The 56,822-nt window shown below is 57.9% G+C and carries 56 protein-coding genes and 3 tRNA genes (2 of these 59 cut by a window edge); 40 read left to right on the top strand and 19 right to left on the bottom strand.

The genetic code is table 11. From position 1 onward, the window contains the following. The 8 genes from hmgA to mnmH all read left to right on the top strand — a co-directional run. Positions 1-1,044, top strand: the 3' portion of a protein-coding gene (hmgA, locus tag L861_RS12505) for a homogentisate 1,2-dioxygenase (RefSeq protein WP_016416335.1). Its footprint begins 267 nt before the window's first position; only the last 1,044 of its 1,311 coding nucleotides appear in the window; its start codon lies beyond the left edge, outside the window; its stop codon occupies positions 1,042-1,044. A gap of 53 nt (positions 1,045-1,097) precedes the next feature. Continuing rightward, a complete protein-coding gene (locus L861_RS12500) occupies positions 1,098-2,117 on the top strand; it encodes a fumarylacetoacetate hydrolase family protein (RefSeq protein WP_016416334.1) in 1,020 nt (339 codons plus the stop codon). Between the two features lie 31 nt (positions 2,118-2,148). Beyond that, positions 2,149-2,793: a maleylacetoacetate isomerase gene (gene maiA, locus L861_RS12495; protein ID WP_016416333.1), complete on the top strand. Its 645-nt coding sequence runs from the start codon at positions 2,149-2,151 to the stop codon at positions 2,791-2,793. 160 nt (positions 2,794-2,953) lie between these two features. Next, positions 2,954-3,619, top strand: coding sequence for a L,D-transpeptidase (locus tag L861_RS12490; RefSeq protein ID WP_016416332.1), 666 nt, complete (start codon positions 2,954-2,956; stop codon positions 3,617-3,619). A 386-nt stretch (positions 3,620-4,005) separates the two neighbouring features. Then, entirely contained in the window at positions 4,006-4,458 is a 453-nt protein-coding gene (locus tag L861_RS12485) for a copper resistance protein NlpE N-terminal domain-containing protein (protein ID WP_016416331.1), read from the top strand. A 96-nt stretch (positions 4,459-4,554) separates the two neighbouring features. After that, positions 4,555-5,928: a DNA repair protein RadA gene (gene radA / locus L861_RS12480; protein WP_016416330.1), complete on the top strand. Its 1,374-nt coding sequence runs from the start codon at positions 4,555-4,557 to the stop codon at positions 5,926-5,928. 72 nt (positions 5,929-6,000) lie between these two features. Then, on the top strand, positions 6,001-7,038 hold the full coding sequence (gene selD / locus L861_RS12475; protein ID WP_016416329.1) for a selenide, water dikinase SelD: 1,038 nt from the start codon (positions 6,001-6,003) through the stop codon (positions 7,036-7,038). Continuing rightward, complete coding sequence (mnmH, locus tag L861_RS12470) at positions 7,035-8,129, top strand: tRNA 2-selenouridine(34) synthase MnmH (protein WP_016416328.1); 1,095 nt, start codon at positions 7,035-7,037, stop codon at positions 8,127-8,129. The genes selD and mnmH overlap by 4 nt, the downstream gene beginning before the upstream one ends. Here mnmH and L861_RS12465 read toward each other — a convergent pair. After that, positions 8,126-8,839 carry a type 1 glutamine amidotransferase gene (locus tag L861_RS12465; protein ID WP_016416327.1) on the bottom strand — a complete coding sequence of 238 codons (714 nt, stop codon included), beginning with the start codon at positions 8,837-8,839 and terminating at the stop codon, positions 8,126-8,128. The genes mnmH and L861_RS12465 overlap by 4 nt on opposite strands. A gap of 89 nt (positions 8,840-8,928) precedes the next feature. Here L861_RS12465 and L861_RS12460 point away from each other — a divergent pair, with 89 nt between their 5' ends. Together L861_RS12460 and L861_RS12455 are read left to right on the top strand one after the other, a co-directional pair. Beyond that, the gene (locus L861_RS12460) at positions 8,929-9,225 is read left to right on the top strand and encodes an MGMT family protein (protein ID WP_027947721.1); all 297 of its coding nucleotides are present in this window, start codon (positions 8,929-8,931) and stop codon (positions 9,223-9,225) included. A gap of 31 nt (positions 9,226-9,256) precedes the next feature. Beyond that, complete coding sequence (locus L861_RS12455; protein ID WP_016416325.1) at positions 9,257-9,847, top strand: YjaG family protein; 591 nt, start codon at positions 9,257-9,259, stop codon at positions 9,845-9,847. 45 nt (positions 9,848-9,892) lie between these two features. On the opposite strand, the gene hisF is transcribed toward L861_RS12455, so the two are convergent. The 4 genes from hisF to hisB form a co-directional block, all read right to left on the bottom strand. Then, positions 9,893-10,666 (bottom strand): imidazole glycerol phosphate synthase subunit HisF, encoded by a 774-nt coding sequence (hisF, locus tag L861_RS12450; protein ID WP_016416324.1) that lies wholly within the window; start codon positions 10,664-10,666, stop codon positions 9,893-9,895. 4 nt (positions 10,667-10,670) lie between these two features. Beyond that, positions 10,671-11,423, bottom strand: coding sequence for a 1-(5-phosphoribosyl)-5-[(5-phosphoribosylamino)methylideneamino]imidazole-4-carboxamide isomerase (hisA, locus tag L861_RS12445; RefSeq protein ID WP_016416323.1), 753 nt, complete (start codon positions 11,421-11,423; stop codon positions 10,671-10,673). 101 nt (positions 11,424-11,524) lie between these two features. After that, positions 11,525-12,166, bottom strand: coding sequence for an imidazole glycerol phosphate synthase subunit HisH (hisH, locus tag L861_RS12440; RefSeq protein WP_016416322.1), 642 nt, complete (start codon positions 12,164-12,166; stop codon positions 11,525-11,527). Positions 12,167-12,224: 58 nt separating this feature from the next. Further along, positions 12,225-12,818, bottom strand: coding sequence for an imidazoleglycerol-phosphate dehydratase HisB (gene hisB / locus L861_RS12435; RefSeq protein ID WP_016416321.1), 594 nt, complete (start codon positions 12,816-12,818; stop codon positions 12,225-12,227). 143 nt (positions 12,819-12,961) lie between these two features. Between hisB and L861_RS12430 the strand changes: the two genes are divergently transcribed. The 18 genes from L861_RS12430 (at position 12,962) to L861_RS12345 (ending at position 28,181) form a co-directional block, all read left to right on the top strand. Continuing rightward, positions 12,962-13,417, top strand: a complete 456-nt coding sequence (locus L861_RS12430) for an acetyl-CoA sensor PanZ family protein (protein ID WP_016416320.1) — start codon at positions 12,962-12,964, stop codon at positions 13,415-13,417. Next, positions 13,414-15,777, top strand: coding sequence for an AsmA family protein (locus L861_RS12425; RefSeq protein ID WP_016416319.1), 2,364 nt, complete (start codon positions 13,414-13,416; stop codon positions 15,775-15,777). Before L861_RS12430 ends, L861_RS12425 begins: the two co-directional genes overlap by 4 nt. 94 nt (positions 15,778-15,871) lie before the next feature. Then, positions 15,872-16,987 carry an A/G-specific adenine glycosylase gene (mutY, locus tag L861_RS12420; protein ID WP_016416318.1) on the top strand — a complete coding sequence of 372 codons (1,116 nt, stop codon included), beginning with the start codon at positions 15,872-15,874 and terminating at the stop codon, positions 16,985-16,987. Further along, positions 16,984-17,256, top strand: coding sequence for an oxidative damage protection protein (locus L861_RS12415; RefSeq protein ID WP_016416317.1), 273 nt, complete (start codon positions 16,984-16,986; stop codon positions 17,254-17,256). The genes mutY and L861_RS12415 overlap by 4 nt, the downstream gene beginning before the upstream one ends. Positions 17,257-17,337: 81 nt before the next feature. Then, a tRNA-Phe gene (locus L861_RS12410) sits at positions 17,338-17,413 on the top strand. A 6-nt stretch (positions 17,414-17,419) separates the two neighbouring features. Next, a tRNA-Gln gene (locus tag L861_RS12405) sits at positions 17,420-17,494 on the top strand. A gap of 38 nt (positions 17,495-17,532) precedes the next feature. Next, positions 17,533-17,608: transfer RNA gene (locus L861_RS12400), tRNA-Thr, on the top strand. A 497-nt stretch (positions 17,609-18,105) separates the two neighbouring features. After that, positions 18,106-18,483, top strand: coding sequence for a hypothetical protein (locus tag L861_RS24545; RefSeq protein WP_144063023.1), 378 nt, complete (start codon positions 18,106-18,108; stop codon positions 18,481-18,483). A gap of 273 nt (positions 18,484-18,756) precedes the next feature. Beyond that, positions 18,757-20,001, top strand: coding sequence for an ATP-grasp domain-containing protein (locus tag L861_RS12390; RefSeq protein ID WP_016416314.1), 1,245 nt, complete (start codon positions 18,757-18,759; stop codon positions 19,999-20,001). Next, on the top strand, positions 19,998-20,900 hold the full coding sequence (locus L861_RS12385; RefSeq protein ID WP_016416313.1) for an EamA family transporter: 903 nt from the start codon (positions 19,998-20,000) through the stop codon (positions 20,898-20,900). Before L861_RS12390 ends, L861_RS12385 begins: the two co-directional genes overlap by 4 nt. A 379-nt stretch (positions 20,901-21,279) precedes the next feature. Then, positions 21,280-22,605: a SidA/IucD/PvdA family monooxygenase gene (locus L861_RS12380; protein ID WP_016416312.1), complete on the top strand. Its 1,326-nt coding sequence runs from the start codon at positions 21,280-21,282 to the stop codon at positions 22,603-22,605. A 14-nt stretch (positions 22,606-22,619) separates the two neighbouring features. Continuing rightward, positions 22,620-23,024: a cupin domain-containing protein gene (locus L861_RS12375; RefSeq protein ID WP_016416311.1), complete on the top strand. Its 405-nt coding sequence runs from the start codon at positions 22,620-22,622 to the stop codon at positions 23,022-23,024. Positions 23,025-23,064: 40 nt separating this feature from the next. Next, positions 23,065-24,630, top strand: coding sequence for a class I tRNA ligase family protein (locus L861_RS12370; protein WP_016416310.1), 1,566 nt, complete (start codon positions 23,065-23,067; stop codon positions 24,628-24,630). Next, positions 24,623-25,156 carry a DUF3291 domain-containing protein gene (locus L861_RS12365; RefSeq protein ID WP_021029185.1) on the top strand — a complete coding sequence of 178 codons (534 nt, stop codon included), beginning with the start codon at positions 24,623-24,625 and terminating at the stop codon, positions 25,154-25,156. Before L861_RS12370 ends, L861_RS12365 begins: the two co-directional genes overlap by 8 nt. 32 nt (positions 25,157-25,188) lie before the next feature. Then, positions 25,189-26,256, top strand: a complete 1,068-nt coding sequence (locus tag L861_RS24795) for a type 1 periplasmic-binding domain-containing protein (RefSeq protein ID WP_016416308.1) — start codon at positions 25,189-25,191, stop codon at positions 26,254-26,256. Continuing rightward, positions 26,240-27,253 carry an FAD-dependent oxidoreductase gene (locus L861_RS12355; protein ID WP_016416307.1) on the top strand — a complete coding sequence of 338 codons (1,014 nt, stop codon included), beginning with the start codon at positions 26,240-26,242 and terminating at the stop codon, positions 27,251-27,253. Before L861_RS24795 ends, L861_RS12355 begins: the two co-directional genes overlap by 17 nt. A gap of 17 nt (positions 27,254-27,270) precedes the next feature. Further along, positions 27,271-27,606, top strand: coding sequence for a cupin domain-containing protein (locus tag L861_RS12350; protein WP_016416306.1), 336 nt, complete (start codon positions 27,271-27,273; stop codon positions 27,604-27,606). A gap of 134 nt (positions 27,607-27,740) precedes the next feature. After that, complete coding sequence (locus L861_RS12345; protein ID WP_016416305.1) at positions 27,741-28,181, top strand: GNAT family N-acetyltransferase; 441 nt, start codon at positions 27,741-27,743, stop codon at positions 28,179-28,181. Between the two features lie 447 nt (positions 28,182-28,628). Here the strand turns inward: L861_RS12345 and L861_RS12335 are convergent, their stop codons facing one another. Further along, positions 28,629-28,901, bottom strand: a complete 273-nt coding sequence (locus L861_RS12335) for an HU family DNA-binding protein (protein WP_027947725.1) — start codon at positions 28,899-28,901, stop codon at positions 28,629-28,631. Between the two features lie 532 nt (positions 28,902-29,433). Here L861_RS12335 and mntP point away from each other — a divergent pair. The 3 genes from mntP (at position 29,434) to L861_RS12320 (ending at position 31,912) form a co-directional block, all read left to right on the top strand. Continuing rightward, a complete protein-coding gene (gene mntP / locus L861_RS12330) occupies positions 29,434-30,000 on the top strand; it encodes a manganese efflux pump MntP (RefSeq protein ID WP_021029184.1) in 567 nt (188 codons plus the stop codon). 179 nt (positions 30,001-30,179) lie between these two features. Then, entirely contained in the window at positions 30,180-31,115 is a 936-nt protein-coding gene (gene thpD / locus L861_RS12325) for an ectoine hydroxylase (protein ID WP_021029183.1), read from the top strand. 131 nt (positions 31,116-31,246) lie between these two features. After that, the gene (locus tag L861_RS12320; RefSeq protein ID WP_016416301.1) at positions 31,247-31,912 is read left to right on the top strand and encodes a fumarylacetoacetate hydrolase family protein; all 666 of its coding nucleotides are present in this window, start codon (positions 31,247-31,249) and stop codon (positions 31,910-31,912) included. 38 nt (positions 31,913-31,950) lie between these two features. Here L861_RS12320 and speA read toward each other — a convergent pair whose 3' ends face one another. From speA to L861_RS12300, 4 genes are all read right to left on the bottom strand, one after another. Continuing rightward, positions 31,951-33,852: a biosynthetic arginine decarboxylase gene (gene speA, locus L861_RS12315; RefSeq protein WP_016416300.1), complete on the bottom strand. Its 1,902-nt coding sequence runs from the start codon at positions 33,850-33,852 to the stop codon at positions 31,951-31,953. Then, positions 33,849-34,811 (bottom strand): homoserine kinase, encoded by a 963-nt coding sequence (locus tag L861_RS12310; RefSeq protein WP_016416299.1) that lies wholly within the window; start codon positions 34,809-34,811, stop codon positions 33,849-33,851. The genes speA and L861_RS12310 overlap by 4 nt, the downstream gene beginning before the upstream one ends. Before the next feature lie 76 nt (positions 34,812-34,887). Then, positions 34,888-35,178, bottom strand: a complete 291-nt coding sequence (locus tag L861_RS12305; RefSeq protein ID WP_016416298.1) for a DUF2782 domain-containing protein — start codon at positions 35,176-35,178, stop codon at positions 34,888-34,890. A 69-nt stretch (positions 35,179-35,247) separates the two neighbouring features. Further along, on the bottom strand, positions 35,248-36,435 hold the full coding sequence (locus L861_RS12300; RefSeq protein ID WP_016416297.1) for an MFS transporter: 1,188 nt from the start codon (positions 36,433-36,435) through the stop codon (positions 35,248-35,250). A gap of 134 nt (positions 36,436-36,569) precedes the next feature. Here L861_RS12300 and polA point away from each other — a divergent pair, with 134 nt between their 5' ends. After that, complete coding sequence (gene polA / locus L861_RS12295) at positions 36,570-39,356, top strand: DNA polymerase I (protein ID WP_027947727.1); 2,787 nt, start codon at positions 36,570-36,572, stop codon at positions 39,354-39,356. A 113-nt stretch (positions 39,357-39,469) separates the two neighbouring features. Here the strand turns inward: polA and L861_RS12290 are convergent, their stop codons facing one another. Beyond that, positions 39,470-40,498 (bottom strand): Fe(3+) ABC transporter substrate-binding protein, encoded by a 1,029-nt coding sequence (locus tag L861_RS12290; protein ID WP_016416295.1) that lies wholly within the window; start codon positions 40,496-40,498, stop codon positions 39,470-39,472. A gap of 198 nt (positions 40,499-40,696) precedes the next feature. On the opposite strand from L861_RS12290, the gene L861_RS12285 reads away from it, so the two are divergent. Beyond that, positions 40,697-41,827, top strand: a complete 1,131-nt coding sequence (locus tag L861_RS12285) for an ABC transporter ATP-binding protein (protein WP_016416294.1) — start codon at positions 40,697-40,699, stop codon at positions 41,825-41,827. On the opposite strand, the gene L861_RS12280 is transcribed toward L861_RS12285, so the two are convergent. From L861_RS12280 to dctP, 4 genes are all read right to left on the bottom strand, one after another. Further along, positions 41,780-43,444 (bottom strand): ABC transporter permease, encoded by a 1,665-nt coding sequence (locus tag L861_RS12280; RefSeq protein ID WP_236617158.1) that lies wholly within the window; start codon positions 43,442-43,444, stop codon positions 41,780-41,782. The two genes, L861_RS12285 and L861_RS12280, sit on opposite strands and share 48 nt — an antisense overlap. 198 nt (positions 43,445-43,642) lie before the next feature. Continuing rightward, on the bottom strand, positions 43,643-44,971 hold the full coding sequence (locus L861_RS12275; protein ID WP_016416292.1) for a TRAP transporter large permease: 1,329 nt from the start codon (positions 44,969-44,971) through the stop codon (positions 43,643-43,645). Then, positions 44,968-45,471 (bottom strand): TRAP transporter small permease subunit, encoded by a 504-nt coding sequence (locus L861_RS12270; protein ID WP_016416291.1) that lies wholly within the window; start codon positions 45,469-45,471, stop codon positions 44,968-44,970. Before L861_RS12270 ends, L861_RS12275 begins: the two co-directional genes overlap by 4 nt. A 107-nt stretch (positions 45,472-45,578) precedes the next feature. Then, positions 45,579-46,688, bottom strand: a complete 1,110-nt coding sequence (gene dctP / locus L861_RS12265; RefSeq protein ID WP_016416290.1) for a TRAP transporter substrate-binding protein DctP — start codon at positions 46,686-46,688, stop codon at positions 45,579-45,581. 353 nt (positions 46,689-47,041) lie between these two features. On the opposite strand from dctP, the gene L861_RS12260 reads away from it, so the two are divergent. Together L861_RS12260 and L861_RS12255 are read left to right on the top strand one after the other, a co-directional pair. Then, positions 47,042-49,255: a tRNA(Met) cytidine acetyltransferase TmcA gene (locus L861_RS12260; RefSeq protein WP_016416289.1), complete on the top strand. Its 2,214-nt coding sequence runs from the start codon at positions 47,042-47,044 to the stop codon at positions 49,253-49,255. Positions 49,256-49,302: 47 nt separating this feature from the next. Beyond that, complete coding sequence (locus L861_RS12255) at positions 49,303-50,829, top strand: aminoacyl-histidine dipeptidase (protein WP_021029182.1); 1,527 nt, start codon at positions 49,303-49,305, stop codon at positions 50,827-50,829. On the opposite strand, the gene L861_RS24540 is transcribed toward L861_RS12255, so the two are convergent. The 3 genes from L861_RS24540 to L861_RS12240 all read right to left on the bottom strand — a co-directional run bounded on the left by L861_RS24540 (position 50,813) and on the right by L861_RS12240 (position 53,116). Next, complete coding sequence (locus L861_RS24540) at positions 50,813-51,169, bottom strand: hypothetical protein (protein ID WP_144063022.1); 357 nt, start codon at positions 51,167-51,169, stop codon at positions 50,813-50,815. The genes L861_RS12255 and L861_RS24540 overlap by 17 nt on opposite strands. A 198-nt stretch (positions 51,170-51,367) precedes the next feature. Then, positions 51,368-51,841 (bottom strand): Dps family protein, encoded by a 474-nt coding sequence (locus L861_RS12245; RefSeq protein WP_016416286.1) that lies wholly within the window; start codon positions 51,839-51,841, stop codon positions 51,368-51,370. Between the two features lie 141 nt (positions 51,842-51,982). Then, on the bottom strand, positions 51,983-53,116 hold the full coding sequence (locus L861_RS12240; RefSeq protein WP_016416285.1) for a glycerate kinase: 1,134 nt from the start codon (positions 53,114-53,116) through the stop codon (positions 51,983-51,985). 135 nt (positions 53,117-53,251) lie between these two features. On the opposite strand from L861_RS12240, the gene L861_RS12235 reads away from it, so the two are divergent. The 4 genes from L861_RS12235 (at position 53,252) to L861_RS12220 (ending at position 55,960) form a co-directional block, all read left to right on the top strand. Beyond that, positions 53,252-53,794: a hypothetical protein gene (locus tag L861_RS12235; protein ID WP_016416284.1), complete on the top strand. Its 543-nt coding sequence runs from the start codon at positions 53,252-53,254 to the stop codon at positions 53,792-53,794. Continuing rightward, a complete protein-coding gene (locus L861_RS12230) occupies positions 53,791-54,153 on the top strand; it encodes a hypothetical protein (protein ID WP_016416283.1) in 363 nt (120 codons plus the stop codon). The genes L861_RS12235 and L861_RS12230 overlap by 4 nt, the downstream gene beginning before the upstream one ends. A gap of 62 nt (positions 54,154-54,215) precedes the next feature. Further along, positions 54,216-54,899 carry a DUF1007 family protein gene (locus L861_RS12225; RefSeq protein ID WP_016416282.1) on the top strand — a complete coding sequence of 228 codons (684 nt, stop codon included), beginning with the start codon at positions 54,216-54,218 and terminating at the stop codon, positions 54,897-54,899. Further along, positions 54,887-55,960, top strand: coding sequence for a nickel/cobalt transporter (locus L861_RS12220; protein WP_016416281.1), 1,074 nt, complete (start codon positions 54,887-54,889; stop codon positions 55,958-55,960). The genes L861_RS12225 and L861_RS12220 overlap by 13 nt, the downstream gene beginning before the upstream one ends. Positions 55,961-55,968: 8 nt before the next feature. Here L861_RS12220 and L861_RS12215 read toward each other — a convergent pair whose 3' ends face one another. Next, on the bottom strand, positions 55,969-56,397 hold the full coding sequence (locus L861_RS12215) for an HIT domain-containing protein (RefSeq protein WP_016416280.1): 429 nt from the start codon (positions 56,395-56,397) through the stop codon (positions 55,969-55,971). A gap of 88 nt (positions 56,398-56,485) precedes the next feature. On the opposite strand from L861_RS12215, the gene L861_RS12210 reads away from it, so the two are divergent. Continuing rightward, positions 56,486-56,822, top strand: partial view of a sulfite exporter TauE/SafE family protein gene (locus L861_RS12210; protein WP_016416279.1) — the 5' end (the start) only. 410 nt of this gene lie beyond the right edge of the window; only the first 337 of its 747 coding nucleotides appear in the window; the start codon lies at positions 56,486-56,488; its stop codon lies off the right edge, out of view.

Below are 56,822 nucleotides of genomic sequence, written 5' to 3'. Positions count from 1 at the left end.
GCCGCCGATCCCAACCAGATGCGCTGGGACCCGCTACCAATCCCTAGCGAGCCCACTGATTTCGTCGACGGCCTGCTGACCGTGGCGGTCAACGGGGATGCCGGCGCCCAGACCGGCTGTGGGGTGCATGTCTATGCTTTCAACCAGGACATGCATCGGCGCTTCTTCTATAACGCCGACGGTGAACTGCTGATCGTGCCGCAGCAGGGGATCCTGCGACTGCGCACCGAACTCGGCGAGCTCGAGGTATGTGGCGGAGAGATCGCCGTGATTCCGCGCGGGGTCAAGTTCCAGGCGCGCCTGGGCAAGGATAGCGACGCTGCGCGCGGCTATATCTGTGAGAATTACGGCAGCCCGTTGGAACTGCCAGGCTTGGGGCCTATTGGTGCTAATGGCTTGGCCAATCCACGCGACTTCCTGAGCCCGGTCGCGACCTATGAAGATCTGTCCGGCGATTTCGAACTGGTCGCCAAGTTCTCCGGTCGCTTCTGGGCCACGCATCTCGATCATTCGCCGCTCGACGTGGTCGCCTGGCACGGCAATTACGCGCCCTACAAGTACGACCTGGCGTGCTTCAACACCATCAACACCGTGAGTTTCGACCATCCAGACCCGTCGATCTTCACCGTACTGACCTCGGTTTCCGACACACCGGGAATGGCCAACGTCGACTTCGTGATCTTCCCGCCGCGCTGGATGGTGGCTGAGAACACCTTCCGCCCGCCCTATTTCCATCGCAACCTGATGAGTGAATTCATGGGGCTGATCCACGGCGAGTACGATGCCAAGGCTGAAGGCTTCTTACCTGGCGGCGCCAGCCTGCACAACTCCATGTCGCCTCATGGGCCGGATGCCGAGACCTTTGAGAAGGCCTCCCAGGCTGAGCTGGCACCCCAATACCAGAGCAATACGCTGGCCTTCATGTTCGAGAGCCGCTACGTCTTTCAGCCGACACCCGCAGCGCTGGAAGCCGAATTCCGTCAGCGCGACTACGTCGATGTGTGGGCTGGGCTGCGTTCGCATTTCGACCCGTCAACGCCCTGATCCAGACACCTGACCTATAACGATGACGAACTTTTGACGATAAGGAATGACCGATGAAACTCGCTACTCTCAACAAAGGCCGCGACGGTGAACTGATAGTGGTCTCCCGCGATCTGACCCGTGCCGTGCGCGTGCCCGGCATCGTCGCCACCCTGCAGCAGGCCATCGAGGACTGGGACACACTTGCCCCGCGTCTGGAAAAGGTCTATGCCTCCCTCAATGGCGGTCAGGAAGACGATGCCTTCGACCTGGATATGTCCAGGCTGCACTCGCCGCTACCGCGTAGCTTTCACTGGGCCGACGGCTCTGCCTATCTCAATCACGTGCAACTGGTGCGCCAAGCGCGTGGTGCCGAGATGCCCGAGACTTTCTGGAGCGATCCGCTGATGTACCAGGGGGGCAGCGATCACTTCCTGGCTCCCAAGGAGGACATCGAAGCGATAAGTGAGGACCACGGCATCGATTTCGAGGGCGAGATCGCCGTGATCACCGACGATGTACCGATGGCGGTGACCCCGGAGCAGGCCACTGGCCACATCAAGCTGGTGATGCTGGTTAACGACGTTAGTCTGCGCGGCCTCATTCCTGGTGAACTGGCCAAGGGGTTCGGCTTCTTCCAGGCCAAGCCGGCTTCGAGCTTCTCGCCGATTGCCGTGACCCCGGACGAGTTGGGCGATGCCTGGCGTGATGGCAAGGTCCACCTGCCGCTCACCGTGCATTTGAATGGCGAGAAGTTTGGTGAGCCCGAGGCCGGCCCCGACATGATCTTCAGCTTCCCGCAACTCGTCGCGCATGCCGCCAAGACTCGCTACTTGGGGGCCGGGGCTATCGTCGGCTCAGGCACTGTCTCCAACCCTGACCCTGATGGCGGCCCAGGTAAGCCGGTCGCTGATGGCGGGGTAGGCTACAGTTGCCTGGCCGAGGTGCGCATGGTCGAGAAGATCTTGCACGGCGATAGCCACACCCCATTCATGCGCTTCGGCGACAGGGTGCGTATCGAGATGTTCGACCGCCAGGGCCAGAGCATTTTCGGTGCCATCGATCAGCAGGTCGTGAAATATCAGCCAAAATGAGTTCAGGTTCCTAATCCAAGGAGGCAGGCAAATGACGACGCTCTACGGTTATTTCCGCTCGTCTGCCGCCTATCGGGTGCGCATCGCGTTGAACATCAAGGGTTTGGCGTACGACCAGGCTCCGGTCAACCTGGTCAAGGGCGAGCAGCGGGCTGAGGTGTACTTGGCTCGCAACCCTCAAGGGCTGGTGCCGATGCTCACCATCGATGACGGCACCCAGTTGCTCCAGTCGCTGGCGATCTGCGAGTACCTGGAGGAGCGCTATCCCGAACCACCTCTGCTGCCGGCCGATCCCTCGGATCGCGCCCGGGTGCGAGCGCTGGCCCAACTGGTGGCCTGCGAGATCCATCCGCTCAACAACCTGCGCGTGCTCAAATATCTGGTTAACGAGTTGCAGGTGGACGAGGACACCAAACTGACCTGGTATCGACACTGGGTTGCCGAGGGATTCACTGCCTTGGAGACGATGCTCTCACGGGAGGCGGGCAGCGGCGACTTCTGCCACGGCGACGCCCCGACGCTAGCCGACGTCTGCCTGGTGCCTCAGGTGTTCAACGCCGAGCGCTTCGAGTTCGACCTCTCGGCCTGCCCGCGGATTCGGCGCATCACCGCCAATTGCCGCGCTATTGAAGCCTTTCAGCGGGCGGCACCGGGGGAGCAGCCGGATGCGAACTGAGTTATAGCAAGCAGGCTAATAAAGCGGGTGTGAGGAGGGGCCGCTGCTATACCACCAAAACGAAAAAATAGCGGTTAAAAATTGCTCAATATTCGAGATGGAGACACTTAGGAATCCGTGACAATCGGGGTGAGCCAATGGCAATCCTCGAGGGTCGCCCATGCCCAAGTCCCTATTAGTGGTTCTGACTGCCACCCTTTTGCTGATAACGACGAGTGTGCAGGCTAGCCTGCATGGCTTTGCGTCCTCGGTTGCTACTATTGCTCCAACTGCTCCAACGGCCGAGAGACCGGTTTTACTATGGTCCGAGCTAGCTGTCATCGAACTACCCGCGGTAGCGCCCGAAGAGGTCTGGGTTCGCATCGACCTGAATCGGCGCGAACTGGCCCTGTTCCAGGGCGAGCGACGTGTTCTGACGTTTCCTTACCTGGCCTTTGGTACGGCAGGGGCCAACCGCATCCGTCTGCAAGGCAGCAGCCAGACGCCTATCGGTGACTTCCGAATCGATAGAATCAATCGCCAAAGTCGTTTCGAGCTGTTCTTCGGGATCGACTACCCAACTCCGGAGATCGCTCACGAGGCCTGGCAGAATGGTGTTCTCAGTGATCAGGACTATCACGATTACCAACAGTATCGCCGCCAGTATGGCCGCTCCCCCGCTTATACACCACTGGGAGGTCACATCGGCATCCACGGCCTCGGCAATCGCCCCGTCAATTTCCACCAGATCCGTGACTGGACCGAAGGATGCATTGCCGTCACCAACACCGAGATCCAGATGTTGGAACGCTGGCTGGATGTCGGCACGTTGGTGGTGATTCGCTGATCGATCATACTATCTTTGCCCAGCGCACAAGCGCTTCAGCATTGGGCAGTAGCCGCGACATTCCTCCCTTGAGGCGCGGTAGTGTATGGTCGGCCTTGGCATCGATCAAAACTGTTTCATTTGAGAGGAGGGGGGAATATTTCCCTCCCGAAGCGATGATGGATGCCGAACCCCGGATACCGGGGTATCATGCTGTTGGATGACAATTATCGGCTTGTAGCGAATTGGTGCCGTTGCGCTAGGTAGGCCGGGTGACGAAGTAGGGCAATGGAAACATTGACCACATTACCTGGCTTCAAGAACTGTCCGTCAGCGCTACTTGTCGTTATGCTGTTAGGCAAGTCGCCGTGGAGACGGCGCTTGACTCATTGGTTAGGAGGACTCGCATGCAAGTCAGGACGTTGCTGGTTGGTTCCGCCATGCTGGCCATGTTGGCGGGGTGTGCCGCTGGCCCCACAGGCGCGCCGACGACGGCGGAGGATACGGTAGATGGCGAGGCTGTCTACGCAGGTACGTTGCCGTGTCGAAACTGTGCCGGAATCGATATCGACGTGGAGTTGATGGGCGATGAGCAGGCCCCACCCGAAGAGCGCACTTTTACTCTTGATGCCAGCTATCGAGAACACCCCCAGAATCCGCCCGACGAGAGCTACACCGGGCAGTGGGAGGTACTGAGTGGCACAGCTGCTGATCCCAACGCTACCGTCTATGAGCTGACGCCGGAAGGCGATGGTCAAATCTATTATTTCCTGCGTGTCGATGAGCGTACTCTGGAACTGATCGACCCCCAGCGTCGCCGCTTCCAGAACAGCGAGATGTTGCAGTTAAAGCGCCAGTGATGCACGTTGCATGGTGATGCGAGAGGCGGCCTTCGGCCGCCTCTCGTGTTTGTGCCTGATAGAATGACGAGCGGATAGCCAGGGGAATGAGCCGTAATGGCAAAGGCGAAAAGCGCTTTCGTGTGCACCGAATGCGGTGCTGAATACAGCAAGTGGCAAGGGCAGTGCTCAAGCTGTCGAGAATGGAATACGTTGAGCGAGGTGCGCCTGTCGAATTCGCGCCCTGGAGAGTCGCCGGCGCTGACGGGACGCAGTGGTTATGCTGGCATTGTGTCGCGTGAGGTAGTCGATCTCGCTGCCGTCGATTTGTCCGAGGTGCCACGCTTCTCTTCGACCTTCGGTGAGTTCGACCGGGTATTGGGTGGTGGTCTGGTGCCGGGCTCGGCAGTATTGCTGGGTGGCCATCCCGGGGCCGGCAAGTCCACGCTATTGCTGCAAACTGCTTGTAAGCTGGCGCAGCAGAAGCGGGTGCTGTACGTCACCGGTGAAGAATCGCTGTCACAGGTGGCGATGCGTGCCCATCGCCTGCAGCTACCGGTACAAGGATTGAAGATGCTGGCCGAGACGAGTGTCGAGACGGTGCTCGGGGTGGCGGAGCGCGAACGTCCGGAAGTACTGATCATCGACTCCATCCAGACCATGCACCTTGAGGATATCGGTTCGGCACCAGGTGGCGTCGCCCAAGTGCGTGAGTCGGCAGCGGCACTGACTCGTTTCGCCAAGCGAACGGATACCGTGCTGTTGCTGGTGGGGCATGTCACCAAGGATGGTACTTTGGCTGGCCCCAAGGTTCTCGAGCATATGATCGATGCCTCTTTGTTGCTCGAAGGAGGCGCTGATTCGCGCTTCCGTACCCTGCGTGGCCAGAAGAACCGCTTTGGCGCAGTCAACGAGTTGGGGGTATTTGCCATGCTCGAGCATGGTCTCAAGGAGGTGAAGAACCCCAGTGCCATTTTTCTCTCGCGCAACGAGGAGCAGAGTGCTGGTAGCTTGGTGATGGTGGTCTGGGAAGGAACCCGCCCGATTCTCGTGGAGGTTCAGGCACTGGTCGACGAGTCGGCTCTGGGTAATCCACGGCGGGTTGCGGTGGGCCTTGATCCGAACCGTTTGGCCATGCTGCTGGCGGTGTTGCACCGTCACGGTGGATTATTCACTGGTGACCAGGATGTCTTTCTCAACGTAGTAGGCGGTGTCAAGGTGCTGGAAACCAGCGCCGACTTGGCGGTGCTGCTAGCGGTGGTGTCGAGTCTGCAGAATCGGCCGTTGCCGCGTGAGCTGGTGGTGTTCGGTGAAGTAGGCCTATCCGGTGAAATCCGCCCAGTGCCTAGTGGCCAGGAGCGCATCGTCGAAGCTGCCAAGCATGGTTTCAGCCGTGCTATCGTGCCACGCGGTAATGCTCCCAAGGTGGCGCCCGAGGGTATGGAAGTGATCGCAGTCGAGAAATTGGCCGAGGCATTGGAAGCATTGTGAGGTCGGGCAAGTCGAGTCGCTGCCATCGGGGTGATGTAGAATCAAGGTATGAGCCATGCTAAGGAGGGAACGATGAGTGCCATTCGCCTGACCCAATACAGCCACGGTGCTGGTTGTGGCTGCAAGATCGCTCCAGATGTCTTGGATGGCATCCTCGCCAAGGCGGGGCCTGGGGCCACTCATTCCCGTCTGATCGTCGGCAATCAAGGCCGCGAGGATGCGGCCGTTTACGACTTGGGCGATGGTCGCGGCATGATTGCCACCACCGACTTCTTCATGCCGATTGTCGATGATCCTTTCGACTTCGGGCGCATTGCCGCCACCAATGCCATCAGCGACATCTATGCCATGGGCGGTACGCCGGTCATGGCACTGGGGATCCTCGGCTGGCCGCTGGACAAGCTAGGGGCGGACATCGCCGGCGATGTGGTTGCCGGGGCCCAGGCAGTGTGCCGTGAACTCGGCCTAGGGTTGGCCGGGGGCCACTCCATCGATGCTCCGGAGCCGATCTTCGGCCTGGCGGTCAATGGCCTGATCGATCTCAAGCATCTCAAGCTCAACAAAGGTGCCCAAGTCGGCGATCTGCTGTATCTGACCAAACCGCTAGGGGTTGGCATGCTAACTACTGCCGAGAAGAAGGGCTTGCTCGAAGCTGGGCATCAGGGCCTGGCGAGGGAGGCCATGCTCAAACCCAACGATATCGGTGCCGAGCTGGCAAGAATCGAAGGCGTGCATGCCATGACCGATGTCACAGGATTTGGCTTGGCCGGCCATTTGGCGGAGGTCTGTGAAGCTAGTGGTGTGGCAGCACGCATCGATTTCAAGCGTTTGCCGCGTCTGGCACAGGCCGAGGCCTATCGGCGTCAAGGGGCGATACCCGGTGGTACCGAACGCAACCGTCAGGCGCTGGGCGACAAACTACCGCCGATGGACGAAGCGCACTGGCAATGGTTGTGTGACCCTCAGACCTCCGGTGGCCTGTTACTGGCAGTGCACCCATCTTGGGAAGACGACGTCGAGCGTATCGGTCGAGCTCACGAGCTTGAGCTCGAGCCCTTTGGTGAGATCGTCAGGTCGCAAGGGGCAGCGCTGTTAGAGGTACGTGGATGAATCTGCCGTTGATCGAGCCGGATCTTGAGCTGTTGCGCGCGCGGCGTGTATTGATCGATGTCCGGGCACCGGTAGAGTTTGCCCAAGGGGCCTTGCCAGGAGCGGTCAATTTGCCACTGATGGACGACGAGGAACGTCATCTCGTTGGTTTGACTTACAAGCAGGCTGGCCAGGACGCGGCCATCGAGCTGGGCCAGCGGCTAGTGGCAGGCGGCATCAAGGCAGGTCGAGTCGCCGCTTGGCAGCGGGTGTTGGCTAAACACCCCGATGCCATCATCTACTGCTTTCGTGGTGGGTTGCGCTCACAGCTTGCACAGCAATGGCTAGCCGAGGCGGGTATCGAGCGTCCGCGCCTGAGAGGTGGTTGGAAAGCAATGCGGGCGGCACTGTGTTCGCGCATTGACGCCGCTGCCGAGCGCCCGTTGCTGGTGGTGGGCGGGCTGACTGGTTGTGCCAAGACGGCGCTGATCCAACATCTCGATAATGGTCTGGATCTGGAGGATTGCGCTCGCCACAAGGGCTCTGCTTTTGGGCGCCACCCCTTACCGGCGCCAGCGCAGATCGACTTCGAACATGCCATGGGGCTACGCTTGCTTGAAGTCGATGGCTCCTGCGTGGTCGAGGATGAGTCGCGGCATATCGGGGTGGTCAATGTGCCACTTACCTTCTGGCGGGCCATGGAACGAGCGCCACGCCTGAGGGTGGAAATGCCCTTGGATTGGCGGTTGGAGCAGATTCGCAAGGACTATATCGATGACCTGTGGGCGATTTACTCGCGCCAGTTCGGTGACTGGCTGGGCTGGACACTGATGCGCAAGCAACTCGCCACGGCGTTGATGCGGTTAAAGAAACGCTTGGGAGCTGCTCGACTGGCGCGGCTGCAGCGTTTACAGGCGTTGGCTTTTCGCGAGCACGAGAGAGGCAATCGGCAGGCGCATGAAGCCTGGCTAGCGCCGCTTCTTACCGAGTATTACGATCCCCTGTACCGCCACCAACTCGAGAAGCATGATCGGACCTTCCTGCACGTGGGTGACTGGGGCAGTTGCCTGGAGGCAGCGCGCGACTGGTCGCGAGCCCAGCAAGAGGCCTAGAGGGCTTGCGAGGGTACGCTACGTAACCATTGCAACAGTACGCGGTCGAGCAGTGAAGCTTGCCGATCGAAACGTCGCGGGTCGGCAAAGATAGCGCTACGATCCTGCACATAACGCTGTTGTCCGTTCGCCTGGGTGTCGAAATGTGCTGGGGTTTGATCGAGTAGTGCTCGGGCACTGTCGCTGGTGGCTTCCAGATGGCATTGCAGACCGATGACGCGCCCAGCGTCCCAGGCAAAACCTTGCAACGGGCTGGCGGAACTCGAGCCCAGTGGCAGGGCGCCGTCGGGAAGGCCGAAGATATCTCGATGCCACATCAAGGCTTCGAAGTGCTCGGGGAGATCGAAAGGGCTGTCCGGGGCCAGGGTGACCGGGTGCCAGCCGATCTCTGTGTAAGTGCCGCGTGAGACGATGGCGCCCAGGCCATCGGCAATGAGCTGGGCACCGAGGCCGATACCCAGCACCGGCTTGCCGCTCTTCAAGGCGCGAGTAAGCAGTTTCTTCTCACGTCGAAACCAGGAAGGGCTGTCGTTACCCGCCAGGCTCATGGGGCCATCGAGTACGATCAGGCCATCGCAATCGTCCAGGCGCGGAGGGGCCTCACCGGCATAGAGATGGCAGCTATTATGACTGTGGCCCATTCCGATCAGCCAGTCGGCGAACCGGGCGGGGCCGATATTGGCGTCGTGCTGAAGAAAGTAGATATGCATGATAAGCCCATGATGAATAAGGCCGTCCGTCGCGTCCAGTATGATGTGGAAGATACCTTGGACATCGCTGACGGGAGAGGGAGAGATGGCTGGTGCGTACTGAATTGCTCGAACAGATCTATACCATCGTTGCACAGATTCCGCCGGGGCGCGTTACCACATACGGTCGGGTGGCCAAGATGACCGAAGGTGCCACCGCGCGCATGGTGGGCAGTGCCATGCGTCATCTGCCCGATGGCCACGGCCTGCCCTGGCATCGAGTGATCGCGGCCGATCGTAAGGTCGCCGACCATGGCGGTGCAGCGCGTCAACGTGACAAACTACGTGCTGAGGGCGTGCTCTTCGATGCTAATGGTCGCGTCGATGCCACACGGCTTTGGCCATGATGGCGGCTACCGCGTTCACCGAGGAGAGTTCATGAGTTCAACTTCACAAGGCTTCCACCAGCGCCTACGCCAGCTTGATCAACGCCGCTGCCTGGCATTCATGGCGGCGCTCTGCGAACGCTTGATGCCTAACTATGCCCTCTATGCCGAGCAGACAGGGGAGGGTGATACTCATGCGCTGCGCAATATCTTGGACCTGGTCTGGGAGCATCTGCTGGTCAAGGGAGCGAAAATCGACTTCGAGCGCCAGGCGGACAAGCTCGCCGAACTTGAACCACCGGTGGGGGACGACAGTTTCGGGGCCCGACGGGCACTGGAAACGGTGGTGGCATTGTCGGCAGTGCTCGATACGCTACGCGGCGAATCACCGGATGCCGCGCTGGAGGTCAGTCTAGCCTCGCGCAGTGGTGTCCGAGCTTTCATCGAGTTGACCGAAGGTGAGGACGACGATGCCCGGCTGGCCGTCCTGGTGCGAGAGCACCCCCTGATGGCCGACGAGCACGACTTCCAGGATACCGTGCTCGAGGCGGTGGAAGGTGAACTTGATCGAGATGCGCTGAAACGTTTGCGCCGCCTGGGGCGTAACGAAGGGGTGAGCAATCTGGGGCTCACCCTGGACTAGACCCCGTGGGGATCAAGCTCGCTATTTGCCGGTGAGCACCGCCGGCTAGAGGCGCATCTCGATTCCGTGCTCCGCCATATAGTGCTTGGCATCGGGGATGCTGTACTCGCCGAAGTGGAAGATGCTGGCCGCCAGTACTGCATCGGCGCCACCTTCGGTAACTCCAGCCACCAAGTGATCGAGATTGCCGACACCACCCGATGCGATTATCGGTACGCTCACTGCATCGGCGATGGCACGGGTCAGCCCCAGGTCGAAGCCAGCTTTGGTGCCATCGCGATCCATACTGGTCAGCAATAGCTCGCCGGCCCCCAGGTCGACCATCTTGCGTGCCCATTCCACTGCATCGAGACCGGTAGGTTTGCGTCCACCGTGAGTAAAGATCTCCCAGCGTGCCGGCTCACCCTTTTGCGATACCTGCTTGGCATCGATGGCGACCACAATGCATTGGCTGCCGAAGCGTTCGGCGGCTTCACGCACGAATTTGGGGTTGTTCACGGCGGCGGTATTGATCGATACCTTGTCGGCGCCAGCGTTGAGCATGGTGCGGATATCTTCACAGGTGCGGATGCCTCCGCCCACGGTCAGGGGAATGAACACCTCGCCGGCGATACGCTCGACCATGTCGACCGTGGTGCCACGGTTCTCGTGGCTCGCGGTGATATCGAGGAAGGTGATTTCGTCGGCGCCCTGTTGGTTATAGCGTTTGGCGATTTCCACCGGGTCGCCGGCATCGCGAATGCCGACGAAGTTGACGCCCTTGACCACGCGGCCGGCGTCGACGTCCAGACAGGGGATGATGCGCTTGGCGAGGCCCATGACTTCAACTCCCCGTTTGATTGGCTTGCAATTCGTCGCATAGGCGTTGCGCCTCGGCGACATCCAATGTGCCTTCGTAGATGGCGCGGCCGGTGATGGCCCCCAGAATGCCGTCCTGTTCGAACGCGGCCAAGGCGCGCAAGTCGCTCAGGTCGGTGACGCCACCCGACGCGATCACCGGTAGTCCGCTTTCGCGCGCCAGTTCGGCCGTAGCCTCGACATTGACGCCGCCCATCATGCCGTCTCGGGAAATATCGGTGTAGACGATCGATGAAACACCGTCATCAGCGAAGCGCCTCGCCAACTCGGTAGCCTTGAGTGTCGATACCTCGGCCCAGCCGTCGGTGGCTACGAAGCCATCGCGGGCATCGAGGCCCACGATCACATGACCAGGAAAGCGTCGGCACATCTCGCCGACGAAAGCCGGCTCCTTGACCGCTTTGGTACCGATGATCACATAGGACACACCGGCGGCAAGATAGTGCTCAATGGTTTCCGGGGAGCGGATGCCGCCACCGATCTGGATCGGTAGATCCGGGTAGGTACGGGCAATCGCGGTGACCGCCTCGCCATTGACCGGTTCACCCTCGAAAGCGCCGTTGAGGTCGACCAGGTGCAAGCGACGGGCACCCGCCTCGACCCAGCGCGCGGCCATGGCCACAGGGTCGTCGCCATAGGTGGTGGAGTCGCTCATGCGTCCTTGTTTGAGGCGAACGCATTTGCCGTCCTTGAGATCGATGGCGGGGATTACCAGCATGTCGTGTCCTCATGGGCGCCTGGCATAGGCGCGATGATTTTCGGGGCGTTTCTATATCTCATTGGTCAGGTGGACCAATGTGCCTGGTTGACTGACGCAAGTCAGGGCGCCCAGTTAACAAAATTTTCCAGCAGACGCAGGCCATCGTTGGCGCTCTTCTCAGGATGGAACTGCACAGCGAAGACTGTGCCACGCCCCACTGCCACATGAGCACAGGTGCCGCCGTAATCAGTGGTTCCATAGACCGTGTCGTCATCCTTGGCCTCCACGTAGTAGCTATGCACGAAGTAGAAGCGGGCGCCATCCTCGATACCGGCCCACAACGGGTGATCGTGGTGGTGCATCACACGATTCCAGCCCATGTGCGGTACCTTGAGGCGTTCACCTTTGGCGTCACGTAGGTCGTAGTCAAAGCGCCGCACTTGGCCGGCAAGGAAGCCAAGGCAAGTGATCCCGCCGTTCTCTTCACTATGGTCGAGCAGCATCTGCTGGCCGACACAGACTCCCAACAGCGGTTTGCTCTGGGCGGTGAGCAACTCTTGGACCAATCCCTTCAGCTCGGTCCTTTCGAGTTCGCCCATGCAGTCACGAATCGCCCCTTGGCCTGGCAGTACCAAACGGGTTGCTCCGTGAATGCGGCGTGGGTCTCGCGTCACCACCACGTTCTCATGGGTGACATGCTCCAGCGCCTTGGCGACGGAATGCAGGTTACCCATCCCGTAGTCGATGACGGCAATGGTCATGATGCGCTCCTTTCAGGTGAGTCGGCGAAAAAAGCCGGCCTTTCATATACGATAAAACCTACAGGCAGCCCTTGGTGGAGGGCATTTGCCCAGCCATGCGCGGGTCTTCCTCCACGGCCATGCGCAGAGCACGGCCAAAGGCTTTGAAGATGGTTTCGGCCTGGTGATGGGCATTGAAGCCCTTCAGGTTGTCAATATGCAGACTGATCTGGGCATGGTTGACGAAGCCTTGGAAGAACTCCCAAAACAGTTGGGTATCCAGGCGCCCGATGCTGGCGCGGGTGAACTCGACATCCATGAACAGTCCTGGGCGACCGGAGAAGTCGATGACGACCCGTGACAATGCCTCGTCAAGTGGCACATAGGCGTGGCCATAGCGACGAATACCGCGCTTGTCGCCGATCGCTTCGGCAAAAGCTTGGCCGAGTGTGATGCCCAAGTCCTCCACGGTGTGGTGATCGTCGATATGCAGATCGCCGACTGCCTTGATCTCCAGGTCGATCAACCCGTGCCGTGCCACTTGGTCGAGCATATGGTCGAGGAAAGGAACCCCGGTTTCGCAGGTGAAACGGCCTTGGCCATCGAGGTTTACGCTCACCGTAATCTGGGTTTCCTTGGTGTTTCGGGAAACCGTGGCGGTACGCTCGGACATGCTGGCTCGACTCCTGCGCTGGGCGCTGTAACAACGATGAAAACTCTAAGAACTGCCATTATAGAGAATCGTATGCCCCATCCGCTACAATGCCGAGATTGCCGAGCGGCCATGTCTTGCCGCCGCGGCTTGGGAGAGTCACGATGCCGGTAACGCTTCACAAGGTTGATCACGCCACTTGGGCAGGAGATACACAGGTGGCCCAAGATTTGTCACGCATTTATGCCGATGCGCCGACGGAACGCTTGCCGCTACCCGCTGATGAGTTCATCCTCCAACACCTGTCGCGTGGTGACTTTTTCTGTTGCGCCCGTTTCAATGATCGGCTGTTGGGTGCCGTGGCGGTGATACGTGACAACGAAGCCTGGTGGCTATCCCACTTTTGCGTACGCAAGACTACGCGGCGACGTGGGGTCGGGTCGCGGTTGCTGGCGCTGGTTGCTGAGTCGGCCCACGCGGAAGGGCTTGTTCTGCGTGTGGCAGTTTCGTCGCTGATGATGGGTGATCAACTCCTGCTCTCACGGCTGGGATACCGGCTGGTGGAAGGAGGTAACTATTTCGAATTGAATCCGCTGGCGTCACAGGGAGGAAAGCAATGAAAGCACTGTTGCGGACGTTACTGGCCGTAATAGGTGTATTGGGATTAGTCGTTGTCGCGGCGGTGGTGTACATCACGACCTTTTTCGATCCCAATGATCTCAAGCCACGTTTGATCGAGGTGGTTCGCCAGCAAAGTGGACTCGAGCTGTCCTTGGAGGGGCCGTTGTCCTGGTCGTTCTACCCTCGGTTGGGGGTCAGTGTCGAGCAGGCCGAGGCATGGTTGCCTGAACAGTCTCAAGAAGAGGGACCTTTTGTCGCTTTCGATCGGGCCGAGGTCAGTTTGGCTTTTGCGCCGCTATTGTCCGGTGAAATCGCCATCGATGGCCTGATGCTGGATAATATGCATCTCAATCTCGAGCGTGATGAGCAAGGTCGTGGCAATTGGCAGGTGCTGCTCGACCGCCTTCAGCAGCAAGGTGAGGAGGCCGAATCAGCGCTGGCCCCCGCGGCGTCGGGTCCGGGTTCCGATTCCGGGGATGGCATGGCCGTGGCACTGAACATTGCCAGTGTACAAGTGCGCAACGGAGAAATTCTCTTCAGCGACCGCCAACAAGGTCTCGGGCTACGAATCGACGGGCTGTCGGTTAGCGGTACCAATGTCAATCCTCATCGAGCCTTTCCTCTCAAGTCGTCTTTCCGTCTAGCCTCTTTCGAGGAGGCGGGATGGCGGAATAACGATGAGGCCAAGCCCGAGCTTGTGACGGATGTGAGCTTCGAGAGCCAGGTTCAGTTGGGGTTGGCCGATGGCCGTTATGTCCTGGAAGGCTTGGCACTCGATACCCAGACGCAAATGACAGCGCTGGAAGGGCACAATCAGCAGATCAATCTGCACGCCCAGCAATTGGTTGCCGACCTCCAAGCCAAGCGCTATCGAGTCGAGGCCGGAGAACTCGATGCCAGCGTGTCGCATCCGAAGTTGGGCGACAAGGCAGTGCCACTGTCGTTGGCCTTTGTGGCGGATGCCGATCTCGCCGCCGAAACTCTGCAACTGCGCGAGCTTCAGTTGACCAGTGAGGACAGCCTCAAGCTCAGTGGAACGCTCTCAGTGAACAAGTTGCTTGGCACTCCCCAATACACCGGTCAGATCAAGATGGTGCCGATGTCGCTGCGCCCCTGGCTGACGCGGCTAGACATGCTGCCAGCGACATCCAGCGACTCGGCCTTGGGTGACGTGGCTCTGACCAGCCCCCTGCAGGGGAACGCACAACGCCTTGAGTTGACCAACCTGACGCTAGTGCTCGATGACACCACCTTTACTGGTCGCCTGAGTGCTGGTCTGGATGGCCAGTCTCTCACCTTCGAGCTGCAAGGTGATCAGCTGAATTTGGATGACTACCTCCCGCCTTCTCAGGCAGAAAATGGCTCGGCCGCCAACGCCGCACGACTTGAATTGCCAGGCATTTCTTCGGCTTATGCTCAAGAGTCCTCAGAAGAGCTGTTGCCCGTGGATTGGTTGAGTGCATTGACATTGGATGGCCAACTGACTTTGAGTCAGCTCGAAGCCTTCGGCCTGACATTCAACGAAGTCGGTCTGAAGGCGCGTGGAAGCAATGGCCAGCAGCATATCGAGAACTTCGATGCCAGTTTCTACGAGGGCAAGCTGAGCGCCAACGCTGCACTGGATTTGAATCAGGAGCCTATCCAGTGGTCATTTGTACCGACAATGGAACAGGTGCAGATCGTTCCTCTGTTCGAAGCTTTACAAGGGGAGGAGTCTCCTTTGCGTGGGCGCCTCAACCTGGACGGAGAACTGACGACGCGTGGTAATACGTCCGAGTTGCTCAAGCGCAACCTCAACGGCCGCACTGTGTTGCGAATCGATGAAGGCGCGGTGCTCGATGTCAATGTGTCCCAGGAGTTGTGCACGGCAGTGGCCACCTTGGAAGGAGAAGAAATCACTCGCGAGTGGAGTCCCGATACCCGCTTCGATCGTGCTCGGGCGACGTTGGTGTTTCGGGATGGCGTCGTGCACAACGACGACCTAGAGATCACCTTGCCTGGAATCGCCTTGGGGGGCGAGGGTGAACTGAACCTGGTCACCGGGCGCCTGGATTACGGCGCGGCGGCACGCTTCGTGGATACCGCCGATGCAGCCTGTAGCGTTAACCCGCGACTCGAACGCTTGCCCTTCCCAGTGCGTTGCGAGGGTACGTTGGGAGAGGCACCCGGTGAGTGGTGCCACTTCGATCGTCAGGCCTTTCAACGTGCGGTAGGCGAATTGGCTCGCGATGAAGCCCGCCGGCGTGCTAGCGAGGAAATAGAAGAACAAGTGGACGACGCATTGGAAGGACTTGACGAACGAGTCGGGGAAGGCGCGTCCGAGGAACTTCGCGATGCCTTGCGTGGTCTGTTTGAATGAGCATCATTGTAAGCCAGTCCCTGCGCCGACTTCCCAGTCGGCGCTTTTTTTCGCGAAGTCTTTCTTGACGCCTTCCATGCAGGACAGTGACACCATGCACGAACCCCATGCCATTGACCTGACGCCCAACGAGTTTCAAAGCCGGCTGTTGGCCTGGTTCGATCGCTACGGCCGCAAGAACCTGCCTTGGCAGTATGACAAGACACCCTATCGGATCTGGGTATCGGAAATCATGTTGCAACAGACCCAGGTCGCCACCGTGATTCCTTACTACGGGCGCTTCATGGCACGCTTTCCCGATGTCCATACGCTGGCGGCAGCGTCTCAGGACGAGGTGCTGCACTTGTGGACCGGATTGGGTTACTACGCTCGTGGTCGCAACTTGCACAAGGCGGCGCAGATGGTGGTAGAAGAACATGGCGGAGAGTTTCCAGTGCACAGTCTCGATGCCATGGCGGCTCTGCCGGGCATCGGGCGCTCCACCGCTGGTGCCATCATCAGCATCAGTAGTGGGCGTCGAGCCGTGATCCTCGATGGCAACGTCAAACGTGTACTAACACGCCTGCATGGTGTGGAAGGGTGGCCAGGTAGGCCCAAGGTGGAACGGGTATTGTGGGAGTTGGCCGACCGCTACACCCCGGATACTCGATTGCCGGATTACTCCCAGGCGATGATGGACTTGGGGGCGACGCTGTGCAGCCGGGGGCAGCCGAGTTGTTCGCTTTGCCCCTTTGCCGATGTCTGTATTGCTCATGCCAAGGGTGAGGAGCGTCGTTTCCCCGAATCCAAGCCCAAGAAGGCTTTGCCCGAGCGCCATACACGCATGCTGTTGCTGCAGGACCCTCAAGGGCGTGTATTGTTGGAACAACGCCCTCCTACAGGGGTGTGGGGCGGATTATGGTGTTTCCCCCAGTTCGAGGCACTCGAAACGCTGCAGGCCTGGCTCGACTCCCATGCGCCTGGCACACAGCTCGAGCCGGCTTGGTCCGACTTTACTCATACCTTCAGCCATTTCCGGCTAGTGATCGCTCCCCAGCCAGGGCATTGTGGGGATATCACGACCATCAACGAAACCGGCACGCTCTGGTATGATCCCGACCGGCCAGCCAGTGTAGGTCTGGCTGCACCGGTCAAGGAACTGTTGAGTCGCCTGACACAACTTCGCGAGCCCGGCTCTCACGACAATCTCATCAAGGAGAAAGCGCCATGAGCCACACTGTCTTCTGTCGCAAATATCAACGCGAGCTCGAAGCGCTGCCTTTCCCGCCATTACCCGGCAAGAAAGGGCAGGAAATCCAGGCCAGTGTCTCGAAAAAAGCCTGGGAAGAGTGGCAATCTCTGCAGACTCGTCTGATCAATGAGAAGCACCTCAACATGATGGATCCCTCCTCACGCGAGTATCTCATGGACCAGATGGAGCGCTTCTTCGATAACCGCGAAACTGATCAAGCCGAGGGGTATGTGCCACCCAACGAGTGAGGCACCATGACAGACAACTTTTTGAATTGGATGGCCTTGACGTCGGGAAGGCTTTCTAGTTAAATACGTCGGCGTTGGCAGGGCCAGATAGCTCAGTCGGTAGAGCAGGGGATTGAAAATCCCCGTGTCGGCGGTTCGATTCCGTCTCTGGCCACCACATTGCTGGGGTATAGCCAAGTGGTAAGGCACCGGTTTTTGGTACCGGCATTCGCAGGTTCGAATCCTGCTACCCCAGCCACGTCAACCTCAAGTATTTCACAAGCAAGTGTTGCCTGCGCCGGCATAGCTCAGTTGGTAGAGCAACTGACTTGTAATCAGTAGGTCCCGGGTTCGACTCCTGGTGCCGGCACCATAGGCAAGCCAGAAAAAATCAAGCACTTGTAACGAAGAGAGTCGCCCATTGTGGCGGCTTTTTTGTTTGCGGCGAACTACGCTCCTCCGAAGCTGGCCCTTGAAATTCCCTCTCTAACGCGCACATATCCATCTTGGCTCCGTAGTCCTTGTGACAGCGAGTGTAACCGCGCGCCAGCATTGGCACAGCCTCGCATTTTCTTTGACACCGCCTGGTGCTATTCATCGGGCGCGAGCTTCGCGCGCTGTTTGGCAACTTGCCCCTTGTTAGGGAGGCAGGTATGACGACTCAAGCCTGACTCTGGCGTCTCGACGAGGCGCCAGAGCTATTTCTGGACAGCTACGTCGCCGACGGCGGCAGCGCGGTATTTCTCTCCCAGTGGGGTTGGGATACTGTGATTCACGAACTGATGCCCAACTTGACGCTGCCGCTGGCCGAGGGTAGCTGGCGTAGTCTCGCGCTCCAGGGCGATCAGCCGATTCAGCTGCATCTGGACCGTGACCGACTGGCAAAGCGCACGACTCGTACCTATCGGCAAACGCGGTTTGCTAGCCTGCTGCACCTCTGGCTGTTCGATCAGCGCTGTCAGGGACCTGATCGAGCCAACCGATCAGTGCTACGCCACCTTCAACGTGCGCGACTCACGTCAGGACAAGAGCATGATGCTCTGGTCGCGACTACGTGATCTTGCCGCGTATCCGCTCCTGGATCACTGGCGACCCACGGTCGTGCAACTGCTCCTTGAACACGAAGCAATTCGCATGCTCGATCGCACGTCTGGGCGCCTGTCCGGTGTCTGGATCGACTTATCACTGGCCAGCGTGCAGGACGCCATCGGACAGCGTATCCACTTAGGCGAGCTTGCCACTCAATGAACCCAGCAGGACGGCCATTGCTCTATTGCCTGCAAAACTAGCAAGAGGCTTTGCCAAAAATATATAGAAACCTAGTTTTTTAAGCTTCATTATATCGAACGATTGGGAAGCAAGCCTGATTCAGGAAAAATATCTTTGACATGCTTGCATGAGAAGAATCGCATGACATAATATAAACCTCTGTCAATCAAAGCTGGTTTGAAATAATAAAGATAATCAAAGTTTCTTCATGGAAAATGAAGATATATCGTGGTTTTGCCAGGGAGGCATTTTATGGACCATGTTGCTATCGTCGACCCTTATTCTAGTGGTCAATTTTTGGCAGCGGAATTTGCAAGTAGAGGTTACAGCTGCTGGGCTATACATAGCTGCTCCCCCATTCCTGAAGTTTTTTCTAGTTCATTTTATCCTGATAATTTTGAACATTCCTTCTTCTATACTGGGGACAACTTCGAGACCCTGCTCTACATGCTTCGAGCACAAGGCTGTGCTGCGGTAGTTGCAGGTGCCGAAAGTGGTGTGATCCTAGCCAACCGGTTAGCGCATACACTCGGTTTACCCTCATGTGCAGCTGATAAGCTCGATACACTCAGGGACAAGTTCCTGATGCAGGAACAGATCTCCCTAGATGGCTTACGCTCTATCCCCCAGTTCCAAGCCTCTTCGGTGAGCGAAGTGCTGGCACGTTTGCCTGAACTAGACGCCGCTCGCACTGTGGTTAAACCGCTCAGTTCTTGTGGCACAGATGGCGTAAATTTTTGCGAGAACGCTGATCAAGTGAAGAATGCCGTCGAGCATATACTTGACAGCCGTGACTGCATCGGAAACGCTAATAAAAGCGTATTAGTACAGAAATATATGAGCGGCAGCGAGTACGTGATCGACACTGTCTCGCTTAATGGGCAGCACTATGTGACCAATACCTCCCGCTACGACAAAGCGCCACTCCATGGCTCAATTGTCTATGTGCAGGAAAATTTCATCCACCCCGATGATCCAGAAGTTCAGCCGCTGGTCGATTATGCGCTCAAAGCACTTACTAGCCTAGGCGTCGACTTCGGTGCCGCGCACATAGAAATCATGCTCGACGAACATGGGCCAGTGTTAATAGAGCTAGGAGCGCGGCTGCATGGGGCTAAAGCACCGCGCAACGCTCAGTACTTTTCCAATATCTCACAGATTGACTTGTTGGTGGATGCCGCTATCGACCCAGGTCGATTTGCACTACGTACTTCTCAACCGCCGATCTACCATAAGCATTCCCGAGCAGTGTCGTTAATTAATAGCCAGCGTGGTGAGATCATTGCTTTGCCGGGTAAGGATTGGGTCAATAGTCTGGCGAGCTACACAACTGCGTTCTGGAATATCGCAGTGGGTGACCACATCGAACCGACACGAAATCTGTTCGACAGCCCTGGGGGGGTATTCTTAGCCCATGAGAGCCTCGCAGCACTGGAATCGGATACCCGGCTTATCCGTAAGATGGAATCCGAAGGTAAGCTGTGGAGCGTCGCATGAACAACGGATTGATCTTTGTCATAGCCTTCGACATGCTCTCGGCTGCCCAGTCAGTGTGGCTTGGTAGCCTACTACAGGGGGTGTCCGTGCAACATTCGCTGCTGGTGATCTTTTCGGTTGTGGCGCTGTTCTTCATGCTTGTCACAGCATATCATCGCGACCCTTGGCCAGCTTGGGAAGCTCGTCGCCTAATGCTGTTCATCGGCCTGAATGTGGGCACACTGGCTACTTGGCTGTTTCTCTACGAATCATTGCGATTCGTGGAGCCGGCCATGACTGCAGCGGTATTGTATGGCGTGAACCCGCTCGCGACACTGGTTCTTACCTTGATCCTGGCCGGTAGCTTGCGTGGGCTTACGGTAGGGCGCGTACTTGTGGGTGTCGCCACTATCGTCAGTATGTGGCTGGTGGCACATACAGTGCTCCAAGGTAACTCAGGTATGGGCCAGCAGGACAGTAAAGCCAGCCTGTATGGCTTGCTATTTGCGGTGTTGACTGGCTGTGCCATGGCCTCGGTGAATGTGATTTCCAAGAGGATCTATGACCAGGGCTACCAGTTGCACCAACTGATGTCTATGCGCTTCTTCCTGCTCATCATTGTATTTGCCTTCTACGGACAAGGTCTGGGTGAATCCTTGGGGCAAAATGGTTGGGCCTTCCTTGCTATCGCATTGTTGGGCAATGTAGTACCGCTTTATTGTCTGCAGAAAGGTATTAGCTTGGCTGATCCGGCAGAAGTTTCATATGTTTTGCTATTAACCCCGATTCTCGTATTTGTCTTCCAGTTGTTCGATAACCGTCTGAGTCTCTCTGGATATTCAATCATTGCCATCTTGGTTGTGCTTTTCTTCGCCCTCATTGGTTTGAAAGTAGAACAAAAAGCACTTCGAAGACAGTAATACGCTACTTGAGAGTAATCGAACAACTTGAATCGGCTATCAGTGGATTTTTCGCACATTACCTACATTTTGCAATTAGCCAGTGGCTTCTGTCATTCCGACATCGATGTCTTCCCAGGTGTCGGAACTCTCAACCTCAGGCAGAACAATTTGAACATGATCTAGTTGTGAATTGATTAATTGTGCGGCTGTAGCCTGATGCTGGGCATTATCCTTTGACGATTACACCTTAGCCAAACAACTGTTTATCACGACTTACGGTTCTTCGAGCCAGAGGGGATTGCTAGTTTGCACTGACCATCGTCTCGAAGGGCATATATGAGAGCAAGGACCGCAACCAAAGCAGACCATGCTTTGTCGCACTAAAGGGAGCAGCAACATGACCAAAATCTATGATGTCATCGGCGTTGGCTTTGGGCCAGCAAACATAGCACTAGCTGTAGCGATAGAAGAAAAGGCCTTAGGAGGCCAATACCTGTTCCTCGAAGGCAGCACTGCACCTGACTGGCAAGCAGAAATGCTGATCGATGGCTCCGACACCCAGCACAACCCATTGCGTGACTTCGTCACTCCGAGAAACCCCGTCAGCCCCTATGGTTTCCTCAGCTATCTCAAATCTAAGGATCGTCTGTTCGACTACCTCAACCTAGGTTTAGAGTTTCCGTACCGCCTGGAATACGCGCGCTATATACGCTGGGTTGCCAGACAGTTCGACCGTTGGGTCAGCTATGGTGAACGGGTCACAGCCATTTCGCGAGCCGGCGACTCGGGAGAGCTGGTGCGTGTCGAAACTAGTCTCGGTCGCATCCTCCTGACCCGTACCTTGTCATTTGGTCCTGGTCGTACACCCTTCGTGCCTGAAGTATTCCGCAAAGATTTCTCCGGGCGAGTCAGTCACTTTACCGGATACCTTACCGCTAATGCTCGCTGGTGCAATGAAGGCTCGTTGAGTTCGATTGCAGTGATTGGTAGTAGCCAAAGCGCAGTAGAACTCACCTTGGACCTGAGTGCTCGTTATCCCGATGCCCAAATCCACAACATCTTCCGTAGCTTCTCCTACCAGCTTAAGGACACGAGCCCGTTCACCGAGAACGTTTACTTCCCAGAGTTCGTCGATGACTTCTACAACGCTCCGATCGAGCTGCAGAAGAAACTGACGCACGAGATATTGCGCAGCAACTACAGCTCCGCTGATATGGACGTGATCAAGTCACTGTATCACAAGCTCTACGTACAAAAGCTCGACGGCCGAGAGCGGATTCACCTGCATAATATGAGCGACATAACGTGCGCCGAATTGGAAGGCAACCAAGTTAGGCTTGACCTGCATAACAGCCTCAAAGGTCGCGATACTACGATGATGGTTGATGCTGTAGTCCTGGCGACGGGCTTTCGCAACCTTGGCGTCGCATCCAACGATGAGTTCCTCCCGGCCCTACTGGAAAACTTGGCTGGCGATGTAAGCCGGCGCAGCGATGGCTCAGTGAAGGTCGAGCGCGACTATCTGATTGCCTCAGATGACCCGGATTTCCCTTCGATATTCCTAAATGGTCTGTGCGAGTCGACCCATGGCTTTGGTGACGCCGGCTCCTTTAGCCTGCTGTCATTACGCTCTTGGATGATAGCTGAAAAAATCGAAGCGTTAACGACACAGGAAGCCCTGTGCGACCGTCCTCACTCCTACCAAGAAGCAACCGTACTCTAATGGATACTACCCAAATGGACACTACCCCTGTAGCCAAGGAACTCCCCATTGAGTCTTATATCCGACGTCATGCGGATATATCCTTTACCGATGAATACAACTGCAAGCTACACCGATTGTTTCCTTGGGCAGACAAGGTCAATACCAAGCGTTCTCTGACAGAGTTTGGCTGTATCTGGGTGCAGGTAGATCCCGGTACTGATGTAGATCGGCATGCCCATGACGAAGAAGAAACTTTCATCGTCATTGCTGGGCAGGCCGAGTTATCCATCGAGTCTCAGACTACCACTATCGGTTTCGGTGATGTGGTTTACCTTCCTCGTCACTTTCAACACCAGCTGCGTAACCGAGCCAGTGAGCCTTTCGTGATGATCGACATTTACTGGGACTGGGGTGGACAGTCGGACAGCGTACTATGACGCACGCATCAAACAAACTAAGGACTGAAGGTATACGGACATGCCTGCAATAACTCGATACGTCATTACCCTGCCTCCCCCTACGCCTAATGGTGGCCTGCATCTAGGCCATCTAAGCGGGCCATTTCTGGCCGGGGACATTCTTGCCAAGGCGGCTTGGCTGCAGGGTGAGGAAAGTTTTGTTACTTGCTACAGCGACGTCAACCAATCCTATGTACGGGTGACAGCCGAGCGACAGGGCGTTGGACCGCATGTTTTGGCCGCGCAGTGGACTGACAGGATTGGCCGAACGCTGGAGCGCCTGGACATCTCGGTGAACGACTACTACGCGCCGGATGAAGAAGCTAATGGCTTCGTTCGCAAATTGTTCCTACGCCTTTACGAGGAGAAAGTGCTAGTTGAGAAGCCATACCCTTTCTTTCGTGACCGCAGCACTGGAAAACTTCTCGATGAGGCAAGTGTTTCTGGCTACTGTCCATACTGTTTGGCAGCCTGTAAATGCGGTATTTGCGAGGCCTGTGGCAACCTGACCAGTGCTCTGAACCTGCTCGATCCTCGTAATACCAACAGTGGCTCCCAGGACCTGGAGGTTGAATGGGTGGAAGTGATGGTGGTGGAACTCGAGCGTTTCAGAAGTCACATCGTCCGGTTCTACGATCAGGCTAAACACTTCCGGCAGAGGTATCTGTGGCTTGTTGACGATGCGCTGAAGGGACCGCTACCGGATTTTCCTGTCAGCGTTCCGTCGTCATGGGGAATTCCGGTTGGCCTCCCTCAGTTTGAGGGACAAATGTTCAACCCTTGGCCTGAAATCATGGCTCAATTGATCCACTCATACCAACGGGCAGAACGTTTGCAACCAAGCAATGTCCCCACTTCTTACATCAACTTTTTCGGCTTCGACAACTCGTATTTCTATGCCATCCTCCACGTCGCTTTGCTTAGTCAGATTGACAACGGCAAGTGGCTGCCCAAATTTACGATGATCAACGAGTTCTATAACCTGGATCACGCCAAGTTCTCCACCAGTGGAGGTCATGTGATCTGGGCGGACGACAGTGTAGAACGCTACAGTTCAGATGAACTTCGCTTCTATGCAGCGCTCAATTGCCCCGGTTTCGAGAAGTCGAACTACAACGAACAGGCCATGGTCGCCGTTCTTGACAAATCACTCCATCAGTTGTGGCATCGAGTCGCTGAAAAATTCAACGCAGCCCTGGATGGTGTAAATCAGGCCCAACGCTTTGACATCTGCGACGACAGCACCCGGCAGCTCGCGGCCAGTGCTGAACGTACTATTTTACGCAGCATGTCGGAGGAACGCTTCCATGTGCGTCAGGCTGCCGAGGACTGCCTACATCTCCTTGAGTGGATCAACCACGCTCTTGATCAGGCTCAAACTGAGCTAGCCGATGTGGTGCATCTGCTCACCACCTTCGCTCGATGCTGCTATCCGCTAATGCCAAAAAGCTGCAACCTGCTGCATAAGGCACTGCGCGGTGCTGAAGTCGGTCATGAGAAACAAGTAGGAGAGGGACGTCCGCAGTTGCTCGACAATGAGCTGTTCCGGCTAAAAGTGGTCAATTGCGAGGTGAGTCATGCCTAAAGTATGCCTGATGACTTATTCCGTATTGCGCGCCCCTTATGGCGATTCCCTGGTGCAAGAATTCGACGACCGTACCCCAGACGTGTTCGCCGAAGCCGAGAACTCTCCTGGCTTTATCACTCGGGCGAAGCAGCAGGACGATAAGGAGTGGCTGACAAACCATCAGCGCGAGTGGGGATCTTGGGGACCCTTCGCAGTGCCCCGTTTCTATAACGACGGAGTGGCCAGTGGCCACTCGACCCAAGCCCAGACCATCTCAGTCTGGCAAGACCTTAAGTCAGTGTGGAACTTTGCCTACCATGGGCCATTGCATCGCCAGGCATTGCAAATGCGCAAAGACTGGTTTCTCAATCAGCGTTGGCCAATCTACGTGATTTGGTGGATAGAGGACAACCACCAGACCAACTGGCGAGAAGCCTGTGAGCGTCTGGAATGCCTCCATGACCATGGCTCCACGCCCCGCGCCTTCACATTCCGACAACCTTTCGATGCACAGGGCCAGCCCGTGCAGATGAACCGGCTTTGACAGTGGTGTCGATACTGCTGACAGGTGACGCGATGAAGGAACTGAGTTGCCCGAAATGGTTGCACGACGCCCATTGGCTGAGAAACAGGCGAGGCTTGAAGGTGGCCGCTTGCGAAAGTCGAGGGGAGAACGCCATCGACCTAATGCTGGCGGTCTACTTGGCGACTCTCGACCACGATATCTCTCTAGATCTGACATGCTATGACGACCACCGTGACCCGAAGATGGCCACTGCCCTTGCCCAGGGTTTGGCAATTGATGGGACCCAGGTCGTGATCGGCCACTTCGCAGCCCCCACCGCCATGAGCGCAGGGCGCATTTATGATCACCATCCGATGTTATTCCTCGCACCGGGTTGCTCCGATCCGGAACTCTGCTCGGGTACAGGACCTGGTGCGCATGCTGTGCGTTTCTTTGGCAGTGACGATGAACAAGCTGACTGCCTTCTCGCCGCTGTTCCAGCCGGTGCTCGTGTCAGCATCTTTGCGCAACGAGGAAATTACGGGCAACGTCTTGGTAAAGTCCTGCATCAGCGCTTGAGTGCACACGCCTCTGCAGCTACCATCGAATTTCTAAATGCCGATGGTGGCCAACGCCGAACAAAGGTGGTCAACAGCGACCTGATCGTAGTCGCTGGCTCCTGCGAATTTGCCAAACAGATCGCTGAAGACCTCCCCCTCAGTGGTGGGCAGACACTGCTCTTTTCCGATGATTGTCGGATGGGTGTAGCGGTGAAGCTGCAGCTTCCAGCGCGTAAGTTGGTGGCAGCGCTGGAATGTGACTTGGAGTCTCCTACATACACCCATTTCGCTCAACTGGAGAAACGGGCCATGGACTTGGCAGGACGTCCGCCTGGGCCTTATTTCCTGACGTCGTACCTAGCCTGCCAAGCACTGTGCATAGCGCTGAGGGAAGTGCCCAATGCCCTCCCCTCTCTGCTGCGCAATGCCATTCTGGGCCAGCGTATACCCTCGCCCTATGGTGTGCTCAGTTTCGATGAAGCAGGCAATCAGCTTGGCCATAAGTGGATCCTCAAGACTGTGCCACCGCATGTGTGCAATGCACAGACTGATGGAGGCGTCTGTGCCATCACTCTTTGATTTCTGCGTACTGGGTAATGGCCCTCTTGGCGCGGCGGCCGCCTGGCAACTAGCACGAGAAGGCGCTAGCGTTTGCCTAATTGGCGCCCGGCATGACGAGCGCGTTTCTAGCCATAACGATCATTCGCGCATCTACCGGACACGGCATCCGGATCCCTATTGGACAGCGTTGGCCGAGGCCAACCTGCCGATGATGCTCGAACTCGAACAGCGTACTGGCATCCGCTTTTTCCGTTCCACGCCAGTGTACTACGATGGTATAGGAAATGTGCCTCTATCTGACCAACCCTACCTTACGCGCAATGGATTAAACCACCAGGATCCCTGTGGAGGGATCATTGATCCTCTTGCCTACATTCGTGCACTGAACAAAGCAGCCAGAGAACAGGGAGCCATAATACGCAGTACAGTGGTGACATCGATTCATACACTAACCTGCAGCCATCAGGTTCATACCGTCGATGGCAATGTCGCAAGGTGCAAAGCCATCGCCGATTTCCGGGGACTCTATGCCAAACCCATCGGCCAAGGTACGACCGTTGCACGCACCACCTTGTTGATTCGGCACCCCCCATTTCACGAGCCGCACTGTTTCATCCGGACTGTATTGTTGGATCCGCAGGTTGGAGAGTTCTTCGCATGCTCGCATTTGGACGAAGACTCATCGACTCAAACCAGTAAGTTCGTGCTGGCTGACGCACAGCCGCACCTCTTAAACAGTAGTGAGACTCTGCAGGCCTGGTTCCAGGATGGTTACCGCCATCACCCTAAGCTGCCCTGGGCTCTGGACGAGATCCGCAGGATGGGGTTTGAGATCCAGGACCTACGCCTGGCTCCCTGTGCATTCACTAAAACCTATGACGGACGCCCGAAGGTACAGGTAGACCAGAGTCACTTGCGTTTCTACGGGTGCAACGGTGGAGCCGTCAAGTGCGCTCAGAGCCTTTCTCGACAAGTGCTTACACAAGGCCTGATGCAGGCTATTTCTACCTCTTGATTGAAGGATAAAAAAGCATGATTGCTGATGATTTCTTGAAACTTGACGAAGCCGATGAAGCTGCACGCCTACAAGCCTCAGACAACCTCTTTCATGTGCTGTTCAAGCGTGACGACTTTTCCATGGAACTGTTCGCACCTCGTGGAACGGATACCCAGACACCTCATACACAAGATGAGGTCTATGTAATCAGCAGTGGCCAGTCACAATTCTTGCGCGGTGATCAGGTCGTGTCAGTCCGCGCAGGAGATGCTTTATTTGTACCTGCTGGCATGGTGCATCGCTTCTTTGATTTTAGTGATGACTTTCGCACCTGGGTTATATTCTTCGGCCCCGAAGGTGGCTGTAAGTGACTGTCGCCCGTGTAAGGTCTCAATAGTGTCGCCAACTTTATATGAAGACCAAGGATCGTCGCTAGGAAAGCTATAATGTCCAGACGGTCTATCCTTCATCGAACTCTCCCAGCTGACGTATGAGGAAACGAAAAATGTCTCTTAATATTCGACCTTTGAAAGAGAATGATAAAGCTGAGTGGAGACGCCTTTGGACTAACTATCTAAGCTTCTACGAAAGTTCTGTCTCCGAGAGTGTTTATGAGTCGACTTTCAACAAGATTATTGATTCAGAGCAACACCATCGAAATGCGCTAGTTGCGGAGAAAGACGGCCAACTTGTTGGTCTAGTGCATTTCATCTATCACGCCCATAATTGGCGTGTTGAGGATGTTTGTTATCTGCAAGATCTCTATGTCGATCAGAAACTCCGTGGTGGCGGAGTGGGGCGTGCCCTGATTGAGGCGGTGTACGAGGCTGCTGATGCTAATGGGACTCCATCGGTTTACTGGATGACTCAAGATTTCAATGAAACTGCACGCAAGCTATATGACCGGATCGCGAATTTGACTCCATTTATAAAATATCAGCGTTAAAGAAGCAGGGTATCCTTGCTTAATGCTTGATATCTAAGCGTCAAGAATATATGGAAATTTCTAGGACGAAGAAGATGAGTGAAACACATTACCGAAATAGTCAGGTGTTGCACTTTGGCATTGAGATCGCCTAGCTTATGTGGTTTTTTCTACACTACACCCTGCATGCTTGGTCGAAGAGAAGATTTTTATAGCGGATGGATGTCTGCATGCTATTCGGCACTGGAAAAAACCCCGCAACTGACTTGTAATCAGTAGGTCCCGGGTTCGACTCCTGGTGCCGGCACCATAGGCAAGTCCGAAAAATCAAGCACTTGTAATGAAGAGAGTCGCCCATTGTGGCGGCTTTTTTGTTTGCGGTGAACTACCTTCCACCGAGGCCGAGCCGAATAAGGCGCCGGGCGAACTTCTGTTCGCCCGGACCGTGAAGGAATGACATGGATTAGTTCACTTCACCGCGTCTTTCAACCCTTTCCCTGCTTTGAACGTTGGATAGTTCGATGCCGGGATCTTGATAGCCGCCCCTGTCTGGGGATTGCGACCTGTACGTGGGGAGCGTTGATTGACTTGGAATGTCCCGAAACCGATCAAGGATACCGTATCACCCTGTTGCAATGCCTTTGTCACGGATGAGGTGACGGCATCAAGTGCGCGGCCAGCCTGGGCTTTGCTCAGTCCCGCTTTCATTGCCACGTTGTCGATCAGGTCACTCTTCTTCATATCTTCGATTTCCTGAGTGATGGCAGCAATACCATGAGTCCAATGCTGAACAGTCGCTGCAAGCATAATGAGTTTTCATGACTTCGAACATCTCATGATGCTTCCCTATGGATGAACGAAATCAGTCTATAAGACTAGTCAGCTGGGGCAGGAATGCAAAGTGTGGCTGTGGTTAGAGAAATGATACGAAAAAAGGCATCATAAACTCCCGATTGGCCTGCAGGGTGGCTACTTCATGTGCTGGGTGATAACAGCACCCTCATCCACATCACTCATCACTCAACAAAGACGATTGATGATGCTATGCTTCCGCGCGGCTCGAGCGTTTCATCCTATACGCTGAGCTCAGATAAGTAGACCCTCGTTGGGGAGTAGCCGGCTCGTGCCGTAAGCGCGAGAGCGGATGTCAACACATTCGGCCATATGCCGTGGCATCCGCGCCTTCGGGTAGGCGAGACCATCGACGGTGCGACGCCTGTGGCCGGGCGTGTCGTGCCGTCGTGGCGTATCGCCCGGCCCGGATGCAAAACGGATGACTCCATTTACCACCCTTCTTTTAGCCTTCTCCATGTCTGCGGATGCCTTCGCCGCTTCGATCGGCAAGGGTGCCATGATCGAACACCCCCGTTTTCGTGAAGCGCTGCGCACCGGGCTGATCTTCGGTGTCATCGAGACACTGACTCCATTGCTGGGTTGGGCTCTGGGGGTTGCCGCTGCTCGCCACGTAGAGGCTTGGGATCACTGGATCGTCTTTACGCTATTGTTGTTGATTGGCGGGCATATGGTCGTGGCCAGCTTTTCCACGACTCAGGAAGAGAGTGAACGGCCTCGTCGCCATGCCTGGTGGTTGCTGGCCGCCACCGCCGTTGCCACCAGCATCGACGCACTGGCAATTGGCATCGGGCTGGCCTTTCTCGACATCAACATTTTGGTGACGGCATTAGCCATTGGGCTGGCAACCACTCTCATGGCCACCCTTGGCATACTGCTGGGGCGTCGACTGGGTGAACTGATCGGGCGCCGTGCCGAACTCGTGGGAGGATTGATTTTGATCGGCATCGGCAGTGGAATCCTCACTGAGCACCTCGGTATGTGGTAACGGGCGGAAGGCAACCAGCCATCGAAGCTGGCCCTTGAAATTCCCCTCTAAGGCGCACATATCCATCTTGGCTTCGTAGTCCTTGTGACAGCGGGGCCTTGTTCTTTTAGATCACTGAATTATCGGCAACAGCCGGACTGGATCTGAACCCGATCACAAACGTTTCGGAGGTGATTTGGATGTCAGTACAGACCGCATCCCACAACCCATCCATTCGCGCGACCCAAAGTCGCGATCCGTACCCTACTCGTCTTGTGCGCCCGCTGGATATGCCGTGGATCAACCGTCAGGAAGCGGTGGTCAAAGGCAATGTCAGTGAAGGCCCGTTGGATCAACGCCAACTCGATGATTTCGAGCGTAATGGTTTCCTGTTCGAGCCAGACTTTCTTTCGCCCGATGAGGTGGCTGAGCTGCGTGAAGAGTTAAAGGTCCTGCTCGACTGCGACGAGTACGCTGGCAAGGACTTCAGCATAACCGAGCCTGACAGTCAGGAAATCCGTTCACTGTTTGCCGTGCATTTTCTGTCCGAGCGCTTTGCACGCCTGGCCAAGGATGAGCGGTTGGTAGGGCGGGCCCGCCAGATCGTGGGCGGTGATGTTTATATCCATCAGTCGCGGATCAATTACAAGCCTGGTTTTGAAGGCAAGGGTTTCAGCTGGCACTCGGATTTTGAAACCTGGCACGCCGAGGATGGCATGTCTGCTATGCATGCAGTGAGCGCTTCCATCGTGTTAACCGATAACCACCACTACAATGGCCCCTTGATGCTGATTCCCGGGTCACATCGGGTGTTCGTGCCGTGCTTGGGTGAGACGCCGGATGATCATCATAAGCAGTCGTTGAAGACTCAGGAATTTGGGGTTCCCAGCCGCAAGGCGCTGCGCGAATTGATTGGCCGCAGTGGCATTGAAGCGCCAACCGGTGCTGCAGGCGGACTACTGCTGTTCGACTGCAATACGCTTCATGGCTCCAACGCCAATATGTCGCCGGACCCGCGGAGCAATGTCTTCTTCGTCTATAACCGTGTGGACAATGCTTGTGGCGAACCTTATGCCGCCAAGCGTCGCCGTCCGGCCTTTCTGGCACATGCACCTGGCGAATCCTGGGCTCCCTGAATCGCCTGGCCGGATACGTGCATAGGGGGCGGGCCTGGCTGGATTCGGACTGACGTGTTTGACGAGGTTGCGGTAGACTGGACTACCCGTCATCGCAAACTGTGCGCACCACGTCAAGGAGAATATCCGCCATGCGCTTTGTTCCCCGTTTTACCGATGGCCAGGAATTTCCTCACGCGCTCGGCAAGATCGTTTGCGTTGGCCGCAACTATGCCGATCACGCCAAGGAGCTGAACAATCCGGTACCCAACGAACCGTTGCTGTTTATCAAGCCGTCCACAGCCGCGGTGTCTCTGGAAGAGCCGATTCATGCTCCTTTCAGTCGGGGCGAGGTGCACTTCGAAACCGAGTTGGCTCTGTTGATCGGAGAACCACTGACGTGTGCCACCGCTGCCGAAGCCGAGCAGGCGGTGGTGGGCATCGGGTTGGCGCTGGATCTGACCTTGCGCGACGTCCAGTCCCGCCTGAAGGAAAAGGGACATCCTTGGGAAATTGCCAAGGCCTTCGATGGTTCCTGTCCGCTATCGTCTTTCCTGGCGTTGAAGCAGGTGCCCAATTGGAACGCTCTGACGTTCAGCCTGGATATCGACGGTGAACGCCGTCAGAGTGGGGAAGGCGCCGACATGATCTTCTCGGTAGCCACACTGCTCTCGGAAATGAGCCGACACTTTACATTGCTACCTGGTGATGTCGTGTTGACTGGTACTCCGGCTGGGGTTGGTGAATTGCCCAAAGGGGCTGAACTCCACTTCACACTGACGGGTGGAGTGGAAGTGACCACACACGTGGTGGAATGACGTTGACGTAGCGTGAATGGCCGCGCTACTCGAGATAGCTATTCAAGATAGGTGTAGCCCTGAAGCCCGGCGGATAAGTCGTCGAGAAACAGGTCGCGCTCCTCGTCCGACAGGCCGCTGGCATCGAGCTGGGCGGCGAGGTGGCGACGCAATACCGCCGCATCGAAGTTAACGTAATCCAGTACGTCGGCCACACTGTCGCCGTGGATGGCGTGCGATAGTACCCAGTTGCCTTCGGTGTCGAGCGCGGCATCCACTGAATCGGTATCGCCGAACAGGTTATGCAAATCGCCGAGAATCTCCTGATAGGCACCCACCAGAAAGAAGCCCAGTAGTTTATCCTCGCCGTCTTGCCATTCCGGTAGTGGCAAGGTCGCCTCTACGCCCTGGCCATCGACGTAATGATCGATACGTCCATCCGAGTCGCAGGTAATGTCCTGGATAACACCGCGGCGGATGGGCTCTCGGTCGAGCCCGGTCAGTGGCAATACGGGAAAGATCTGCTGGATCCCCCACACATCGGGCACTGACTGGAACAGGGAGAAGTTGACGAACAGCTTGTCGGCGAGTTTCTCGGCCAACTCGTCGAAAATCTCGCGGTGAGCACGGTTGCGTGGATCGAGTTGCTGGCGCAGCTTGGCACAAGCGGCAAAATAGACGCCTTCTCCCTCGGCACGGGCCGCGATGTTGGCCAGTCCCATCACGAAGCGATCCTGTAACTCGGTAATCGCCTGCACCAGGTCATGGTAGGCCTCGACCAAGCCTCGGGGGTCATCCATGACGGCCAGCCGGTCATGGACCCGCCACAATTCATCGACTTGGGGATCGCCTTGGATATGCCGCTTGGGTGAGTGTTCACTGACACGCTCCTCGCCGATAACGTTGGTGATCAGCACGGCATGGTGTGCCGTGAGTGCGCGCCCGGATTCGGAAATGAGATGCGGGTGGGGCAGACCTTCGGTATCGCAAGCCTGGCGAAAGGCCCAGACCACGTTGCTGGCGTATTCGCGCATTGAGTAGTTGATCGAGCACTCGCTGCGTGAGCGCGTGCCTTCGTAATCGATGCCCAGGCCGCCTCCAACATCCACGGTGTCCACCGGAGCACCTAGCTCGCGCAGGCTTTGATAGAAGCGGGCGCACTCGCGCAGGCCACGCTGGATATCGCGGATATTGGCTATCTGTGAGCCAAGATGAAAATGCACTAGTTGCAGGCTATCCAAGGCGTTTACCGTACGCAGCCGCTCGACTACCCCGAGGATCTGGCTGGCGGTCAAGCCGAACTTGGATTTCTCGCCCCCCGTGTTCTGCCATTTACCCTTGCCGACTGAAGCCAAGCGGGCGCGTAAGCCAATGCGAGGCTTTACGTCCAGATGCTTGGCCTCCTCGAGGATCAGGGCCAGTTCCGAGTACTTTTCCACCACCAGATAGACGCGGTGGCCGAGCTTTTCGCCCATCAGCGCCAGGCGCACGTATTCACGGTCCTTGTAGCCATTGCAGACGATCAACGAGGGGCCGTCACCGGACAGGGCCAACACTGCCAGCAGCTCCGGTTTGCTACCGGCTTCCAATCCCACTCTGTCGTGACCGCGTTCCTGGGTGGCGAGGATCTCCTCGACTACACGACGTTGCTGGTTGACCTTGATCGGGTAGACTGCGGTGTAGCCACCCCGGTAGTTCTCTTCAGTCATGGCGGTATCGAAGGCGCCACATAGTTGCTCGACACGGTCATGCAAGATATCAGTGAAACGTACCAGTACCGGTAAACGCAGCCCGGCCTGGCGTAACTGAGTCGTCAGTGCGCTCAGAGGCAAAGCTGGGCCAGCGACCTCGCTACCCAGCGGACGCACCATGGCCTGGCCGTGATCATCGACATCGAAATAACCATTGCCCCACTGGTCGATGTTATAGGTCCGTCGAGCGTTGGCGGCGGTAGCGGTCATGCATGGCTCCGGTCGGGCAGGGGTAGGGCGCCATGTTCCAGGCGTGCCAGCAGAATGGTACGAAACTGCTCTGGGTCGTGAGGCGTAAGATCGTGGGCCGGTGGATCGACGTATACCACCAATAGCCGTGACAACCAGTAGCGTAATGCCGTCATGCGCAGCATCATCGGCCAAGCGTGGCGTTCGGCCTCGCTGAGTTCACGACGTGCTTGATACGCCGTGAGGATGACATCGTAACGCTCGGGGTCGAGTCGGCCATCGGCTTGGGTGGCCCAGTCATTGATGACAATGGCCAAGTCGAACAGCAAGTCGCCGGTACAACCATTGTAGAAATCGATGATACCGCCCAGACGTTCGCCGTCGAACAGGGTGTTGTCACGGAATAGATCGCCGTGCAGTGCCCCTTGGGGAAGATCGGGGGCATCGCCGAAAAAGCCTTGGTAGTTATCGACTTCGTCAGCCATCAAGGCCTGGTCTTCGGGGGACAGATAGACCAGTACGCGGTGGTGCATGGCCACCAGCCAGTGCAGATCGCGAGGATTGGGACGGTGGCCGTCGAAGTGTCGAGACACTGCATGCATGTGGCCCAAGGTATCACCGAGGGCGTGACACTGTTTGAGGCTAGGAGCCTTGGGAGACGTGCCGGGAAGCCGGGGAAACAGCAGAGCGGGCTTGTCGGCCAGACTCTGCAAGGCGATGCCCTGCTGGTCATGTAGTGGGCCGGGAACTGGCAAGCGATGTTCATCAAGGTAGTCGAGCAGATCGACGAAGAACGGTAACTCCTCGTGTTCACCCTGCTCGAACAGTGTCAGCACCAACTCTCTGCGGTCGGTGGTGACGAAATAGGTAGTGTTTTCCGTACCGCTGGCAACGCCCTCGAGGCGTAGCAGCGAGCCGGCATCGAAGCGTTGCAGAAAATCAGCGACTTGCGTGTCGCTCAACGGGGTGAATACGGCCATGTGTCTCTCGCCCGGGTTGCCAAGCCGCCTATTGTAGCGTCTTGGCAAGACGATGCACGAGTCTTCCCCCGGCGGATTACCAAGAGATCAGTACCCATTCCGGCACGGCGATACGATCGCCCTCCTGGCGCTCGAAGTTACCGTCGCCATCATGGTCCACCAGATAGTACGACGGCCCGGCCTTAGGCTGAATCTCGATGGCATAGAGCTGACCGTTGACCCGATATTCACGGATGGTGCGATCTTCTTCCTGACGAATGGTGACATCAGGTTCGACAGATTCCTGCTGCTGGCCGATCACTGCCGATGCTCCACCCATCAGGCAGGCTCCCAGCACTATGGCGGCAATAAACTTGGCTGTCTTCATGACGACCTCCCTGCGGTCAACAATCATCGTGTTGCCTTCAGTGTATGACCCTTTCGGGTGACAAGGAATTCACTTTCCATCGATCGCGGCGATGGGGCGTAGGGCCATGAACCAGCCCATTACCACAAAGGCCAGCATACCGATCAGGATAACGGTGAAATGAACGCCGAGATCGATGATCAACCCCAATAATGCGGGTGCGATGCCGGTCGAGAACACCATGGCCGCACTCAATGTTGAGCGCATCCGTCCCAGGCGTTCGCTGCCCCACAGCTTGACTAGCACACTGGTGGCTATGGGTTCCTGCATACCCATCGCCAGCCCACCGCCGACCATGAGTGCCCAGATGCCGATATCGCCGCTCAGCACGATGGCAACCACCATCGCCAAGGCGTAAGGCAGTAGATAGAGGCGGGCAAGACGTGCGGGCCCAAGGCGGTCCACCCAGCGTCCGCCCAGCAAGGCACCAGGGAGCTTGGCAATTCCCATGCCGGCCAGTGCCAGGGCGTAGGTGGAAAGCGAGGCATCCAAGTCGGTGGTCATCTGGGCCTGGTAGATGAATAGCCCCGTCATTGTTACCGGCAGTGCCATCAGCAGCGGCAGCAACTGCCAGAAGCGCTTTTCTCGAAAGGGGCGTGGTCCTTGGCGGCGTGTGCCCCTGTCTGGTCTGGGCCCCGGTGCCGGTGGCCAGGGACCACGCAGCAATAGCGGCGCCCACAGTCCTAGCAGGATCAGGCCGAACACCCACCACACTCCCTGCCAGCCTAACCATATCAACAGTGCTGCCACCAGTGGCGGTAACAGTGCTTCGCCCAAGGGAATTCCCAGGCTCACGAGTCCCAACGCTCGCCCACGGGAGGCAGCGAATTCACGACCGGCCAGGGTATTGCCCAAATGTGTCATCATGCCCTGGCCGCAGAACCGAATCAGGGCTAGTCCCATCAGGCCGGTCAGCCACCATGGTGAGAGGGTCATCAGCAGTACGCCGATGCCAAGACTGAGCAGGATGCCGGTGGCGAAGCGTCGTGGGGCGATCCAATCGATGCTGGGGCCGATGCGCAGCATGGCGAAACCGGCGCACAAAGTAACAGTGGCGTAGGCCGTACCGAACTGGCCGGCGCTCAAGCCTAGTTGCTGTGAGATCGGGGCCTGAAACAGGCCAATGAAAAAGCTCTGGCCCAGGCTTGACGAAAACAATGCCAGGAAAGCGATGCCCAACAGTCCTTTGTGATCGCGCAGCAGGGTGCGATAACCCATGAAGACTCCCTGTCGGTTCAGGCGAGAGAAAATCAAAATCCCATGTTAGCAGGCTAAGTGACTGCGTGCCTGACGAGGCGCGGTGAGCTGCGTATCATGTGGCTCAATGCCACCGTTCAATGGAAATGTTCATCATGGCCACCACCCCTATCGTTCTCGTCGACGGATCGTCTTATCTGTATCGGGCTTTCCACGCCTTACCGCCGCTGACTACCTCCAAGGGACAACCCACCGGGGCAGTCAAGGGCGTGCTCAATATGTTGAAGCGCCTGATCAAGGACTACCCGGACAGCCCCATGGCGGTAGTCTTTGACGCCAAGGGCAAGACTTTCCGTGATGAACTGTTCGAAGAGTACAAGGCTCAACGACCGCCAATGCCAGACGAGTTGCGGTCCCAGGTCGAACCCCTGCATGCCTGCGTGCGGGCATTGGGTCTACCGCTGTTGTGCATCGAGGGCGTCGAGGCTGACGACGTCATCGGCACCCTGGCGCGCCGGGCCACCGAGGCAGGCCGTGATGCGGTGATATCCACCGGTGACAAGGACATGGCCCAACTGGTCAACACGCATATCACCCTGGTCAATACCATGAAGGACGAAACCCTGGATGTCGCTGGCGTCAAGGACAAGTTCGGACTACCGCCGGAGCTGATCATCGATTTTCTGGCACTGATGGGGGACAAGGTCGACAACATCCCCGGCGTACCGGGGGTGGGTGAGAAGACTGCGCTTGGGTTGTTACAGGGTATGGGCGGTGGTCTGGACGCCATCTACGCCGACCTCGACAAGGTCAAGACGCTGGATTTCCGCGGTGCCAAGACATTGTCCAAGAAACTCGAAGAGCATCGAGATCAGGCTTTCCTATCCCACCAACTTGCCACCATCAAGACGGACTGTGAGTTGCCAGTGGGGCTGGATGATCTGGGTATCGCTCATCCTGATCGCGAGGCCCTGCTCGAGCTTTATCGAGAGCTTGAGTTCAAAGGATGGCTGGCTGAATTGTTGGAAGGCAAGGACGAGGGCGTCGACGATATCGCCGCAGGCCAGCCGGTGAGGGAAGGGGCCGAGGGGGATTCTGCCGCCACCTCAATGAGCGCCGAGCGCCAGGATCATATGATTCTCGACCAAGACGAATTCGATACCTGGCTCGAGCGATTGATACAGGCTGAGGTATTCTGCTTCGATCTGGAAACCACCAGTCTCGAGTACATGCAGGCCGAGGTCGTTGGCGTGGGGCTTTCGCTCGAACCCGGCGAAGCGGCGTACATTCCGCTCGCTCATGACTATCTCGACGCTCCTAAACAACTCGACAGGCGAGCCGTTCTCGAGGCACTCAGGCCGTTGTGGGAGGACCCGGCCAAGGGCAAGATTGGCCAGAATCTCAAGTACGACATCTCAGTACTGGCAAACTACGACATCCGCGTGGCAGGGGCTCTCACCGATACCATGCTCGAGTCCTACGTGCTCAACTCCACTGCTACCCGTCACGACATGGACTCGCTGGCGCTCAAGTACCTGGGCGAGAAGACCATTAGCTTCGAGGATATCGCCGGCAAGGGCGCCAAACAGTTGACCTTCAATCAGATTGCCCTCGAGCAGGCCGTGCCCTATGCCTGTGAGGACGTCGATATCACCCTGCGGCTGCATCGCGAGCTGCGTCCGCGTGTCGAAGCGGAAGGACGCCTGGCCAAGGTGCTCGATGAGCTGGAACAACCCTTGATTCCGGTACTGTCGCGTATGGAGCGCAATGGAGTGGCGCTCGACGGCGAACGCCTGTTGCGCCAGAGCCGTGAGTTGGCAACGCGCATCCGCGAGTTGGAAGCGCTTGCCTTCGAGCTTGCCGGCCGCGAGTTCAACCTGGGATCACCCAAGCAGCTTGGTCAGATCCTGTTCGAGGAACTGAAGATCCCGGTGCGCAAGAAAACACCTAAAGGCGCCCCGTCCACGGCCGAGGCAGTGCTTGAGGAACTGGCGCTGGACTATCCGTTGCCCAAGGTGATCATGGAGCATCGCGGCCTGTCCAAACTCAAGTCGACTTACACCGACAAACTACCGATATTGGTTGATAAGACCACCGGACGGTTGCATACCAGCTATCATCAGGCGGTCGCCGCCACCGGTCGGCTCTCTTCCAGCGATCCCAACCTGCAGAACATCCCGATTCGTACCGAGGAGGGGCGTAAGATCCGCCAGGCCTTCATTGCCCGGCCTGGCTACCGTATCGTCGCCGCCGACTATTCGCAGATCGAGTTGCGCATCATGGCCCACCTCTCTGAGGACAAGGGGCTGCTCGAGGCCTTCGCCGAAAACCGCGACATCCATGCCGCCACCGCCGCTGAGGTGTTCGGAACCTCGCTCGACAAGGTCACACCGGACCAACGCCGCAGTGCCAAGGCCATCAATTTCGGGTTGATTTACGGCATGAGCGCCTGGGGGCTGTCGAAGCAACTGCACATCGAGCGCGGCCAGGCGCAGACTTATATCGACCGCTACTTCGATCGTTACCCCGGTGTCGCCCGTTACATGGAACGTATCCGTTCGCAGGCAGCCGAGGATGGTTACGTGGAAACGGTCTTCGGGCGCCGCCTTTACCTGCCCGAAATCAGGGCGCAGAACCAAGCCCGTCGTCAGGCCGCCGAGCGTACCGCCATCAACGCCCCTATGCAGGGTACCGCCGCCGATATCATCAAACGCGCGATGATCGACGTCGATGCCTGGCTACAGGGCCATTTGGGCAAGCCGGCCGAGTTCGACGCCTGGATGGTGATGCAGGTTCACGACGAACTGGTCTTCGAGGTCAAGGAAGATCAGGTCGATGGCTTCATCGATGCGGTCAAGTCTCGGATGCGTGATGCCGCCGAGCTCAGTGTGCCACTGATCGTCGAGGCCGAGAGCGGCGCCAACTGGGATGAGGCGCATTGATCCCAACTCCTGAACGGCAGGAGGCCCGCGGCGGATACCGCGGGCCTTCTGCTAGAGATTATGCAAGAAGGAATCGCTTTACATCTCGAGCGCAGTAGTAAAGCGAACCTTCTTTAGCGCCAGCCGACGCGATCGAAGATCCTGATCGCCTTGGGGTTGTTTTCACCTAGGATGCTGACGTTGATACCATCCTTCTTGAAGTCACCCCATGACTCCAGTACTTCATCCTTCTTGACGCCTTCCACTACGGGATACTCATAGTTGCCGTATGCGAAGATTTCCTGCGCTTCGTCGGAAGCGAGGAACTCCAGGAAGCGGATGGCGTTATCGTGGTTGGGAGCGCCCTTGACCACGCCAGCCCCGCCGACATTTACGTGAGCGCCACGGCCATCCTGGTTAGGGAACAGGATCTCGACCTTGTCGGCCGCCTCACGCTCGGACCCGTCATCGGACTTGAGCAGGCGCACGTAATAGTAGTGGTTGGCCACTGCCACGTCGCATTCACCGCTGGCCACGCCGAGGATCTGGTCGGTATCACCGCCTTCGGGCTGGCGGGCGAAATTGTTGACGACCCCCTGAGCCCATTCTTCGGCGCCTTCTGCGCCATGATGCTCGATGAGAGAGGCAAGTAGGGATTGGTTGTAGATATTGTTGGAAGAACGAATACAGATATCGCCCTCGAGGTTTGGATCGGCCAGGTCTTCATAGCTGCCGATCTCGCTAGGATCGATGTTGTCGGGATTGTAGAAGATCGCCCGCACGCGCTGACTGAAGCCGAACCACTTGCCCTCGGGATGGCGCATGGACTCCGGCACGCGCTCATTGAGCACCTCCGACTCGACACTCTCGAAGATGTTCTCCTGCTCGGCACGCCATAGGCGACCAGCATCCACGGTGATCATCACATCGGCAGGGCTTGCTTCACCTTCGCGGCGGATACGCTCGATGAGCTGATCGGAGTCACCCTCGAGGATGTTGACCTTGATACCGGTCTGCTCGGTGAAGGCATCGTAAAGGCGCTCATCGGAATCGTAATGACGTGCCGAGTAGACATTGAGCTCATCTGCCAGTGCGCCATTAGCGAAGGCTGCGCTTGCCAGCAGCGCGGTGAGCGGAGCCGCAAGACGGTGACGTTGGATCATCGGTTACCCCTGAGGATCAAGGTGTTTTTTGAATGATAATGTTTTGCATTAGTAACTCGGCTATTGAACAGCTTTGCATTGTCTCCGTCAACTTGGGACGGATAGTGGAAGCGTAAAAAGGATGAAAAACGGAAGCGTTTTGCTAGTATTTCGCTTTACCATCAAGAGACGTACATTCACTGGGCTGACCTGGATGCCATGACCAGTCAACTGAACCTGCCGGAAACCCGTCATGCCAAGGCGGATCACGCCCACTTGCTGGCCATGCGAGAAGTTCGCCATGCTTATGGCAAGCATGTCGCGCTCAAGAATATCAACCTTGAGATGGCTCCAGGCGAGGTCGTTTGCCTACTAGGGCCCTCCGGCTGCGGCAAAACGACTCTGCTGCGCATTGCAGCGGGTCTTGAGGTGTTGCAGCAAGGCGAGGTAGTCATCAATGGTAGGCGGATCGGTGTGCCGGGTGGCCGCCATGTCCCCCCCGAGAAGCGCAACGTAGGGTTGGCGTTTCAGGATTCAGCGCTGTTTCCGCATCTTACCGTGCTCGAGAACGTAATGTTCGGCCTCGAGGCGCAACCTCTCCATCAGCGTCGCCAGCGTGCTCTGGAGTGGCTGGAACAGTTGGGTATGGTGGGCTATGCCAAGGTTTACCCGCATATGTTATCGGGGGGGCAACAGCAACGTGTCGCCCTGGCCCGTGCGTTGGCTCCCTCTCCACCACTGATGCTGCTGGACGAGCCCTTCTCCAGTCTCGATGCACGGCTACGCGACCAGATTCGTGACGATACCCTACATGTGCTGAAGAAGGTTGGCGCGGGGACCTTGCTGGTAACCCACGACCCGGAAGAGGCCATGTTCATGGCTGACCGTATCGCCTTGATGCGCGACGGGCGTATCGTGCAAATGGGCACGCCACAAGAGCTCTACTGCAACCCCAGCGACCCATTCGTCGTTATCTTCTTCGGCTCGGTGAATGAATTGCATGGTGAGGCACGGGGGGGAGTGGTGCAAACGCCAGTGGGGCCTGTCTCGGCAGCGGGGCTGGCGGATGGCACTCAAGCCCAGGTATTGATACGCCCCGAAGCCTTGTTGATCACCGAGATCGACGAGCCCTCGAGTTCCCATCAATACAGCCACGTCATCATGGCCAAGCTGCTGGGGCGTAGCAGCCTGCTGCATATCTGCGCTCATGGGAAAGATGGCCGCGAGGCTCACTTGCATGCCCGGGTGCCTGGTGTCTTTCTCCCGGCGGCGGGGCAGCCGGTGGAGATCCGCTTGGATCCGTCACAGGTCTTCGTCTTTCCTGCTGACTTGGCGGGTGCCGGGGCGTGAGCGGCGAATCGCCATACTGAGCAGGATCACCGGGATGATCCCCACCACGACAATAGCCAGCGATGAGGTAGAGGCCTCCGCCAGGCGTTCATCCGAAGCCAGGTTGTGGGCTCGCACGGCCAAGGTATCGAAATTGAAGGGGCGCAGGATGATGGTCGCGGGCAACTCCTTCATGACATCCACGAACACCAAGATAGCGGCGGCGAACAGACTGCCACGCATGATCGGGGCGTGAACGCGGCGCAAGGTGCCACTGGCGGTCTGTCCCAAGGTTCGGGCAGCGGCGTCCATGGTGGGCGTCACCTTGCCGAGGCTTGCCTCCACGGTATTGAAGGAAACGGCAAGGAATCTCACGACATAGGCGTAGATGAGGATGAAGGCGGAGCCGCTGAAGATCAGACCGGCGGCGATGCCGTAATGCTCGCGCAGGATACCGTTGATTTCACTATCCAGCCAAGCGAAGGGAATCAAGATACCCACGGCAACGACCGAGCCGGGAATGGCATATCCCATAGCGGCAATGCGGGTGGCGGTTCGCGAAACTGGGCCGGGGTGGAGCCGCACGCCATAGCTCAGGATGACCGCCAGTCCCACGGCGACCAGTGAGGCGAGTGCCGCTAGGATCAGGCTGTTCGAGGCAAAATCGAGAAACCGGGTACCGAGCAGCGCATCCCCTTCTTGGATGGCGAGGTGGGTCAACAGCGCACCCGGCACGACAAATCCGATCAACACTGGAATGGTGCAGGCGGTAAAGGCCCCCAGCGCACGCCAGCCTATGAGTCGATATTCAGGCAATTGCTGATAGCGGCCGGTGGTATGGAAGTACTTGCGCCTGCCTCGTGACCAACGCTCGAGCAACACCACGATGATGACGAAGAGCAGCAGGCAAGCGGCGAGTTGTGCTGCGGCCACCTGCTCTCCCATACCGAACCAGGTACGGTAGATGCCGGTGGTGAAGGTATCGACCCCAAAGAACTGCACCGCCCCGAATTCGTTGAGCGTTTCCATCAATACCAGCGATACCCCGCCAATGATAGCGGGTCGTGCCAGTGGTACCGCCACGCTGGTGAATAATCGCCAAGGACCGCGCCCCAGGGTGCGACCAACGTCCAGCACACATACGGACTGCTCGAGAAAGGCTGCCCGTGCCAGCAGGTAGACATAAGGATAAAGGACCATCGTGATCAGTATGGCAGCGCCCCCCAAGGAACGGATGCTGGGAAAGTAATAGTCTTCCTGCCCCCAGCCGAACAGCTCTCGCAGCCAAGTCTGGAGCGGCCCTGCATATTGCAGGAAGTCCGTATAGGCGTAGGCAATCACGTAAGTAGGGACCGCCAGCGGTAATAGCAGGGCCCATTCGAAAATCCGGTGCCCTGGAAAACGGCACATGGCTACCAACCAGGCGGTTCCGGTACCGATTGCGGCAGTGCCGAGGCCCACCGTGATCACCAGGAAGAGGGTATTGGTCAGGTAACGGCCCAACACCGTGCTGGCAAGATGCTGCCAGATGCCTTGGGTAGGCATGACGATGTGCGCGAGTACGACCAGCACTGGCAAGGCCACGATAAGGGCGACACCGACAGTCAGAACCGTCCAGGTATTGAAACGTGATGACAGCCGGCGGTGGACCGACGTCAGCCAGGTGCTGGCAGAACGGGGCAAGCGGGAACTCCTTCCAGTGGCATGGCCTGAAACCGGCTGAATACGAGGTGATGGCAGCCGGCAAATATTATCAGCTGGAGGCCTGGCTTGCAGCCTTGATAGCTAGTGGGTGTGCCACTCACCAACGTGAATGGTGAGTGGCACGGAAGACGCTCAGTAGCCGAGTATGGCGCTGGGCAGGCCGGTGATCAGTATCGGGAAGGCAGCCAACAGCAAGCAGGCTAGGGCAATCAATGCGCAGAAGGGGATCACGGCCTTGTAGAGGTCGACGATCTCGACGCCACGCGGTGCGACACCCTTCAGATAGAAGAGGGCATAGCCGAAGGGCGGGGTCAGGAAGGAGGTTTGCAGTACCACGGCCACCATGACCACGAACCACAACATGTCTACCCCCATGTTCTCGACGATAGGCAGCATGATCGGAAAGCTCAGTAGCACGATGCCTGTCCAGTCGAGGAACATGCCCAGGATGAAGACCAGGAAGAGCATCAAGACCAGTGCTCCGGTGGTACCGCCGGGCATGGCCATGACCAACTCGTGAATGACCTCCATGCCGCCCCCCCGTGAGAAAACCCCAGTGAAGGCAGTGGCTCCTACCAGTACCAGCATCACCATAGTGGTGGTCTTGCCGGCCTCGATCAGGGTGCGATAGCAGGTTCTGGGCGAACGGTCGCCAAAGATCAGGAACAGGATGAAGGCCAGGGTTACCCCAATCGCCGAGGCTTCGGTGGCGGTGGCGATACCGGTAAACAGTGCCCCCAGTACCCCCAGAATCAGGCCCATGGGCGGTACCACGAATTTGGCGAGCATCAGCAGCAGTTCACCGGTGGAGGTATCGGCACGTTCCTCCACAGGGACTGGAGGACCGTAGGACGGTTTGATGTAGCAGATCACCAGTACGTAGAGTGCATACATCGCGCCCAATATCAGCCCCGGTATCAGGGCGCCTGCGAACAACGCTCCTACCGAGACTGGCGAATAGCTGGCCATCAGGATCAGCATGATGCTGGGGGGAATCAGGATGCCTAAGCAACCGCTGGCCATGATCACCCCGGAGCTGAGTTCCTTGTCGTAACCATATTTGAGCATCGGTACCAGGGCGATCATGCCCATCACCGCGATCGATGCCCCTACGATGCCGGTGGTGGCTGCCAATAGCACCGAGACGATGACTACCGTAAGTGCCAGGCCACCGTGCAGCCGGGCCAGCAGCAGGCGCATGGCCTCGAACATTCTCTCGGTAACCCCGGAGTCGTTGAGAAAGCGCGCCATCAGGATGAACAGCGGAATGGCCACCAGCACATAATTGTCCATGGCATTGCCATAGATATTGTTGATGATGGAACCAAGAATACGCGGGCCGGGCCCCAGCCAGGCAGCCATAACGGCAGTACCGCCGAGCACGAACGCCAGCGGGTGACCCATGAACAGGCCGATCAGCAGGCCGCCGAACATGAATAGGGTGAGCATTTCCGGGCTCATGAGGTCTGCTCCTCCCGCAGCTGCTGGATGGCGTGGATGACGAGAGCGATGGCTTGTAGCAGGATGGCCACTGCGGCGATCACGATAACGGCTTTCACCGGATAGACGGGGATGGCGATGATGCCGTAGGTGGTCTCGCCACGGCTGAAGGAGCGACTGAAAAAGCCCCAGCCGAAGGTGAGGAGCATCCAGATGAAGGGCACGAAGAAGATCAGGTAGCCAATGATCTCTATCACGGCTTGTGTCTTTCTCGATAGCAGGCGCTTGAGAACATCGACTTCGACATGCACGCGCTTTTGTAGCCCGTAAGCCGCCATCAGCATAAAGTGGGCGCCGAACAACATCTTGGTGATATCGAAAGCCCAATCGCTGGGGCGGCCGATGAAGAAACGCAGCGCGATATCATAGAGCACCACGAGTGTCATCACGGCAATCAGCGGTGCGAGAATGCGCCCGAGCCAGTCGTTCAGCCGGTCGATCGCATGGGCGATGGCATTCATGGTCACGGTCTCCCGGGTAGGGATGATGGTACGGTTACCGGCATGTCGTTTGCCGGCAGCGAGTACGGCCGCCCGGAGACACGCGGGACGGCCGCATTGATGCCGACTTACATGCAGGCTTCGATCTCCTCGAGAGAGGGAAGATTGTCGATGGAACGGCTCATGTTGTACGGCACCGAGACGTCACGCCAGTTGGCATATTGCTGCATGTAACTGATCATGGAGTGATAGACCTTGGCATGCATTGGGTCCTCGCAGGCACCCTCTACGATCACCTCGTTGGTTACCTCCTGGATACGAGCCATGTCCTCTTCGTCATAGGTAGAGATTTCTACGCCGGCTTCCTTGAACGATTGCGTACCTTCCGTGGAGGTGCGCTCTGACCAGGCCAGCGACCAAGCTAGAGTGGCTTCAGCAGCGACCTTCAGCTTTTCCTGAGTCTCTGCCGACAATGCATCCCAAGCATCCTTGTTGATCATCACGCCGAATACGCTGGCGGACTGATGCCAGCCAGGGGTAGCCCAGTAGTCGACGACCTCGGCGAAGCCGGCCTGGTAGTCGACGCCGGGGGTCGAGAACTCGGCACCGTCCACCACGCCGCGCTCCACGGCCTGATATATCTCCCCGCCGGACAGCGTTACCTGAGAGCCGCCCAATCGTTCGAGGACGCGCCCTTGATCGCGACCGGACAGTCGCAGGCGCTTGCCTTCCAGGTCGGCCAGACTTTCGATCTTGGTGCGGCCCATGAAACCGGATTCGTTATTGGTGATCCCGTAGGGCAGATAGACCATGTTGTATTTGCCATAGACCTCTTGATACAGCTCAAACCCACCCCATTCCATGATCCAGTTCAGATAGTCGACGCCATTGAACAGGCTAGGAGTCGCCGCCAGCGGTGAGAAGGCCGAAGAGCGGCCTGCCCAGTAGCCTGGCCAGTCGCCGGAGGCTTCGATACTGCCGGTTTCCGTGGCATCGAAAACTTCGGTGCCTGGCATCAGCGTCCCACCGGCACGGAAATCGATCTCGAGTTCGTCGCCGGCGATCTGGTTGACGGTTTCCACCCAGTGGCGATCGATTTCGATCAGTGCCAGGTTGTCCGGCCAAGTCGTGGTCATGGTCCACTGGGCCTTTTCCTGGCTGAAGGCCGGTGCGGAGAGAGTCGCCAAGGCAATACCGGCAGCAAGACCGCTTAGCGTGAATTTGGTGATAGGTTTCATGTATGCCCCCTTGAGTCGGGTTTTTATGCTTGGAAAACACGGAATAAATGCCTGCATGGGCAAATCGCTGCGTTTCCCTTGTGACAGCTAGAAAAACTATCCTGGCTTTCGTTCAGGGCGAACGAACCATACGCTCGATTAAATTAGCACGCGCTGGGAGAAAAACCGTGATTGTATAGTCGCTCCAGTGGCTGTCGATATCCGGCGCTCAAATCTTGAGGTGATTTTATATTGTTTAATATCAACTTGTTATGAGTTATTGGTGTGTTGACGATGTGGTCAGAAACCAAGAGGTAAGCGTTGAATGACGCTAATTTTTAGACTAAAGATTGACCTGTTGCTGGAGCTTTCGCATGTCCTCATCTCCAGGCCCTGTGTCCCCGGGCGATGATATTTCCCATATACAGCGCACACTTGGTGCACTACTCGACTGGTGTGCCGGCTTGGTGGCTCGCCATTGGCGGGGCCTGGTGTGGGTCGAGGGCGATGCCGATACCTGCCGGCAGCGTGCTTTGGCGCTATGGCAGATGAATCGCGGGAGAGCGCCACTGTGGCTGAGCGGAACCTGCCCTGACGATATCCAAACGGGTGACTGGTTGCCGCCCGCCAAGGCTCGCACCCGACTAGGCGGTGAGCATGGCTTGGTGGTTGTCGACGCCGTCTCGGTAGACAGTGGTTTCGACCCCGATGCTTTCGGCGCTCTGTCGGGAACTTTGCATGCTGGTGGGTTGTTGGTGCTGCTGACGCCAAGGGATTGGGGCCGTGTGGCGGATGCCGATTATCAGCGTCTGGCCGAGTACCCTTATCATCCGGCACAACTTCACGCCCGTTATCTACGACGCCTGGCACGATTGCTGGGCGAGTCGACGGAAACCGTTCGCTGGCGTGTCGCTGGAAATATCGAATTGCCCTCTTTGCCAGATCATCCGCTTTCTCCACCGGCAGTGTCGGATCCTGATTGCATCACCCACGATCAAGCCGAGGCGGTGGATCGCTTGACTCGCCTGCGTCGCCGCCGTCCCTTGGTGCTGACGGCTGATCGTGGACGTGGCAAGAGCGCGGCGCTGGGCATTGCCTGTGCGCGTTGGCTGTCTGCGGGAGAGCGCCTCATCTGGGTTACGGCACCACGTCCCGCCGCTGTCGAGCCGCTCTTCGATCGCTTGGCGGTGCTATGTCCTGAAGGCAGCCGGCAAGCCAACGTTTTCGAATGGGTGCACGGTGGCAACATGCATCGCGTACAGTTTCTGGCGCCGGATGCTCTGTCGGCCAGGGTTGACGAGAGGGCGGTGGAAAGTGCTGGTGCCCTATTGCTGGTCGACGAAGCGGCCGCGATCCCGGCCCCGGCGCTAGGGCAGTGGCTGCGTTACTTCCCGCGTATTGCCTTCGCCACGACGGTGCATGGCTACGAAGGCTCTGGGCGTGGCTTCGCATTGCGGTTCCGGGCACACCTCGAACGCGAGACACCGGATTGGCAGCGTATCCATCTCGAGGCTCCTATCCGTTTCGCTACCAACGATCCCTTGGAGCGACTGACATCGCGTTTGCTGATGCTGGATGCTGAACCGGCACCTCTCGACGAAGTGCCATGGCAAACGATCGATTATATCGACTGTCGACGCGAAGAACTGGCCGCTGACGAGGCTCGACTGCGAGAGCTGTTCGGACTGCTGGTACAGGCCCATTATCGTACCCGGCCCAGTGACTTGCGACGCTTGCTGGATGGCCCAGGCACCCGCATCGCTACGCTCGAAGCGGCACATCACGTGCTAGGGGTAGTGGTCGGTGTCGATGAAGGGGGCTTTCCCTCTGAGCTGGCCGAGGCGGTGGCTCGTGGGGAACGGCGCCCACGTGGTCATTTGCTGGCGCAATCGCTGGCAGCGCATACCGGTAGCCGCCATGCGCTCACGTCCCGGCTGCGGCGGATCATGCGTATCGCTGTGCACGAGGCATGTCGCCGTCAGGGGCTGGGACGACAGTTGTTCGGAGCGCAACTCACCCAGGCGCAGGCCGATGGCATTGACCTGTTGGGGGCAAGCTTCGGGGCTGAGCCCGGGCTGATGGCATTCTGGCGTCACAACGGCTGTGTAGCCGTACGGTTGGGACTGACACGTGAAGCCTCCAGTGGCGAGCATGCCCTAATGGTAGTGCGTGGCATCAGCGATGCCGGCAAGGAACTGGCGCGTGAACTGCAGGGGTGCTTCCAGGCCTTGCTGCCGACCTTGCTGGCATTCGAGTTGAAGTCGCTCGACCCTAGAGTGGCAGCCGCACTGTTGGCGGAAGGCACGGTCGATGACCTGAGCGCTGCCGAGCTGCGCGACATCGATGATGTCGTGCTGGGACATCGCGATCCGGCACTAGCGCGCCCGGCCTTGCAGGCCCTGGTCCGTCATGCGCTTGCCGCAGGTGCACCCCATGATTCGGACGACGCCTGGTTGCTGGTGGCAGCCCTGTTCCAAGGACGGGAGATGGGCTGGTTGGCAACGCAACTGGACGTGCCCGGCCGTCGCCAGGTACAGGAGCGGTTACGTGATGCTCTGCTGCGCTGGCGCCAACCTCTTTTCCCATGACGGGGCTGGGAGTAAGGTAATGCGGTCTTCATCTACGCAGAAACGCCATGAACGCACATCTTGAACAGCTTGCACCGCAGCCGGTATGGCGACATTTTCGCACCCTCTGCAACACCCCCCGGCCTTCCGGCCATGAGGCGAGGCTGGTGAAGGTGCTGGAACACTGGGCCGATGAGCATGGCCTGTTCCATGATCGCGATGCCTTCGGCAACCTGCGGATATGCAAGCCGGCCAGCCCCGGTCACGAACAGGCGCCGGGTGTGGTTCTGCAAGGGCACCTGGACATGGTGGCTCAGGCCAATGCCGATCATCCACACGACTTCACCCGTGATCCCATCGACACCTATGTCGCCGACGGCTGGTTGCATGCGCGTCATACCACGCTCGGCGCCGATAACGGATTAGGCGTGGCGGCAGCGCTAGCGGTTCTGGGTGATGACAGCCTGACGCACGGGCCATTGGAAGCGCTGTTCACTCTGGAGGAGGAGTCCTCCATGGGGGGCGCACTGAATCTGGCCGAAGGCTGGCTCAATGGACGGATACTGCTCAATCTCGATTCCGAAGATCGTGGCCAGGTCTATATTGGTTGTGCCGGTGGTGCCGATGTGGTGGTGGAAGCTCAATTTCCGACTAGTGCTCTGAGAGACGACGAGCAAATTTGGCGCCTGTCGCTGACGGGTTTAGTGGGAGGGCACTCGGGGATCGATATCCACAAGGGACGGGGTAATGCCAACCGTCTGTTGGTGCGGGTACTGCGCGTGCTAGAGCCCTCTGGAGTGCGGTTGGTCGATTATCATGGTGGTACCTTGCGCAACGCCCTACCACGCGAGGCCTTCGCCAGCGTGGCGCTGCCGAACGAAGAAACCGTTGCGGTGCAGAGGCGTCTGGAAGCCCTGGAACAGGCGCTACGAGCCGAGCTGGCCGGCATCGACGAGGGGCTGGCTCTGGCATTGACGCCCTGCACGATGCGTTCTGACCAAGCCTTGACCGCGACTGCCAGCCATCTGTTGGTGAATGCTTTGCATGCCGCTCCATGTGGTGTCGAGCGCATGAGTGTCGAAGTTCCCGGCGTTGTCGAGACTTCCAATAACCTTGGGGTAGTGAATCTGGAGAATGGCTGTTTCCACCTCTGTGCGCTGGTACGCTCGCTACGCGACAGCGCCACGGACGATATCGCCGACCGCTTTGCTGCGTTGTTTTCTCTGATTGGTGCTCGTACCCGGGTGGAGAACGCTTATCCTGGATGGACGCCGGATCCGGAAAGCTCGCTATTGGCACGCTTCCGGCGCTTACACCAGCAATGCTTGGGTAGCGACCCCGAGGTCAAGGTGATTCATGCTGGCCTGGAGTGTGGCATTCTGGGGGGCAAATATCCTCATTTGGAAATGATCTCCTTTGGGCCGCAGATTCGTGGTGCCCATTCGCCCGATGAACGAGTCGATATCGCATCAGTAGACGAGTTCTGGCAACTGCTGCGTTCCCTGCTCGAGGATCTGGCCAACGGCCAGGCCGCATCAATGTGTCGACCGCCCGCTGGAAACCAGCGGGCGGGAGAGATCAATGATCGCTTCTGATGGTCACGACCGGGAAGCCACCCACCGTGACCAGCGGTATGCTGGAAGAGCGGTGGTGGTAGTAGTGATGGTCGACGCGACGGGGCGGCCGGTAACGCGGTGCCTCATGCACGATCACGTGCTTCTCGATGATCCGCGATGGGCGATGGTGATACCTGTAGCGACTCCCGTGGCGTGGCCCCCGGTAGTGCCTGTCGCCCCTATAGTGGTGCTCGTGGTAGTGATGATGACCATGGTGGCGATAGCCTCCATGTCGGTCGCGGTCGGCGAGCGCTGGCGTCGAGAGTGCCAGGGCCAGGCCGATTCCCACTAGCAGCGTTGTCAGTCGTGTGTATCGCATGGGGTGTCCCTCCGTTCTGCGACTGAATCACCCCCAATTCCCTATTCGATAATATATCCCTCAACTGCGAGCAAGCGAACGCTGCTGCCTAATATAGAGACGCTTTCCTCGTTCTCTTCATATTTGAATGTCTGGACATGAAAGCGCCGTCCCGGTTGACCCGGAACGGCGCGTACTCACCTGTCGGTGGAAGATGGATTAGCCCAGATAGGCGTTGAGCATCCAGATGGTTTTTTCCTGCTCGCGGATATAGTCGCTGGCCTGGGCGGCGGTACCTTCGTCGTCGGCATCCGAGGCCAGAGACAGGATTTCACGCTGCAGCTCAATCAGAGCCTGATAGCCTTTGATCACGCCGCGAACGCAAGCTTCGCCATCATGAACGTTCTTGTCCTCGCGGATCGAGGCAAGCTCCACGTAGTCGCTGTAGGCATGTACCGGCTTGTGTCCCAAGGTAAGAATGCGTTCGGCGACTTCGTCGATCTTGGTCAGCAAGTCGGTGTAGAACTCTTCGAACTTGGCATGCAATTCGAAGAAATTTGGCCCTTTGACGTTCCAATGATAGCCGCGCACGTTCATGTAGAAGATCTGGTAGTTGGCCAGCAAGGCGTTGAGCTGCTCGGCGAGCTGGCTGGCACTGGCTTCGTGCAGACCAATGGCATTGGTGTCGGACATAGGGATATCTCCTCGATGAAATGGAACTGGTCACAGTCTACGGTTTATGACCTGAGCCTGGTAAACGAATTCTCGCCATCGTCACTATAGCTCTGGTTAATGACATGCAGGCATCGACAAGGGCTTTCAAGACCATTGCACTCAGGCGTGTGCGGTAAAGAGCCGCACGATGTTCTCGGCGCGATCGACCAGTAACTCGCCACAGCGACTCAGTGCGTCATCAAGAGACATCGGACCGTCGGCCAAGGTGAATGCCGCTGTGACGCCTTCGGCATAAGCTGCCTGCCACTCTTGGCCCAGGCGTCCGGCCAGGACCACGCAAGGCACGCCCTGTGCCTTGGCGGCCCGAGCAATACCGATGGGTGTCTTGCCGGCCAGGCTCTGACCATCGAGCTGTCCCTCGCCAGTGATCACCAGATCGACGCCCGCGAGTCGGTGCCGGAAGTCGACCTGCTCCATGACCAATTCGATTCCCGGCCGTAACGTGGCGCCGAGAAATGCCCGAGCGGCAAACCCCATCCCACCGGCGGCACCGGCCCCAGGGAGGTCGCGGTGATCTTCGCCGAGTGCCGTCGCCGCCAGATCGGCGAAATGCCCCAGGGCGGCATCCAGTGTGGCGACATCATCCGCTGTGGCTCCTTTTTGCGGTCCGAAAACCGCACTGGCACCGCGATGACCGAGCAGCGGATTGTCCACGTCCACGGCAGCCTCGATCTCGAGCGTCCTCAGGCGTGGGTCGAGCCCTGATAGGTCGAGTTCGGCCAGTTCACTCAAAGCCGCCCCACCTGGAGGCAGGTCTCGACCTTGAGAATCCAGTAGCCGGGCCCCCAGTGCCGAGAGCATGCCAGCCCCGGCATCGTTGGTGGCACTCCCGCCCAGCGTCAGCAGCAAGCGTTCGGCACCGGCATTCAGTGCTTCGCGAATCAGCTCGCCGACCCCGAAAGTGGTGCTGTGCAAGGCGGTACGCTCCTTTTGAGCGAGCTGTTGCAGGCCACTGGCTTCGGCCAACTCGACATAAGCGGTTCGAGTTTCGGGGTGCCAACCCCAGGCAGCGATGCGGGGGCGACCCAAGGCATCCTGGACGCGTGTTTCGCGACCCTCGGCACCAGTGGCGACGAGTAAGGCATCGAGGGTGCCTTCTCCACCGTCACCCATTGGGCACAGGATGGTGCTGGCGTCAGGTATGGCCCGTCTGATGCCCTCGGCGATGGCCTCAGCGGCATCGCTGGCGGGCAAGGCGTCCTTGTAGCTGTCCGGGGCGATCAGAATGTTCATGTGAGTTTCCTCTACGAACCTGAAACAGGAAGAGAACATCGAAACGGAAAGAGCGTCGAAGCATAGTAACCTATCCCTCCCCAGCGCGGTCGATGGCGCATACACTGAATACGAGAATGCCCGTGGAGAACGCCCATGCGATTCTGGGTCATGCCGATGACGTTGTGGCTTGCCGGATGCGCCAGTGGACCGGCGACACTACCCGAATACATGTCGGCGCCTGCCGCCGAGTGTCGCTGGGAACAGCAGGTTGCTGGAAGCGAGGTCAACCGACATGTAGTCGCGGTACTCGAAGCGAATGACTTCACGATCCGCGATACCAATAGCGAGTTAGGGTTGGTCAGTGCCGAGCGCACCCGTGTGGTATATGGCTATGGACGGTACTACGATCCCTGGTGGCCATACAGCGGTTGGCATGGTTTCTATGGCATCGGGAGTGGCCACCACATGAGAAGTGGTATTGCGATCGGCTTCGGTTCTGGCCTGGGAGGCGGCGATGCCCAGCGCCAGGAGCGGGTGTCGGTGGTTGCTGATGGGGAGTGGGTGCAAGTGTCCCGTGATGTGAGAATCGTCGATATCGATGGTGTGACGCGCGAGAGTCAGACTGCCAGCGACGCCGCTTTCTGTAGCGAATTGCGTACGGCTATCGATGCCGAGATGGCGAGGGCGACACCATGATCCTGCGTGGCCTATTACTGAGTGGTATTTTGCTGATACTCACGGCTTGTGCCACGACGTCTGCCCCTGTCGCGCCTCGTTCGATGATAATGGCTGCCAACCCGCAGGAAGTGCTCAGAGAGGGTATCGCCATGTTGGCTGAACGCGGTTATGTAATTCGCCATGCCGATACCGACCTGGGGCGCGCCGAAGCAGTTTCGGCCACGTGGCCAGGTTATGAGATATTATTGCAGGTCGAGAGTGAGGGCGAAGATAGTTGGGTCTCGTTCAGTGGTCGTCGGGGAACTCAGCCGTTGGCACCATACAGCCTCGATCCCTTGCTGGTCGATCTGCAAGCACGGCTGGGACTGGCACCCTAGGCTCCTCAAAGACTATTCGTGCCTGGCCTTCATGAAGCTTTTCAAGGAATCATTGAAAACCGATGGGTAGCATACGTTTCTTGCCACGCCGGCTGGTCATTGCCGTTATCGTGGTGTTGTCACTGGGATGGTGCGGTGTGGCCAATGCTCACCCACATGGCTGGATCGACCTTGGGGTCCGGGTGATCCTTGACGATCAGGGGCGTGTCGAGGCGCTGCATCAGCGCTGGCTCATGGATCCCTTCTATAGCCTGGTGGTGCTTGAAGAGCTCGGCAGGGCCGAGGGGGATGCCAGCATGGAAGCACGCCTCGATCAATTGGGCATGGAAATTCGCGACAATGTGGCTGCCCAGCATTACTTCACGGAACTCACGCATGATGGCCATACGGTGGCGTTGGGCGAAGTGAAGGAGTACACCGTGATGCAGCGAGGCAGTCGCGTCGAATTCAGCTTCGTGCTGCCACTGGAAACTCCCTTGGCACTGGAAGGGAAGGCGATGCAATATCAAGTCTTCGATCCTTCCTACTATATCGAAATCGTGCATGAAGCCGAGGATGACGAAACGCCTCGCGAGGATGCACTGGTCGTGGTGGGGGCGGATATTGCCTGCACCACCCGAATCGAACCCGCCGATCCCGATCCCGCCAAGGTCACCGAAGCCGCCATGCTCGACTATGACGATCAGGCTGAGCCCGGTTTGGGCCGCTTCTTTGCCGAAACCGGGGAGGTATCATGCCACGGCTGAGCATAGCGAAGGCAGGTGGCATCGTCCTGTTAGTGGCGTTGTCAGGGCTTGTCCTGTACATCGTCTTGCAAGATGGGGTTGCCGCGTTAGGGCTGCAGGTGGTGAGCTGGCAGCGTGACCTGCATCGTATCCTGACCTTGGCCGTTACCGATCTTTCCCAGGCACCTTCATCCAGTACTTGGGTGATGCTACTAGGTGTCAGCTTCGCCTATGGTGTCTTTCATGCGGCGGGCCCGGGGCACGGCAAGGCGGTGTTGACCACCTATCTGATGTCTCAGGGCGGAGCCAAGCGTCGTGCCTTGGCGCTTTCCTGCGCTGCTGCATTCCTGCAGGGCCTTGTTGCCATCGCATTGGTGGCGGTGCTGGTCCATGGGCTGGGCTGGTTGACGCGTCAGGCCATGGGCTCGGTAGCATGGGTCGAGCAAGCCAGTTTCCTGATGGTGACCTTGCTGGGAGTCTGGTTGTGCTGGAGAGCGCTACGTCAGCTCCTCCGCCCTACATCGATGGAGCAGGTGCAGCCCCGGCACAATGACACGCTGGTCGAGCACGAGCATCTTGGCCATCCGAAGCAAGTTCCAGGAGATGGAGGAGGGCATGGGCATGAGTGTGGTTGTGGCCATATTCATCATGTCGACCCGGCCAAGGCGGGGGATTGGCGTACGGCGCTGGGCACGGTAGTGGCAATCGGTATTCGTCCCTGCAGCGGGGGGGTACTACTGCTTGGTGCGGCAACGTTGCTTGGACATTTCTGGGCTGGTGTAGCAGCGGTATTAGTGATGGCGGCCGGTACGGCGCTGGCGGTATCCATGCTGGCGCTGGCCAGTGTCATGGCGCGAGGCTGGGCCGAACGTCGCCTGGCTGCTCATCGGGGCAGTGTCGGTCGCCTCCGGCATGCCGTCGGCTGGGTGGCGCTGGGTGGTGGCGTTGCCATCGTGCTGCTTGGAATCTCGCTATCCATGGCTGGTGTCTCCCAGCCGGGAATGCCGTTACTGGGTGACCCGCTATCACGCGATGCCAGTGAGGTAGCACCGCGTAACAACCCCTTTAGCGGTGATGGCTAAGGCGGTCATCAATTGGCCGTCAGGCTTAGGGATTGGATCTGAGCGAGTATCATATCCCGCATGGCGGCCAGGCTGTCCATATCGTAGGGGCGAGCTTTGCCATGTCCCCACACCGGTGCCGGCCAAGCCGCATCGTCCGTCTTGCGCACGACGACATGCAAGTGCAACTGGGCCACTACATTGCCCAAGGTGGCCAGGTTGAGCTTGTCGCCTTGCACGGCTGCCTTCATTGCTTGGCCCAATGCTGTGGCTTCACGCCAGAGCTGGGCCTGATCTTCCGTCGACAGCTCGAAAGCCTCTCGGATACCGGGGCGCCGAGGGATCAATACCAGCCATATAAATCGTGCATCGTTCATCAGGCGGACTTGGCACAGGGGGAGATCAGTGACCGGGAAGCTGTCGCTCTCCAGGCGGGAGTCCAGGGAAAAATCATTCATCGAATAGTCTCGTGAGCGGGAAACGAAAGTCGGTTGTACCGCGTAGCGCCAGGAGATGCCAGGCGAATGGCCAGACAGGGATGTGAACATGACGCTTTATGAAGGATTGGTATTGGTCGCGTTCGGCGGCGTGGCCGGTTTCGTCAATGTGCTCTCGGCGGGTGGCTCGATGCTGACATTGCCACTGCTGATGTTCCTGGGCTTGCCGCCTCAAGTGGCAAACGGGACCAATCGCGTTTCCATCGTGCTGCAAAGTGTCGCTGCGGTCGGCAGCTTTCGGCGTGCCGGGGCGAGTCATATCGGCTTGAGCTTGCGCTTGTCGATACCGGCAGTGGTGGGGGCCTTGCTTGGTGCCTGGCTGGCCATGCAAGTCAGCGATGCCCTCTTCGAGGGGATACTGATTGCCGTCATGGTCGGCTGTTCGG

It is taken from the genome of Litchfieldella anticariensis FP35 = DSM 16096 (genome assembly GCF_000409775.1).
GTDB lineage: Bacteria > Pseudomonadota > Gammaproteobacteria > Pseudomonadales > Halomonadaceae > Litchfieldella > Litchfieldella anticariensis.
This window is presented reverse-complemented; position numbering and strand designations above follow the sequence as displayed.

Bases quoted from the DNA above. Each gene is read 5' to 3' on its own strand.
- L861_RS12365 (WP_021029185.1), top strand. From the start codon at position 24,623: ATGCCTAAAGTATGCCTGATGACTTATTCCGTATTGCGCGCCCCTTAT.
- L861_RS12465 (WP_016416327.1), bottom strand. From the start codon at position 8,839: ATGCATATCTACTTTCTTCAGCACGACGCCAATATCGGCCCCGCCCGG.
- L861_RS12380 (WP_016416312.1), top strand. From the start codon at position 21,280: ATGACCAAAATCTATGATGTCATCGGCGTTGGCTTTGGGCCAGCAAAC.
- L861_RS12485 (WP_016416331.1), top strand. From the start codon at position 4,006: ATGCAAGTCAGGACGTTGCTGGTTGGTTCCGCCATGCTGGCCATGTTG.
- hisA (WP_016416323.1), bottom strand. From the start codon at position 11,423: ATGCTGGTAATCCCCGCCATCGATCTCAAGGACGGCAAATGCGTTCGC.
- L861_RS12430 (WP_016416320.1), top strand. From the start codon at position 12,962: ATGCCGGTAACGCTTCACAAGGTTGATCACGCCACTTGGGCAGGAGAT.
- L861_RS12240 (WP_016416285.1), bottom strand. From the start codon at position 53,116: ATGAACATTCTGATCGCCCCGGACAGCTACAAGGACGCCTTGCCCGCC.
- L861_RS12385 (WP_016416313.1), top strand. From the start codon at position 19,998: ATGAACAACGGATTGATCTTTGTCATAGCCTTCGACATGCTCTCGGCT.
- L861_RS12270 (WP_016416291.1), bottom strand. From the start codon at position 45,471: ATGAATGCCATCGCCCATGCGATCGACCGGCTGAACGACTGGCTCGGG.
- mutY (WP_016416318.1), top strand. From the start codon at position 15,872: ATGCACGAACCCCATGCCATTGACCTGACGCCCAACGAGTTTCAAAGC.
- polA (WP_027947727.1), top strand. From the start codon at position 36,570: ATGGCCACCACCCCTATCGTTCTCGTCGACGGATCGTCTTATCTGTAT.
- L861_RS12375 (WP_016416311.1), top strand. From the start codon at position 22,620: ATGGACACTACCCCTGTAGCCAAGGAACTCCCCATTGAGTCTTATATC.
- L861_RS12275 (WP_016416292.1), bottom strand. From the start codon at position 44,971: ATGAGCCCGGAAATGCTCACCCTATTCATGTTCGGCGGCCTGCTGATC.
- L861_RS12425 (WP_016416319.1), top strand. From the start codon at position 13,414: ATGAAAGCACTGTTGCGGACGTTACTGGCCGTAATAGGTGTATTGGGA.
- hisH (WP_016416322.1), bottom strand. From the start codon at position 12,166: ATGACCATTGCCGTCATCGACTACGGGATGGGTAACCTGCATTCCGTC.
- L861_RS24795 (WP_016416308.1), top strand. From the start codon at position 25,189: ATGAAGGAACTGAGTTGCCCGAAATGGTTGCACGACGCCCATTGGCTG.
- L861_RS12285 (WP_016416294.1), top strand. From the start codon at position 40,697: ATGACCAGTCAACTGAACCTGCCGGAAACCCGTCATGCCAAGGCGGAT.
- dctP (WP_016416290.1), bottom strand. From the start codon at position 46,688: ATGAAACCTATCACCAAATTCACGCTAAGCGGTCTTGCTGCCGGTATT.
- L861_RS12255 (WP_021029182.1), top strand. From the start codon at position 49,303: ATGAACGCACATCTTGAACAGCTTGCACCGCAGCCGGTATGGCGACAT.
- L861_RS12370 (WP_016416310.1), top strand. From the start codon at position 23,065: ATGCCTGCAATAACTCGATACGTCATTACCCTGCCTCCCCCTACGCCT.
- L861_RS12310 (WP_016416299.1), bottom strand. From the start codon at position 34,811: ATGGCCGTATTCACCCCGTTGAGCGACACGCAAGTCGCTGATTTTCTG.
- L861_RS12350 (WP_016416306.1), top strand. From the start codon at position 27,271: ATGATTGCTGATGATTTCTTGAAACTTGACGAAGCCGATGAAGCTGCA.
- L861_RS12245 (WP_016416286.1), bottom strand. From the start codon at position 51,841: ATGTCCGACACCAATGCCATTGGTCTGCACGAAGCCAGTGCCAGCCAG.
- L861_RS12305 (WP_016416298.1), bottom strand. From the start codon at position 35,178: ATGAAGACAGCCAAGTTTATTGCCGCCATAGTGCTGGGAGCCTGCCTG.
- L861_RS12415 (WP_016416317.1), top strand. From the start codon at position 16,984: ATGAGCCACACTGTCTTCTGTCGCAAATATCAACGCGAGCTCGAAGCG.
- L861_RS12260 (WP_016416289.1), top strand. From the start codon at position 47,042: ATGTCCTCATCTCCAGGCCCTGTGTCCCCGGGCGATGATATTTCCCAT.
- L861_RS12235 (WP_016416284.1), top strand. From the start codon at position 53,252: ATGCGATTCTGGGTCATGCCGATGACGTTGTGGCTTGCCGGATGCGCC.
- L861_RS12215 (WP_016416280.1), bottom strand. From the start codon at position 56,397: ATGAATGATTTTTCCCTGGACTCCCGCCTGGAGAGCGACAGCTTCCCG.
- radA (WP_016416330.1), top strand. From the start codon at position 4,555: ATGGCAAAGGCGAAAAGCGCTTTCGTGTGCACCGAATGCGGTGCTGAA.
- hisB (WP_016416321.1), bottom strand. From the start codon at position 12,818: ATGTCCGAGCGTACCGCCACGGTTTCCCGAAACACCAAGGAAACCCAG.
- L861_RS24540 (WP_144063022.1), bottom strand. From the start codon at position 51,169: ATGCGATACACACGACTGACAACGCTGCTAGTGGGAATCGGCCTGGCC.
- L861_RS12490 (WP_016416332.1), top strand. From the start codon at position 2,954: ATGCCCAAGTCCCTATTAGTGGTTCTGACTGCCACCCTTTTGCTGATA.
- L861_RS12500 (WP_016416334.1), top strand. From the start codon at position 1,098: ATGAAACTCGCTACTCTCAACAAAGGCCGCGACGGTGAACTGATAGTG.
- speA (WP_016416300.1), bottom strand. From the start codon at position 33,852: ATGACCGCTACCGCCGCCAACGCTCGACGGACCTATAACATCGACCAG.
- L861_RS12320 (WP_016416301.1), top strand. From the start codon at position 31,247: ATGCGCTTTGTTCCCCGTTTTACCGATGGCCAGGAATTTCCTCACGCG.
- L861_RS12300 (WP_016416297.1), bottom strand. From the start codon at position 36,435: ATGGGTTATCGCACCCTGCTGCGCGATCACAAAGGACTGTTGGGCATC.
- thpD (WP_021029183.1), top strand. From the start codon at position 30,180: ATGTCAGTACAGACCGCATCCCACAACCCATCCATTCGCGCGACCCAA.
- maiA (WP_016416333.1), top strand. From the start codon at position 2,149: ATGACGACGCTCTACGGTTATTTCCGCTCGTCTGCCGCCTATCGGGTG.
- mntP (WP_021029184.1), top strand. From the start codon at position 29,434: ATGACTCCATTTACCACCCTTCTTTTAGCCTTCTCCATGTCTGCGGAT.
- L861_RS12230 (WP_016416283.1), top strand. From the start codon at position 53,791: ATGATCCTGCGTGGCCTATTACTGAGTGGTATTTTGCTGATACTCACG.
- L861_RS12290 (WP_016416295.1), bottom strand. From the start codon at position 40,498: ATGATCCAACGTCACCGTCTTGCGGCTCCGCTCACCGCGCTGCTGGCA.
- L861_RS12455 (WP_016416325.1), top strand. From the start codon at position 9,257: ATGAGTTCAACTTCACAAGGCTTCCACCAGCGCCTACGCCAGCTTGAT.
- L861_RS12220 (WP_016416281.1), top strand. From the start codon at position 54,887: ATGCCACGGCTGAGCATAGCGAAGGCAGGTGGCATCGTCCTGTTAGTG.
- hisF (WP_016416324.1), bottom strand. From the start codon at position 10,666: ATGGGCCTCGCCAAGCGCATCATCCCCTGTCTGGACGTCGACGCCGGC.
- L861_RS12335 (WP_027947725.1), bottom strand. From the start codon at position 28,901: ATGAAGAAGAGTGACCTGATCGACAACGTGGCAATGAAAGCGGGACTG.
- L861_RS12345 (WP_016416305.1), top strand. From the start codon at position 27,741: ATGTCTCTTAATATTCGACCTTTGAAAGAGAATGATAAAGCTGAGTGG.
- L861_RS12390 (WP_016416314.1), top strand. From the start codon at position 18,757: ATGGACCATGTTGCTATCGTCGACCCTTATTCTAGTGGTCAATTTTTG.
- L861_RS12225 (WP_016416282.1), top strand. From the start codon at position 54,216: ATGGGTAGCATACGTTTCTTGCCACGCCGGCTGGTCATTGCCGTTATC.
- mnmH (WP_016416328.1), top strand. From the start codon at position 7,035: ATGAATCTGCCGTTGATCGAGCCGGATCTTGAGCTGTTGCGCGCGCGG.
- selD (WP_016416329.1), top strand. From the start codon at position 6,001: ATGAGTGCCATTCGCCTGACCCAATACAGCCACGGTGCTGGTTGTGGC.